49 protein-coding genes and 5 tRNA genes (1 of these 54 cut by a window edge) are annotated in these 56,850 nt (G+C 72.3%); 23 read left to right on the forward strand and 31 right to left on the reverse strand.

Going from position 1 to position 56,850, the window contains the following annotated elements:
- On the forward strand, positions 1-852 hold the 3' portion of the coding sequence (locus tag OG553_RS15605; protein ID WP_405979565.1) for an MFS transporter. 444 nt of this gene lie to the left of the window's left edge; only the last 852 of its 1,296 coding nucleotides appear in the window; the start codon falls outside the window, past its left edge; its stop codon occupies positions 850-852.
- Positions 853-931: 79 nt separating this feature from the next.
- On the opposite strand, the gene OG553_RS15610 is transcribed toward OG553_RS15605, so the two are convergent.
- Positions 932-2,659, reverse strand: coding sequence for a SpoIIE family protein phosphatase (locus OG553_RS15610; RefSeq protein WP_405983047.1), 1,728 nt, complete (start codon positions 2,657-2,659; stop codon positions 932-934).
- A 184-nt stretch (positions 2,660-2,843) separates the two neighbouring features.
- A complete protein-coding gene (locus OG553_RS15615; RefSeq protein ID WP_405979566.1) occupies positions 2,844-4,262 on the reverse strand; it encodes an NAD(P)/FAD-dependent oxidoreductase in 1,419 nt (472 codons plus the stop codon).
- A gap of 342 nt (positions 4,263-4,604) precedes the next feature.
- On the opposite strand from OG553_RS15615, the gene OG553_RS15620 reads away from it, so the two are divergent.
- Together OG553_RS15620 and OG553_RS15625 are read left to right on the forward strand one after the other, a co-directional pair.
- On the forward strand, positions 4,605-5,375 hold the full coding sequence (locus OG553_RS15620) for a TetR/AcrR family transcriptional regulator (RefSeq protein ID WP_405979567.1): 771 nt from the start codon (positions 4,605-4,607) through the stop codon (positions 5,373-5,375).
- 278 nt (positions 5,376-5,653) lie between these two features.
- The gene (locus tag OG553_RS15625) at positions 5,654-7,627 is read left to right on the forward strand and encodes a sigma-70 family RNA polymerase sigma factor (RefSeq protein WP_405979568.1); all 1,974 of its coding nucleotides are present in this window, start codon (positions 5,654-5,656) and stop codon (positions 7,625-7,627) included.
- Here OG553_RS15625 and OG553_RS15630 read toward each other — a convergent pair.
- Entirely contained in the window at positions 7,614-10,847 is a 3,234-nt protein-coding gene (locus tag OG553_RS15630; RefSeq protein WP_405979569.1) for a BTAD domain-containing putative transcriptional regulator, read from the reverse strand. The genes OG553_RS15625 and OG553_RS15630 overlap by 14 nt on opposite strands.
- Before the next feature lie 440 nt (positions 10,848-11,287).
- Complete coding sequence (locus OG553_RS15635) at positions 11,288-13,543, reverse strand: asparagine synthase-related protein (RefSeq protein ID WP_405979570.1); 2,256 nt, start codon at positions 13,541-13,543, stop codon at positions 11,288-11,290.
- 674 nt (positions 13,544-14,217) lie between these two features.
- Between OG553_RS15635 and OG553_RS15640 the strand changes: the two genes are divergently transcribed.
- The 4 genes from OG553_RS15640 (at position 14,218) to OG553_RS15655 (ending at position 19,782) form a co-directional block, all read left to right on the forward strand.
- Positions 14,218-15,861: a sporulation protein gene (locus OG553_RS15640; protein ID WP_405979571.1), complete on the forward strand. Its 1,644-nt coding sequence runs from the start codon at positions 14,218-14,220 to the stop codon at positions 15,859-15,861.
- Positions 15,862-15,880: 19 nt separating this feature from the next.
- Positions 15,881-17,098, forward strand: a complete 1,218-nt coding sequence (gene lhgO / locus OG553_RS15645) for an L-2-hydroxyglutarate oxidase (protein ID WP_405979572.1) — start codon at positions 15,881-15,883, stop codon at positions 17,096-17,098.
- Positions 17,099-17,626: 528 nt separating this feature from the next.
- Positions 17,627-18,457, forward strand: coding sequence for a tRNA (guanosine(46)-N7)-methyltransferase TrmB (trmB, locus tag OG553_RS15650; RefSeq protein ID WP_405983048.1), 831 nt, complete (start codon positions 17,627-17,629; stop codon positions 18,455-18,457).
- Between the two features lie 95 nt (positions 18,458-18,552).
- The gene (locus OG553_RS15655; protein WP_405983049.1) at positions 18,553-19,782 is read left to right on the forward strand and encodes a PrsW family intramembrane metalloprotease; all 1,230 of its coding nucleotides are present in this window, start codon (positions 18,553-18,555) and stop codon (positions 19,780-19,782) included.
- Between the two features lie 10 nt (positions 19,783-19,792).
- On the opposite strand, the gene OG553_RS15660 is transcribed toward OG553_RS15655, so the two are convergent.
- From OG553_RS15660 to OG553_RS15685, 6 genes are all read right to left on the reverse strand, one after another.
- On the reverse strand, positions 19,793-20,866 hold the full coding sequence (locus OG553_RS15660) for a M23 family metallopeptidase (protein ID WP_405979573.1): 1,074 nt from the start codon (positions 20,864-20,866) through the stop codon (positions 19,793-19,795).
- Positions 20,867-21,190: 324 nt separating this feature from the next.
- Positions 21,191-22,354, reverse strand: coding sequence for a PP2C family protein-serine/threonine phosphatase (locus OG553_RS15665; protein WP_405979574.1), 1,164 nt, complete (start codon positions 22,352-22,354; stop codon positions 21,191-21,193).
- A gap of 165 nt (positions 22,355-22,519) precedes the next feature.
- Positions 22,520-22,593: transfer RNA gene (locus OG553_RS15670), tRNA-Met, on the reverse strand.
- 550 nt (positions 22,594-23,143) lie between these two features.
- Positions 23,144-24,130 carry a thioredoxin-disulfide reductase gene (gene trxB, locus OG553_RS15675; RefSeq protein ID WP_405979575.1) on the reverse strand — a complete coding sequence of 329 codons (987 nt, stop codon included), beginning with the start codon at positions 24,128-24,130 and terminating at the stop codon, positions 23,144-23,146.
- A 4-nt stretch (positions 24,131-24,134) separates the two neighbouring features.
- The gene (locus OG553_RS15680) at positions 24,135-24,554 is read right to left on the reverse strand and encodes an arsenate reductase ArsC (RefSeq protein WP_315895706.1); all 420 of its coding nucleotides are present in this window, start codon (positions 24,552-24,554) and stop codon (positions 24,135-24,137) included.
- Positions 24,555-24,601: 47 nt separating this feature from the next.
- Positions 24,602-25,231: a three-helix bundle dimerization domain-containing protein gene (locus tag OG553_RS15685; protein WP_405979576.1), complete on the reverse strand. Its 630-nt coding sequence runs from the start codon at positions 25,229-25,231 to the stop codon at positions 24,602-24,604.
- A 76-nt stretch (positions 25,232-25,307) separates the two neighbouring features.
- Between OG553_RS15685 and OG553_RS15690 the strand changes: the two genes are divergently transcribed.
- The 4 genes from OG553_RS15690 (at position 25,308) to OG553_RS15705 (ending at position 27,857) form a co-directional block, all read left to right on the forward strand.
- Positions 25,308-25,622, forward strand: coding sequence for a helix-turn-helix transcriptional regulator (locus OG553_RS15690; RefSeq protein ID WP_069931123.1), 315 nt, complete (start codon positions 25,308-25,310; stop codon positions 25,620-25,622).
- 35 nt (positions 25,623-25,657) lie between these two features.
- Positions 25,658-26,449, forward strand: coding sequence for an aquaporin (locus OG553_RS15695; protein WP_405979577.1), 792 nt, complete (start codon positions 25,658-25,660; stop codon positions 26,447-26,449).
- Positions 26,446-27,501 carry an ArsO family NAD(P)H-dependent flavin-containing monooxygenase gene (locus tag OG553_RS15700; RefSeq protein ID WP_405979578.1) on the forward strand — a complete coding sequence of 352 codons (1,056 nt, stop codon included), beginning with the start codon at positions 26,446-26,448 and terminating at the stop codon, positions 27,499-27,501. The genes OG553_RS15695 and OG553_RS15700 overlap by 4 nt, the downstream gene beginning before the upstream one ends.
- A 170-nt stretch (positions 27,502-27,671) precedes the next feature.
- Positions 27,672-27,857 (forward strand): hypothetical protein, encoded by a 186-nt coding sequence (locus OG553_RS15705; RefSeq protein WP_405979579.1) that lies wholly within the window; start codon positions 27,672-27,674, stop codon positions 27,855-27,857.
- 17 nt (positions 27,858-27,874) lie between these two features.
- On the opposite strand, the gene OG553_RS15710 is transcribed toward OG553_RS15705, so the two are convergent.
- The gene (locus tag OG553_RS15710) at positions 27,875-28,369 is read right to left on the reverse strand and encodes a GNAT family N-acetyltransferase (protein WP_405979580.1); all 495 of its coding nucleotides are present in this window, start codon (positions 28,367-28,369) and stop codon (positions 27,875-27,877) included.
- The gene (locus OG553_RS15715) at positions 28,366-28,728 is read right to left on the reverse strand and encodes a helix-turn-helix transcriptional regulator (RefSeq protein WP_266635092.1); all 363 of its coding nucleotides are present in this window, start codon (positions 28,726-28,728) and stop codon (positions 28,366-28,368) included. The genes OG553_RS15710 and OG553_RS15715 overlap by 4 nt, the downstream gene beginning before the upstream one ends.
- Positions 28,729-28,842: 114 nt before the next feature.
- Here OG553_RS15715 and OG553_RS15720 point away from each other — a divergent pair, with 114 nt between their 5' ends.
- Positions 28,843-30,204, forward strand: coding sequence for an NAD(P)-binding domain-containing protein (locus tag OG553_RS15720; protein WP_405979581.1), 1,362 nt, complete (start codon positions 28,843-28,845; stop codon positions 30,202-30,204).
- On the forward strand, positions 30,201-31,463 hold the full coding sequence (locus OG553_RS15725) for an MFS transporter (RefSeq protein WP_405983050.1): 1,263 nt from the start codon (positions 30,201-30,203) through the stop codon (positions 31,461-31,463). The genes OG553_RS15720 and OG553_RS15725 overlap by 4 nt, the downstream gene beginning before the upstream one ends.
- Here the strand turns inward: OG553_RS15725 and OG553_RS15730 are convergent.
- The 7 genes from OG553_RS15730 to OG553_RS15760 all read right to left on the reverse strand — a co-directional run bounded on the left by OG553_RS15730 (position 31,460) and on the right by OG553_RS15760 (position 37,736).
- Positions 31,460-32,497 (reverse strand): serine hydrolase domain-containing protein, encoded by a 1,038-nt coding sequence (locus OG553_RS15730; protein ID WP_405979582.1) that lies wholly within the window; start codon positions 32,495-32,497, stop codon positions 31,460-31,462. The two genes, OG553_RS15725 and OG553_RS15730, sit on opposite strands and share 4 nt — an antisense overlap.
- Before the next feature lie 87 nt (positions 32,498-32,584).
- The gene (locus tag OG553_RS15735; protein WP_405979583.1) at positions 32,585-33,682 is read right to left on the reverse strand and encodes a glycosyltransferase family 4 protein; all 1,098 of its coding nucleotides are present in this window, start codon (positions 33,680-33,682) and stop codon (positions 32,585-32,587) included.
- The gene (locus tag OG553_RS15740; protein ID WP_405979584.1) at positions 33,679-34,215 is read right to left on the reverse strand and encodes a dCTP deaminase domain-containing protein; all 537 of its coding nucleotides are present in this window, start codon (positions 34,213-34,215) and stop codon (positions 33,679-33,681) included. The genes OG553_RS15735 and OG553_RS15740 overlap by 4 nt, the downstream gene beginning before the upstream one ends.
- Positions 34,212-34,748 (reverse strand): dCTP deaminase, encoded by a 537-nt coding sequence (gene dcd, locus OG553_RS15745; protein ID WP_405979585.1) that lies wholly within the window; start codon positions 34,746-34,748, stop codon positions 34,212-34,214. The genes OG553_RS15740 and dcd overlap by 4 nt, the downstream gene beginning before the upstream one ends.
- Entirely contained in the window at positions 34,745-35,974 is a 1,230-nt protein-coding gene (locus tag OG553_RS15750; protein WP_405979586.1) for a metallophosphoesterase, read from the reverse strand. The genes dcd and OG553_RS15750 overlap by 4 nt, the downstream gene beginning before the upstream one ends.
- Positions 35,971-37,251 carry a UDP-N-acetylglucosamine 1-carboxyvinyltransferase gene (locus OG553_RS15755; RefSeq protein ID WP_405983051.1) on the reverse strand — a complete coding sequence of 427 codons (1,281 nt, stop codon included), beginning with the start codon at positions 37,249-37,251 and terminating at the stop codon, positions 35,971-35,973. The genes OG553_RS15750 and OG553_RS15755 overlap by 4 nt, the downstream gene beginning before the upstream one ends.
- Before the next feature lie 74 nt (positions 37,252-37,325).
- Positions 37,326-37,736, reverse strand: a complete 411-nt coding sequence (locus OG553_RS15760; RefSeq protein WP_405979587.1) for an ATP-binding protein — start codon at positions 37,734-37,736, stop codon at positions 37,326-37,328.
- 175 nt (positions 37,737-37,911) lie between these two features.
- Between OG553_RS15760 and OG553_RS15765 the strand changes: the two genes are divergently transcribed.
- A complete protein-coding gene (locus OG553_RS15765; RefSeq protein ID WP_405979588.1) occupies positions 37,912-39,189 on the forward strand; it encodes a helix-turn-helix domain-containing protein in 1,278 nt (425 codons plus the stop codon).
- Positions 39,186-39,740, forward strand: a complete 555-nt coding sequence (locus OG553_RS15770) for a flavoprotein (protein WP_405979589.1) — start codon at positions 39,186-39,188, stop codon at positions 39,738-39,740. The genes OG553_RS15765 and OG553_RS15770 overlap by 4 nt, the downstream gene beginning before the upstream one ends.
- A 49-nt stretch (positions 39,741-39,789) precedes the next feature.
- Here OG553_RS15770 and OG553_RS15775 read toward each other — a convergent pair whose 3' ends face one another.
- Together OG553_RS15775 and OG553_RS15780 are read right to left on the reverse strand one after the other, a co-directional pair.
- Positions 39,790-40,959 carry a helix-turn-helix domain-containing protein gene (locus tag OG553_RS15775; protein WP_405979590.1) on the reverse strand — a complete coding sequence of 390 codons (1,170 nt, stop codon included), beginning with the start codon at positions 40,957-40,959 and terminating at the stop codon, positions 39,790-39,792.
- Positions 40,946-41,740: a hypothetical protein gene (locus OG553_RS15780; RefSeq protein WP_405979591.1), complete on the reverse strand. Its 795-nt coding sequence runs from the start codon at positions 41,738-41,740 to the stop codon at positions 40,946-40,948. Before OG553_RS15780 ends, OG553_RS15775 begins: the two co-directional genes overlap by 14 nt.
- Positions 41,741-41,999: 259 nt before the next feature.
- Here OG553_RS15780 and OG553_RS15785 point away from each other — a divergent pair, with 259 nt between their 5' ends.
- A complete protein-coding gene (locus OG553_RS15785; protein WP_405979592.1) occupies positions 42,000-42,437 on the forward strand; it encodes an NUDIX domain-containing protein in 438 nt (145 codons plus the stop codon).
- Positions 42,438-42,602: 165 nt separating this feature from the next.
- On the opposite strand, the gene OG553_RS15790 is transcribed toward OG553_RS15785, so the two are convergent.
- From OG553_RS15790 to OG553_RS15810, 5 genes are all read right to left on the reverse strand, one after another.
- Positions 42,603-44,285 carry a relaxase/mobilization nuclease domain-containing protein gene (locus OG553_RS15790; protein ID WP_405979593.1) on the reverse strand — a complete coding sequence of 561 codons (1,683 nt, stop codon included), beginning with the start codon at positions 44,283-44,285 and terminating at the stop codon, positions 42,603-42,605.
- Positions 44,286-44,942, reverse strand: coding sequence for a plasmid mobilization relaxosome protein MobC (locus OG553_RS15795; protein ID WP_405979594.1), 657 nt, complete (start codon positions 44,940-44,942; stop codon positions 44,286-44,288).
- 97 nt (positions 44,943-45,039) lie between these two features.
- Positions 45,040-45,789: a DUF2637 domain-containing protein gene (locus OG553_RS15800; RefSeq protein ID WP_405979595.1), complete on the reverse strand. Its 750-nt coding sequence runs from the start codon at positions 45,787-45,789 to the stop codon at positions 45,040-45,042.
- Positions 45,790-46,236: 447 nt separating this feature from the next.
- The gene (locus OG553_RS15805; RefSeq protein ID WP_405983052.1) at positions 46,237-47,457 is read right to left on the reverse strand and encodes a DUF3631 domain-containing protein; all 1,221 of its coding nucleotides are present in this window, start codon (positions 47,455-47,457) and stop codon (positions 46,237-46,239) included.
- 293 nt (positions 47,458-47,750) lie between these two features.
- Positions 47,751-47,981 carry a hypothetical protein gene (locus OG553_RS15810; protein ID WP_405979596.1) on the reverse strand — a complete coding sequence of 77 codons (231 nt, stop codon included), beginning with the start codon at positions 47,979-47,981 and terminating at the stop codon, positions 47,751-47,753.
- 94 nt (positions 47,982-48,075) lie between these two features.
- Between OG553_RS15810 and OG553_RS15815 the strand changes: the two genes are divergently transcribed.
- Genes OG553_RS15815 through OG553_RS15825 form a run of 3 tightly spaced genes read left to right on the forward strand, consistent with a single transcriptional unit; the run spans position 48,076 to position 51,536 of the window.
- The gene (locus OG553_RS15815; protein ID WP_405979597.1) at positions 48,076-48,747 is read left to right on the forward strand and encodes a helix-turn-helix domain-containing protein; all 672 of its coding nucleotides are present in this window, start codon (positions 48,076-48,078) and stop codon (positions 48,745-48,747) included.
- Entirely contained in the window at positions 48,744-50,282 is a 1,539-nt protein-coding gene (xerC, locus tag OG553_RS15820) for a tyrosine recombinase XerC (RefSeq protein ID WP_405979598.1), read from the forward strand. The genes OG553_RS15815 and xerC overlap by 4 nt, the downstream gene beginning before the upstream one ends.
- Positions 50,283-50,306: 24 nt before the next feature.
- On the forward strand, positions 50,307-51,536 hold the full coding sequence (locus OG553_RS15825; protein WP_405979599.1) for a hypothetical protein: 1,230 nt from the start codon (positions 50,307-50,309) through the stop codon (positions 51,534-51,536).
- Between the two features lie 142 nt (positions 51,537-51,678).
- Here OG553_RS15825 and OG553_RS15830 read toward each other — a convergent pair.
- Together OG553_RS15830 and OG553_RS15835 are read right to left on the reverse strand one after the other, a co-directional pair.
- Positions 51,679-51,751, reverse strand: a tRNA-Lys gene (locus tag OG553_RS15830).
- Between the two features lie 183 nt (positions 51,752-51,934).
- On the reverse strand, positions 51,935-54,187 hold the full coding sequence (locus tag OG553_RS15835) for a DEAD/DEAH box helicase (protein WP_405979600.1): 2,253 nt from the start codon (positions 54,185-54,187) through the stop codon (positions 51,935-51,937).
- A gap of 268 nt (positions 54,188-54,455) precedes the next feature.
- Here OG553_RS15835 and OG553_RS15840 point away from each other — a divergent pair, with 268 nt between their 5' ends.
- On the forward strand, positions 54,456-54,806 hold the full coding sequence (locus OG553_RS15840) for a hypothetical protein (protein WP_405979601.1): 351 nt from the start codon (positions 54,456-54,458) through the stop codon (positions 54,804-54,806).
- A 439-nt stretch (positions 54,807-55,245) separates the two neighbouring features.
- Here OG553_RS15840 and OG553_RS15845 read toward each other — a convergent pair whose 3' ends face one another.
- From OG553_RS15845 to OG553_RS15855, 3 genes are read right to left on the reverse strand one after another with little or no spacing between them, the layout of a single operon-like run.
- Entirely contained in the window at positions 55,246-55,620 is a 375-nt protein-coding gene (locus OG553_RS15845; protein WP_405979602.1) for a fluoride efflux transporter FluC, read from the reverse strand.
- Complete coding sequence (locus tag OG553_RS15850; protein ID WP_405979603.1) at positions 55,617-56,096, reverse strand: FluC/FEX family fluoride channel; 480 nt, start codon at positions 56,094-56,096, stop codon at positions 55,617-55,619. Before OG553_RS15850 ends, OG553_RS15845 begins: the two co-directional genes overlap by 4 nt.
- Positions 56,093-56,443 carry a metallopeptidase family protein gene (locus OG553_RS15855; RefSeq protein ID WP_030225620.1) on the reverse strand — a complete coding sequence of 117 codons (351 nt, stop codon included), beginning with the start codon at positions 56,441-56,443 and terminating at the stop codon, positions 56,093-56,095. The genes OG553_RS15850 and OG553_RS15855 overlap by 4 nt, the downstream gene beginning before the upstream one ends.
- 126 nt (positions 56,444-56,569) lie before the next feature.
- On the opposite strand from OG553_RS15855, the gene OG553_RS15860 reads away from it, so the two are divergent.
- The 3 genes from OG553_RS15860 to OG553_RS15870 all read left to right on the forward strand — a co-directional run bounded on the left by OG553_RS15860 (position 56,570) and on the right by OG553_RS15870 (position 56,850).
- A tRNA-Glu gene (locus OG553_RS15860) sits at positions 56,570-56,642 on the forward strand.
- Positions 56,643-56,680: 38 nt separating this feature from the next.
- Positions 56,681-56,754: transfer RNA gene (locus OG553_RS15865), tRNA-Asp, on the forward strand.
- 22 nt (positions 56,755-56,776) lie between these two features.
- Positions 56,777-56,850 (forward strand) — tRNA-Phe (locus tag OG553_RS15870).

Genomic DNA, 56,850 nt, shown 5'->3' on the forward strand with positions numbered 1-56,850 from the left:
GGGCTCGTCGGCGGCCAGATCGTCGACGAGAGCCGTCCCGCCAGCTTCACGCTGCTGTTCGGCATCGAGGCCGTGATGTTCCTGGTGCTGGCGGTCGTGATCGCCACCGTGCGGATGCCGCACGTGCAGAACATCAGCGAGGCGATGGCCAAGGACGCGGCGCCCGCGGGTGGTGGCTGGAAGCGGCTGCTGCGCCACAAGGCGATGGTGCAGCTGTGCGTGCTGGGCTTCGTGCTGTTCTTCGCCTGCTACGGGCAGTTCGAGTCGGGTCTGGCGGCCTTCGGCACCGAGGCTGCGGGGATCTCCCCCTCGACCCTCGGGTTCGCGCTGGCCGCCAACACGGGTGCGATCGTCGTGGCGCAGTTCGTCGTGCTGAAGCTGGTCGAGAAGCGGCGCCGGTCGCGGGTGATCGCGCTGGTCGGGCTGATCTGGACCGTGGCGTGGCTGATCGCCGGGTTCTCGGGGCTGGGGCACGGCAGCGCGATGATGGCCGCCGCCGCGTTCATCACCACGTACGCGCTCTTCGGGATCGGTGAGGCGATGCTGTCGCCGACGCTGGCCCCGCTGGTGGCCGACCTGGCCCCCGAGGGTTCGGTCGGGCAGTACAACTCGGCCTTCGCCCTGGTCAAGCAGATGGCGCTGGCGCTCGGGCCGCTGGGCGTGCCGCTGGGTGCGGGGATTCCGATGCTGTACATCGGGGTGTTCGTGCTGGTGTCGCTCGGGATCTCGGTGCTGGCGCTGCGGCTGGGCGGGCGGCTGAGCCCGGTGCAGGACAACCCGTCGGCGGTGAGCCGGGTCGTGGCGCAGGGGCCGGCGGTGGCCTCGGAGCGGGCGGAGCGGGTGTCCGCGTAAGAGGGGTGCGGCGGGAAACGTCGGGGAGAGCCCCCGGTCCTTCGGGACCGGGGGCTCTCCCCTTTCGCTTCCGGCGTCGTCATCTGTCGGGGAGGGCGAACTCGCACCAGACGGCCTTGCCGCCGCCGGGGGTGCGGCGGGAGCCCCAGGCGGAGGCGATGGTGGCGATGATCGAGATGCCGCGGCCGGTCTCGTCGCCCGGTTCGGCGCGGCGGCGGCGCGGGAGGTGGTCGTCCCCGTCGGTGACCTCGACGATCAGGCGGCGGTCGGTGCGGCGCAGGCGCAGGCGCATGGGCGGGGTGCCGTGCTGGAGGGAGTTCGCGACGAGCTCGCTGGCGGCCAGGACGCCGAGGTCGCAGAGCTCGACGGGGAAGCGCCAGGAGCTGAGGACGCCCTGGGCGAAGGCGCGGGCGCGCGGGGCGGCCTCGACGCCGCCGAGGAGTTCGAGGGCGGCGTTGTGGAAGAGCTCGGCGTCCACTCCGGTGCGGGCGGGCTGCTGGAGGACCATGACGGCGACGTCGTCGTCGTGGTCGGCGTCGACTCCGAGGGCGCGCATGAGGCGGTCGCAGATGATCGCGGGGGTGCCCTGGGCTCCGGCGAGGGCGCGTTCGAGGGCGGCGACGCCTTCGTCGATGTCCTCGCCGCGGCGTTCGACCAGGCCGTCGGTGTAGAGGACGGCGGTGGAGCCGGGGCCGAGGGCGATGGTGCCGGAGCTGTGGAGCCAGCCGCCGGTGCCGAGCGGGGGGCCGGTGGGGTCGGCGGCGCGGCGTACGGTGCCGTCCTCGTCGCGGACGAGGATGGGGAGGTGGCCGGCGGAGGCGTAGGCCAGGAGTCCTTCGTTGGGGTCGTGGACGGCGTAGACGCAGGTGGCGATCTGGCTGGCGTCGATCTCGGCGGCGAGGCCGTCGAGGAGCTGCAGGACCTCGTGGGGCGGGAGGTCGAGGCGGGCGTAGGCGCGGACGGCGGTGCGGAGCTGGCCCATGACGGCGGCGGCGCGGACGCCGCGGCCCATGACGTCGCCGATGACGAGGGCGGTGCGGCCGGCGCCGAGGGTGATGACGTCGTACCAGTCGCCGCCGACGGCGGCTTCGGTGCCGCCGGGCTGGTAGGTGGCGGCGACGCGGAGGTCGTCGGGCTGTTCCAGTTCCTGGGGCAGGAGGGAGCGCTGGAGGGTGACGGCGGCTTCGCGCTGGCGGCGTTCGCTGGCGCGGAGGCGGTCGACGGCTTCGGCGTGGTCGGTGACGTCGGCGAGGTGGACGAGGATGCCGGTGTGCTCGGGGTCGGTCTCGCCGTCGGCGGCGGCCTTGGGGAACTCGACGGGGGTGCAGGTGACGGTGTACGAGTTGCCGCCGCCGGGGGCGGTGCGGTTCTTGGCGGTACGGGGCTTGCCGCTGCGCTGGACCTGGTCGAGGAGTTCGAGGAGGCCGAGCTCGCCGAGTTCGGGGAGGGCTTCGCGGGCGGGTTCGCCGGTGGTGCGGGGGCCGAAGCCGGCGGTGTAGGCGTCGTTGACGTAGGCGACGCGGTGCTCGGGGCCGTGGACGAGGGCGACGAGGGCCGGGAGCAGGCCGAGGACTTCCCGTACGGGGAGCTCGTCGAGGGCGGGCGCGGCGGGGAGCGGGGCCGTGCCGGTGCCGCGGACGGTGGCGTCGGCGGGGCTGCCGTCGGAGGGCGCGGCGGGGTGGGCGGCGGCGCCGCGGGCTGCCGGGACGGAGCCCTCACCGCGTTTGGCCTGGGCCGCGGCGTGCTCGTTCCGGGCTGCGGCGCGGCGCGTGCCGGGGAAGCGGGCGCTCCAGCGCGTGAAGTTCACTGCGTTCAAGCCTCGTGGTGTCGCAAGTGGTCGCGGTGTGTCCTCCCGGCGGTGCCGGGAGGTGCCCCTGGGGTCGGGCGCTGGACGGTGTCCCCCGGTGGATTTCACTCGGTGGATGTCACTGTGTGCAGGCGTGAGCCCACCTATGGTCACACGTCCAGTGTGGCCGACGGCACTGACGACGTCAGCCCTGCTTGTCCTGCGGGGGGTCGGGGGCGGGTTTGGGCGGGTGGTGGCGGTGGCCGGTTCCGGCGGCGAGTTCGAATTCCGCCCTGGGGTGTTCGAGGGATCCGAGGGAGACGATCTCGCGCTTGAAGAGGCCCGCGAGGGTCCATTCGGCGAGGACGCGCATTTTGCGGTTGAAGGTGGGGACGCGGCTGAGGTGGTAGGCGCGGTGCATGAACCAGGCGGGGTAGCCCTTGAGCTTGCGGCCGTAGAGCAGGGCGACGCCCTTGTGGAGGCCGAGGGAGGCGACGGAGCCGGCGTATTTGTGGGCGTACTCGGTGAGGAGTTCGCCGCGCAGGGCGGCGACGAGGTTGTCGGAGAGCTGCTTGGCCTGGCGGACGGCGTGCTGGGCGTTGGGGGCGCATTCGCGGCCGGGTTCGCCGGCGGTGATGTCGGGGACGGCGGCGGCGTCGCCGGCGGCCCAGGCGTGTTCGACTCCTTCGACGGTGAGGAAGGAGGTGCAGCTGAGGCGCCCGCGTTCGTTCTTGGGGAGGTCGCTGGCGGCGAGGACGGGGTGGGGTTTGACGCCGGCGGTCCAGACGATGGTGCGGGTGGGGAAACGGGAGCCGTCGCTGAGGACGGCGACGCGGTTCTCGCAGGATTCGAGGCGGGTCTCGAGGCGGACGTCGATATTGCGGCTGCGCAGTTCGCGGACGGTGTAGACGCCCATTTCGGGGCCGACCTCGGGGAGGATCCGGTCACTGGCCTCGACCAGCACCCATTTCATGTCCTCGGGCTTGACGTTGTGGTAGTACCGGGCGGCGTATCGGGCCATGTCCTCCAGTTCGCCGAGTGCCTCGACGCCTGCGAAACCGCCGCCGACGAAGACGAAGGTGAGGGCGGCGTCGCGGATTGCGGGGTCGCGGGTGGAGGAGGCGATGTCCATCTGTTCGATGACGTGGTTGCGCAGGCCGATGGCCTCTTCGACGGTCTTGAATCCGATGCCGTAGTCGGCGAGCCCGGGGACGGGGAGGGTGCGGGAGACGGAGCCGGGGGCGAGGACGAGTTCGTCGTATTCGATCTCGATGCCGCCGGTGCCCTCCTCGGCGGTGGCGAGGGTGGTGACGGTCGCGGTCCGCTTGGCGTGGTCGATGCGCCGGGCCTCGCCGATGACGATGCGGCAGCGGTCCAGGACGCGGCGCAGGGGGATCACGACGTGCCGGGGCGAGATCGCGCCGGCGGCGGCTTCCGGGAGGAAGGGCTGGTACGTCATGTAGGGCTCGGGGGTCACCACGGTGACCTCGGCTTCGCCGGATCTCAGCTTCCGCTGGAGGCCCAGGGCCGTGTACATGCCGACGTAGCCCCCGCCGACGACGAGGATGCGCGTGCGGGGCGGGGTACCGGGGTCGTCGCCCCGGGAGTTAGCAGCCTTCACCATCCCATGACGCAACGTGGCCGGGAGTTTGTCCACAGGCCCGGCAAATTGTGTGACCGGTGGGGGTGGTGGGACCGGCCTGTCAGGAGATCCCGATCACGTTAGAAGTGCGCAGGTCAGCGCTCCGGAGGGGGTGATTCCGGGGAGTTGCGGCGGAAAAGTGGCGGTGAATGCTCCGATCGGGCGGTGCTCGGTCGGGGGCTGCCTCTTCTGAATTGACTCTGGCTCAACTATGTTCGTATCTCGTCGAGGATGTAGGACCAGGGCCCTCATGACCGTGGCCCCCCTCGACACGAAGGCGGGGAGTGTCTCCGGGGGGAGACAAGTGATTACCGGGGGATACATATGAACATTTCCGATTTCCATGGCTCTGTCACCGCTCTGTCCGCGGAGACCGGCGGACGCGTGATGGCGGGCTCGACCACCCACGGCGTGGGCCGCTCCACGCCGCTGCGCGTCGACGCCCAGCGCAACCTGGAGCACGTGCTCCGGGCGGCCCGCGAGGTCTTCGGCGAGCTGGGCTACGGGGCTCCGATGGAGGACGTGGCGCGGCGCGCGCGGGTCGGCGTCGGGACCGTCTACCGGCGGTTCCCCAGCAAGGACGTGCTGGTCCGGCGGATAGCCGAGGAGGAGACCGCCCGGCTGACCGAGCAGGCCAAGTCCGCCCTCGGCCAGGAGGAGGAGCCGTGGCAGGCGCTGTCGCGCTTCCTGCGCACCTCCGTGGCCTCCGGCGCGGGCCGGCTGCTGCCGCCGCAGGTGCTGCGGGTCGGCGCCGCCGCCGAGGAGGACGCGGCCGACGAGGCCGCCGCCCGTGTCCCGCACCAGCGCCAGGCCGCAGCGGGCGGTACGGCGGAGCTGCGGGTCGTCGGCGCGCGGACCTCGGTCGAGGACGAGCCGTCGGAGGACGCCGGAGCGGGCGCCCTGCTGGAGGTCGTCGGCCGCCTGGTGGACCGGGCGCGGGAGGCCGGTGAGCTGCGGACCGACGTCACGGTGGCCGATGTGCTGCTGGTGATAGCGACCGCCGCGCCCGCGCTGCCCGACCCGGCCCAGCAGGCCGCGGCTTCGGCCCGGCTGCTGGACATCCTGCTCGAAGGGCTGCGCTCCCGGTCGGCGTGAGTCGGCGCCCCGGCCCAGCGGGCCGGGGGGTGGGGTGCGGTGTTGAGCCGCGGCCTTGGGCCGAACCGTTGGCGGTCCGGCCCCCGCAGGGGTGGGGGCCGGTTCGTCAACGGGGGTACTCGAACGGCAGGTCGCTCGAAGGGGTGAGGAGCGGTCCGGTGATTCGCCGGATTGTCCTCGGATGAGTGGATGGCGCGAAGAGGGACCCGAGGGGCCATCGCCGTGTGACAGGCTGGATCGGTGGACCGGTTCGAGTGTGTCGTGCGGAGGCTTCCGCGATGAGCGTTGACGGGCGGGACGAGTCCCTCGGTGGCGTCGGTGGAACCGGCGCCGAGGTCGGGGCGGGCAGCCTGCCCGCCCGGCAGGTCCCGGCCCAGCGCGAACGCGGCGGCCGGCACGCCAAGTCCGCCACGCCGGGCACCGAACTCCCTCCGTCCGACGGCGACTTGATCGCCAGGATGCGCTCCGGCGACGACGGGGCGTACGAGGAGCTGTTCCGCCGGCACGCCGACTCGGTACGGCGCTACGCGCGGACCTGCTGCCGGGACGGGCACACCGCCGACGACCTGACCGCCGAGGTGTTCGCGCGGACGCTGCAGGCGGTACGGGGCGGGGCCGGGCCGGACCAGTCGGTGCGGGCCTATCTCCTGACCACCGTGCGGCGGGTCGCCGCGGCCTGGGCGAAGACCGCCCGGCGGGAGCAGCTGGTCGAGGACTTCGCGGTGTTCGCGGAACAGGCGGCCGGGGGTGCGGAGGGCGTTGGCGGGCTGTCCGGGGACGACACCCTCGAACTGGGCGCCGATGTGCGGGCGATGCACGAGGCCGAGCGGTCGCTCGCCATGCAGGCCTTCCGGAGCCTGCCCGAGCGGTGGCAGGCCGTGCTGTGGCACACCACCGTCGAGGAGTCCTCGCCGAGTGCGATCGCCCCGCTGTTCGGGCTGAGCGCCAACGCGACGGCGGTACTGGCCAGCCGGGCCCGGGAGGGCCTCAAGCAGGCCTACCTACAGGCCCACGTGAGTTCCGCGCTCAGCGCGGGCGGCGACTGCGCCCGGTACGCGGACCGGCTGGGCGCGTACGCCCGGGGCGGGCTGCGGGTGCGGGCGGAGCGGGGGCTGCGCAAGCACCTGGAGGAGTGTGCCAAGTGCCGGCTGGCCGCCGGTGAGCTGAAGGACGTCAACGCGGGCATTCCCGCGCTGCTGCCGGTGGCGGTCATCGGGTGGTTCGCCGCCGGGTACGCCGCCAAGGCGGCCGGGGTGGTGGCCGGTGGGGCCGTCGCCGCCGGGGGTGCGGGCGCCGCCGCCGCGGCGGCTGGTGGGTCGTCGGCCGGTGCCGGAGCCGGTGCGGGGGCCGCTGGTGCCGGCGCCGGAGCCGCCGGCGGGGCCGGTGCGGGGGCCGGGGGTGCCGGCGGGGCCGGGGGCGCTGCGGTCTCCGAGGGGCTGGGGCTGCCCGCCAAGGCCGCCATCGCGGCCGGGATAGCGGTCGCCGCTGCCGCCGGGGTGGTGTTCGCGCTGACCGGCGACGAGCCCGAGCCGCAGGCGGCGCCCGCGCCCGGGGTGGTGGCGCCGGTGGCGCCCGAGGTGCCCGCGCCGGCCGTGTCCGCCGCGCCGGAGTCGAGGCCGCCGGGGGCTCCGTCACCGGCTGCGCGGGGGTCGGTGCCGCCCCGGCGGAGCCCGGCGCCGTCGGCTCCCGCGTCCTCGGCGCCGGCTCCGACGGCCGCGCCGCCGTCCGTTCCCGCGAGCCCTCGGCCGAAGCCCTCCCCCACTCCGACGCCCTCGCCCACGCGGGCCCGGCCGACGCCACCGCCGCCGCAGCCGCCGCAGGGGTTCCCGCTCGCCGGGCTCGGGCACTCCGCCGTCGGGCAGCACACCGGCCCCGAGCTGGAGACCTGGCGCAGCAGCTGGGTGTGGCAGCGGTGGGGGCTGATGGTGGGCGGGCAGCGGTTCGGGCAGGGGATCACCGTGCACTCCCGCTCCACGGTGGAGATCACCCTCAACCGGCAGTGCACCGGCTTCTCGGCGCGGGCCGGGGTGGACGGGCTGTCGCTGCCGACCGACGGGACGCTGCGGTTCTCCGTCTACGGCGACGGGCAGCGGCTGTGGCGTTCCGACGCCCTCGGGTACGACGACGCCCCGGTGCCGGTCCAGGTGCCGCTCGGCGGGCGTTCGAAGCTGCGGCTGGTGGTGGAGCAGGCCGGGCAGGGGCACCTGCCGACGCTGGCCAGCTGGGCCGACGCGGTGATCAGCTGCCGCTGAGGCCGAGTACGGCGACGACCTCCGCCGGTGTCAGGGCCCGGCCCTCCGCTTCCGCCCGGGCCCGGCCGGCCGCCCCGAGGGCGGCGAGGTTGCGCTCCGGGAGCCCCTCCAGGGCGGCCTCCTCCGGGACCGAGCGGGGATGGCCCGCGCGCCAGGCGGTGGCCGCCGCGAGGACTCGTACGCTCTCCTCGGCACGGCCGGCGTCGGCGAGGAACAGTGACGCCTTCTCGGCGATGCCCGCCAGGAAGCGTTCCGCGCAGTGCCCGGCCACCGCCCCGGCGAGGGCCGGGCCGATCCCGGCCAGACCCGCCTCCGGACCGTTCTCGCGGGCGTCCAGGACGGTCTCGATGAGGTCCATCCCGGCGTTGAACTGGGCGGGCACGTTGATCCGTTCGGCCGCGGCCCGGGCGGCCGCGCACTCGGTGCGGGCGCGGGCGAGGTCGCCGCGCTGGAGGGCGAGCGTGGCGGACAGGAACCGGCTGAAGGTGTTCACGTCGTACACCCCGCCCTGCTCGTCGGCCTCGCGGTCGGCCTCCGCGAGGAGCTTCTCGGCGGCCTCGTAGTTCCCGGCGCAGTACTCGGTCTCGGCGATGCGGGCGATCGCGAAGGGGGCCTCGATGCGGGCGCCGACCTCCCGGGCCAGGCTCAGGCACTCCTCGTAGGCGGCGCGGGCGGTGCCGTACTGGCCGCGCGAGAGGGCGGCTTCCCCGGCGGCGCTGGCCACCTGGGCGCGGATCCAGCGGTCGCCGACGCGGCGGGCGATCGCGTCGAGTTCGGCCAGGTCCGCGTCCACGGCGGTGAGGCCACCGGTCATGTCGATGGCGAAGTGCGTGCGCATCAGCAGGGGGATGGCGGTCTCCCAGTCGCCCGCGTGGCGGCGGCAGTTGGCGATCGACTCGTCGATGCTCCCGTGGAAGTGCTCCATGTCGCCGGTGAGGAAGCAGATCGCGGGCCAGAGCATGCCGGGGAACCGGGTGGTCTCCGGGGAGCCGTGGCGGAAGACCTCCTTGAGGCGGGCGGCCTGCTCGCGGTGTTCGGGCGTGCGGAAGACGTCCGCGCCGGCGCTCTCGGCGAGCAGGAACATGTGGAGCATGCGCAGCCGCATGTAGGGCCAGAACTGCGGGGAGCCCTCGGCCGGTTCGGCGGGGGTCAGGGCGAGGATCCGGGCGGCCCAGTCGGCGCCCTCGGCGCGGTAGTCGCGCAGCCACCAGAACCAGCCGAGGGCGGCCAGCATGCGCTGGGCGATCAGGGTGCCGGCGGAGCCCCGCTCCCCCTCGACGACGGTGTCGAGGGCGGAGCGCAGGTTGTCGAGCTCGGTCTCGAAGCGGCGGATCCAGGGGAGCTGCTGCGCGGAGCGCAGCAGCGGCTCGGCCCGTTCGGTGAGGGCGAGGTAGTGCTCGGCGTGCCGCAGGGCGGTGGCGCGGGCGTCGGCGGGGTCCTCGGCGAGGCGTTCGGCGGCGTACTCGTGGATGGTCTCCAGGAGCCGGTAGCGCATGCCGTCGGGGTCCGGTTCGGCGCCGACGAGGGACTTGTCGACGAGTGCCGCCATGGTGCCTGCGACGTCGGCGCGGGTGTCGGCGTCGCCGCAGACGGCCTCGGCGGCCTCCAGGTCGCAGCCGCCGGCGAAGACGGACAGCCGGGCGAGGACGGTGCGTTCGGCGGTGTCGAGGAGGTCCCAGGACCAGTCGACGACGGCGCGCAGGGTCTGCTGGCGCGGCAGCAGGGTGCGGGCTCCGCCGGTCAGGAGGCGGAACCGGTCGTCGAGGCGGTCGGCGATCTGGCGCGGGGTGAGCAGCCGCAGCCGGGCGGCGGCGAGCTCGATGGCGAGCGGCAGCCCGTCGAGGCGGGCGCAGATCTCGGCGACGGCGTCCGGGTCGTCGCCGGGGCCGAAGCCGGGGCGGGCGGCGGCGGCACGGTCGGCGAAGAGGCGGTGCGCGGGGCCGGGCGGCAGCGGGTCCAGGGGACGCAGGAACTCGCCGGGGACGCCGAGGGGCTCGCGGCTGGTGGCCAGGATCCGGACGCCGGGGCAGTGCGTGAGGAGGCGTTCGGCGAGTTCGGCGGCGGCGCCGATGACGTGCTCGCAGTTGTCCAGGACGAGGAGCAGGCGGCGGTGCGCGCAGTGCTCGACGAGGGCGGCGGTCGGGTCGTCGTCGGCGGAGGTCTTCTCGCGGGCGACGAGGCTGTTCTCGCGCAGGCCGAGGGCGCTGAGGACGGCGCCGGGGACGGCTGCGGGGTGGTCGAGGCGGGCGAGTTCGACGATCCAGCCGGAGTCGGGGCGGGCGGCGGCCGCGTGCTCGGCGAGGCGCGTCTTGCCGGAGCCGCCGGGGCCGGTGAGGGTGACGAGGCGTACGCGGTCCAGGTCGGCGGCGAGGGCGGCGAGTTCGGGCTCGCGGCCGACGAAGGAGGTCAGGCGGGGGCGGATGTTGCCGCGCGGCTGCGGGGGCGCGGGCGGGGACGCGGACGGGAGCGGGGGCGGGGCGGGAGCCTGGAGCAGCTCCGCGTGCAGGGCGCGCAGCTCGGGGCCGGGGTCGGCGCCGAGGCCTTCGGCGAGGTCGCGCCGGGTGCGCTCGTAGGCGGCGAGGGCGTCGGCGGAGCGGCCGGCGGCGCGCAGGGCGCGGAGCTGCTGGGCGCGCAGGGGTTCGTCGTACGGGTGCTCGTGGATCAGCGCCTCGATCTCCGGGAGGAGTCCGGCGGGAGCGGTGGCGCCGCTGCGGAGGTCGGCCTCGACGCGGTCCCGCAGGGCGCGGGCGCGGCGGGCCTCGGGGGCGGCGGCGTACACGGTGCGGGCGGGCTCGGGGAGGTCGGCGAGGGCGGGTCCGTGCCACAGGGCGAGGGCCTCGCGGAGGGTGCCGGCCGCGGTGGCGGGGTCGGTGGCGAGCTGCTCGGCGCCGAGGGCCGCGAGGCGGGTGAAGCGGTGCAGGTCGACGTCGTCGCGGGCGGCGGCGAGGCGGTAGCCGCCGGTGGGGTCGGTGGTGAGCCGTCCGGGGCCGAGGGTGCGGCGCAGCCGGGCCACGAGGGCCTGGAGGGCGGCGGGGGCGTCCCGGGGCGGGTCGTCGCCCCAGACCTCGTCGACCAGGTCGGTGACGGACGCGGCGGCCGGGGCGCCCGCGCGGAGGGCGAGGGCGGTCAGGAGGGCGCGGAGGCGGGGGCCGCCGGGGGTGAGGGGGGCGCCGGTGTCTTCGTGGGCCGCCTGGGTGGGGCCGAGGATTCGGTAGCGCACCGGGCAATTCTGCCTTGCCCCTGCCGGGGTGGGTTCGGGTTTTCGGGCGGGCCCGTGTCGCGGGGCGGGTGGGTGGGTGGGTGGGTGGGTGGCGGGCGGGCCCGGGTGACGGGGCGGTGGCCGGGCGCGGGGCGGCAGGCGCGGGAGGGCCCGGGCGCGGGGCCGCCGGGCGCGGGGCGGCTGCGGGTGCCGCTGCGCGGAGCGGTCCCCTAGCCGCCCTTCCACCGTTCCCCGGGCTCCGCCCGGACCCGCGCCTCAAACGCCGACGGGGCTGGAAGACCCTGGGGCTCCGCCCCAGACCCCGCGCCTCAAACTCCCCCAGCTACCGCTGGGAGGTACCCCCAGGCGGGGCTGGGAGGGGGCGGCACGGCTGGGAGGGGCGGGCGCCTCCGGCTCCGTCGGCTGCCGCTGGTAGGCGCGGCCCGGCAGGGCCGGGGTGGTCAGCGGCCGGCTGGGAGGGCGCCCGGGGTGAGGCGGGGGAGGCGGGTGTCCAGGGGCGGGACCGCGCGGCGGCGGGGGGTGGAGGTGCCGGTCCAGCAGGTGCCGCGGCGGGCCAGGAGGCGGCGGAGCCACAGTTCCATCGAGACGAGTTCCGCGAGTCCGTCGAGCGGCACCGGCCGCCCCTCCGCCGCGTCGATCAGGGCCTGTTGCACCACCCGGGCGTCGACGAGGCCGGCGTCCGCGAGGAGCGGCGCCGCGAAGAGGGCCAGCAGTGAGGTGAGGGCGGCCCGCAGCCCCAGCCGGGTGGCGGTGTCGTTCGGGGTGTGCGCCGTGGCGCCCCAGCCGGGCGGGAGTTCGCGCACCCCGGCGGAGGCCAGGACGCTGCGCAGGATCTCGGCGCGGGCCCCGGGCTGTACGCGCAGGGACTCCGGCAGGGCGCGCGCGGCCCGTACGACCTGGTTGTCGAGGAACGGCGCGTGCAGGCGCTGGCTGCGCACCTCCACGGCCTGCTCGAAGACCCGGTGGTCGGCGGCGTGCCGGGCCAGCAGGGCGCGGGCGCGGGCCTCGCCGGGGCGCAGCGAGAGCGGGGGGCGTCCGGCGGCGGCGCGCAGCCGGATCGATACTTCCGCCAGGGCTTCGCCGGTGAGCCAGCCCGCGGCGGGGCCGGGCCGGGACCAGGTGAGGGCGGCGAGCGAGGCGTCGACCGGCCCCGAGGCGGTGGTGACGGCCGCGCCGCCTTCGCGGAGCCGGGCCGCGGCGGCTTCCATGCCCGCGCGGTACGGCGTACGGGCGAGGCGGCGGGCGGCCGAGTAGACGGAGAAGGGGACGAGCAGCGGGTCGGCGGGCGCGGAGCGGGCGAGGGCGGCGACGGGGCGCAGCAGGTGGCGGCGTCTGCGGTCGAGGAGGAGGTCGGCCATGCGGGCGGGGTGCGCGTCGAGGACGCGGCGGGCTCCGTGGCCGGTGAAGTGGTCGGCGGAGCCGGCGGCGAGGCGGCGGCGCTCGCGGGCGGCGGAGACGAGGGAGGGGCCGGGTTCGTCGGTGAGGGGGCCGTCGAGTTCGGCGTAGGGGAGGGCTTCCTCGGCGGCGGCCACGACGACGTGGTGGAGCCGGGGGTCGGCGGCGAGGGCGTGGGCGCGTTCGAGTTCGCCCTCGCGGCCCTGCGGGGTGGCGAGGTCGTTGAAGGTGACGGCGAGGAGCCGGGAGCCGGAGCCCTGGAGGGTGCCGGGGGCGCCGGGCAGGCCCGCGGCGAGGAGGGCGAGCGTCGCGGAGGCGGTGCCGCCGGAGAGGTCGGCGCCGACGCCCGGCGCGGGGGCGCCGCGGGCCGCGCGCCGGTCGGCGGGGCCCATTCCGGGCACGGGTCCGGGGTCCGGGAGGAGGGTCTCGGGAGCATGCCTCGGCGCCGTGAGCCGGGCGCGCACCGCGGCCGTCAACGCTTCCCGTACGCCCTCCACCGCCCGTTCGGGGTCGGCTTCGGGGGCGGCGACGGCGAGGGAGGCCACCGGTTCGTACCCGGTGATCTCCCGGGAGCCCTCGCGCAGGATCAGCGTGTGGCCGGGCGGGATGCGGCGGACTCCCGCGTACGGTGTGCCGTCGCCCAGTGCCTCGGGGCTGTCGGGGCAGGCGAGGAGGGCGGCGAGGTGGCCGACGTCGAGCTGCGCCTCGATGAGGTCGGCGAGCGGGAGCGCGGCGGTGGCGTAGGCGGTGCCGCCGGCCCAGGGGGTGTAGAAGACGGGCCGGGCGCCGGCGAGGTCGCCGAGGACGGTGATGCGGCGTCCGGCCTGGACGACGGCGGTGTAGCTGCCGGGCCATTCGGTGAGGTGGCGCAGGGCGCCGCCGCGGGCGGCGTAGAGGGCGCGGCGGAGTTCGGCGTCGGTGGCGCCGCAGCAGCCGAGGACGGCGAGGCGGGTGAAGGGGTCCGCGGGGTCGGCGGTGACGGTGCGGATCTCGTCCGGGCGCCAGTCGCCGACGGCCCAGAGGGGGTCGGGGTCGCCCCACAGGAGCTGGGCGCCGACGGGGTGGACGGTGCGTTCGGCGTCCTGGGCGGCGGGGTCGTCGGCGTACGCGGCGTCGGCGATGCCGCCGTGCCGGGGCGGCTCGGGGTGGGGCGGGCGGCCGTACGGGGAGCCGGAGCCGTACGGGGAACCCGGGCCGTACGGGGAGCCGGGGCCGTCGTGGCCGGTGCCCGGGCCGGACGGGACCCGTCCTGCCGTGCCGAAGCTCGCGGCGATACTGCTCCAGCCGACCAACCAGCGCACCGCCGCCTCCCCCAGCCCGTGGGCAAATGACCGGGGCAACGGACGGCCGGGACGGCACGGACTGCGTGCGTCGGCGTGCGTCGGCGCTTGGAGGGCGCGGCCGGCGGGACCCCGGGTGGCTCGGGGTCCATGCTGCCACGAGAAGGGCGTGCGAGAGTGGCTTCGGGGGGCGCACATGTAAACGAACACGCCCCGGCCACGCGGTATTTGGCGTTCCGTTCCCAGCGCCCCATAGGTCGGTTTCGGCCATTCTTCGGCCGTACTGAGGGCCGTACGGGCCCTCGCGCGGGGAGCCCGGACAGGCCGCGGGGCGCGGTCCGGGAGGCGTCTCCCACCTCCCGGACCGTTCCGCCACCCGCGGGGATTGAGGCAGCGGCATCCCCCGGCCCACCGGATCCACGCGGCGGGCCGACCCACGCACCGCACATCGAATCGCCGGGCCCCCGGAGCGGCCAGAGCGCACGGCCGGGCGCACGGCCACACGGGCGGAGCACGAGCTGACACGCGCGCCGGGGGCACGACCCCCGGTCCGACTGTGCATACGGACAACAATCCCGCCATACGGAAGTCGGGGCCTTAACGCTTGGGAGGCGGGGAACTACGCTGGGTTTACGAAATGCCGGGCGCCTATGCCCCGGCGGCGTCTGCGTTCCGCGTGTGACGAGGGGTGGCGCATGTCCAGGGAGCTCCGCGAGCCCAACGAGAAGCTCGGCGCCGTCCTCGCCCTGGCGGGCATCAGCAACGCCGGGCTGGCCCGGCGGGTCAACGACCTCGGCGCGCAGCGCGGTCTGACGCTCCGGTACGACAAGACGTCGGTGGCGCGGTGGGTGTCCAAGGGGATGGTGCCGCAGGGCGCGGCCCCGCACCTGATCGCCGCCGCCATCGGGGCGAAGCTGGGCCGGCCGGTGCCGCTGCACGAGATCGGGCTGGCGGACGCCGACCCTGCGCCGGAGGTCGGGCTGGCGTTCCCGCGCGACATCGGGGCGGCGGTGCGCTCGGCGACCGACCTGTACCGGCTGGACCTGGCGGGGCGGCGCGGCGGTGGCGGGATCTGGCAGTCGCTCGCCGGTTCGTTCTCGGTGTCCGCGTACGCGACGCCCGCCTCGCGGTGGCTGATATCTCCGGCCGACAGCTCGGTGGCCCGCGAACCGGGCCCCGCCGGCGACCCGGGCCCCGCCCAGGAGGCACCGGCACCCGCGCCCGGACCCGCACCGGCTTCCGTACCGGCGTCAGTACCGGTTCCTTCCGCCACCGCCGCCCCGCTGCGGCGGGCGCCGGAAAGCCCCGCGCAGGGCGTTGTGCCCGCCCGCTCCGGCCCCGAAACCGCGCCGCCGGCCACCACGGCGGCCACCACCACGGCCACCGGCACCGCCGCGCGGCCCGTGCCGGACGCCTCCCCGCAGCGCGTGGGCCACAGCGACGTGGCGAAGCTGCGCGAGGCCGCCGAGGACGCGCGCCGCTGGGACTCCAAGTACGGCGGCGGGGACTGGCGTTCGTCGATGGTCCCCGAGTGCCTGCGGGTGGACGCGGCGCCGCTGCTGCTCGGCTCCTACACCGACGAGGTGGGGCGCGCCCTCTTCGGGGCGACCGCCGAACTGACCAGGCTGGCCGGCTGGATGGCCTTCGACACCGGCCAGCAGGAGGCCGCCCAGCGCTACTACATCCAGGCGCTGCGCCTGGCCCGGGCGGCGGCCGACGTCCCGCTCGGCGGGTACGTGCTGGCCTCGATGTCCCTCCAGGCGACCTACCGGGACTTCCCCGACGAGGGCGTGGACCTCGCGCAGGCCGCCGTCGAACGCAACCGCGGACTCGCCACCGCCCGCACGATGAGCTTCTTCCGCCTGGTCGAGGCCCGCGCCCACGCGAAGGCGGGCGACTCGGCGGCCGCCGGGTCCGCGCTGCGCGCGTCCGAGGGATGGCTGGAGCGCTCCCGGGAGGGCGACCCCGACCCGACATGGCTGGGTTTCTACTCGTACGACCGTTTCGCGGCGGATGCGGCCGAGTGCTACCGGGACCTCAAACTCCCGCGCCAGGTCCGCCGTTTCACGGAGCAGGCGCTGTCCCGCCCCACGGAGGAGTACGTTCGCTCGCACGGGCTGCGGCTGGTGGTGAGCGCGGTCGCCGAGCTGGAGTCGGGGAACCTCGACGCGGCGTGCGCGGCGGGCACCCGGGCGGTGGAGGTCGCGGGCCGGATCTCCTCGGCGCGGACGACCGAGTACGTACGTGACCTGCTGCACAGGCTGGAACCGTACGGCGACGAGCCGCGGGTGGCGGAGCTGCGGGAGCGCGCCAGGCCGCTTCTGGTGGCCCCCGCGTAGCCCGGTTGTCGGTGGTGGGGTGCAGTATGCAGGGGTGGGAGGTGTCAGCGTGGATTGCGACGTGCTGGTGATCGGTGGCGGGATCGTCGGCTTGTCGACAGCCCATGCCCTGTCACGGCTGGCCCCGGGGACCCGGGTCACCGTACTGGAGAAGGAGTCCGCCCCGGCCCGGCACCAGACGGGCCGCAACAGCGGGGTGATCCACAGCGGCATCTACTACCGCCCGGGATCGCTCAAGGCTCGCTTCGCGGTGACCGGTGCCGCCGAGATGGTCAAGTTCTGCGCTGAGCACGGCATCCCGCACGAGGTGACGGGCAAGCTGATCGTCGCCACCGATCGGTCGGAGCTGCCGCGGCTGCACTCCCTCGTCCAGCGCGGCCGGGAGAACGGCATCCCGGTGCGCGAGCTGGGGCCGGCCCAGATCACCGAGTACGAGCCGCACGTCCGGGGCCTCGCCGCGATCCACGTCGGCACCACCGGGATCGTGGACTACGGGCAGGTCGCGGCGCGGCTCGCCGAGGACTCCGGGGCGGAGATCGTCTACGGCGCGGAGGCCGACCTGATCTCCCGCCGGCCCTCGGCGGTGGCGGTCCGCACCACCTCGGGCCGGGTCTTCCGGGCCCGCGTGCTGGTCAACTGCGCGGGGCTCCAGTGCGACCGGGTGGCCCGCCTGGCCGGTGACGACCCGGGCATGCGGATCATCCCCTTCCGGGGCGAGTACCACGACCTGGCCCGCCCGGACCTGGTCCGGGGGCTGGTCTACCCGGTGCCCGACCCGGCGTTCCCCTTCCTCGGCGTCCACCTGACCCGGGGCATCGGCGGCGGGGTCCACGTCGGCCCGAACGCCGTCCCCGCGCTGGCCCGCGAGGGCTACGGCTGGGGCACGGTCCGGCCGCGGGACATCGCCACCGAGCTGGCTTGGCCGGGATCCTGGCGGATGGCCGGGCGGCACTGGCGGTACGGGGCGGGGGAGATCCACCGCTCCCTGTCGAAGCGGGCCTTCACGGAGGCCGTACGCCGCCTGCTGCCGGCCGTCACGGAAGCGGACCTCACCCCGGCGGCGGCGGGGGTGCGGGCGCAGGCGGTGCTGCGGGACGGCACCCTCGTCGACGACTTCCTCATCCGCGAGGCGCCGCGCACGGTGCACGTCCTGAACGCCCCGTCGCCTGCGGCGACCGCTTCGCTCCCGATCGGCCGCGAAATCGCCGGCCGGGCCTTGGCGCAGCTGCCTTCTTGACGCGCGGCTCGCGCGGCTCGGCGCCGGGGCGCCTCACCTTCTTGACGCGCCGCTCGCGCGGCTCGGCGCCGGGGCGCCTCACCGGCTTCGCGTCGCTGCGACGGCCTCCGGCCGTCGTACCCGGGGCGGGGCCGGTTCGCCTGGCTGGTGCCGGTGGGGTCGGGTGCGGGTGGTTGGCCGCTGCGCGGGGCCGGTCCCCTACCCGCCCTTCCACCGTTCCCAGGGGCTCCGCCCCTGACCCGGTACGGGCGCTGCGCGCCCGTCGCCTCAAACGCCGGCGGGGCTATCTATAGCCCCGCCGGCGTTTGAGGCGCGGGGGTCTGGGGGCGGAGCCCCCAGGAGGGGTCCGGGCGCAGCCCGGGGAACGGGCGAAGGGCGGGTAGGGGAACCGGCCCCGCGCAGCGGCGGCCCGCGGCCCACCGCGTCGGAGCGGCAGGCGGCCGGGGCGGCGGCGCCGACCGAACCGGCCCCGCCCGGCCAGGGCGGCGGTGGCGTCCGACGTAGAATCTCGGCATTGTGTCTGAGCCCCTGAACCCCCAGCCCAGCCTCCCCGACTCCCCGCCGGAGGCGTACACGCCGCCCAAGTGGCGCACCGAGCCGCGGTTCCCCGACGGTCCCGCGCCCGACCCCGCCGGGTCGCACCACGAGCGCCGGATCCGCAGCTTCCAGCCGCGCCGCAGCCGGGTCACCACCGGCCAGGGCGAGGCGCTGAAGCGGCTGTGGGGCACCTGGGGCCTGGACATCGACGGCCGCGAGGTCATCGATCTGGAGAAGCTCTTCGACGGGCTCCCCGTCGTCCTGGAGATCGGCTTCGGCATGGGCGAGGCCACCGCCCAGATGGCCGCCGCCGACCCCTCCACCGGCATCCTCGCCGCCGACGTGCACACCCCCGGCCAGGGCAACCTCCTCGCCCTCGCCGAGCGCGGCGGGATGACCAACGTCCGCGTGGCCAACGGCGACGCGATCATCCTGCTCCGCGAGATGCTCCCGCCGGCCTCCCTCGCCGGGATGCGCGTGTACTTCCCGGACCCGTGGCCCAAGGCCCGTCACCACAAGCGGCGGCTGATCCAGCCCGAGTTCCTCGACCTGGCGGCCACCCGCCTGGCGCCCGGGGCCGTGCTGCACTGCGCGACCGACTGGGAGGACTACGCCGAGCAGATGCTCGAAGTCCTCAGCACGCACCCGGAGTTCGTGAACACCCAGGCGGACGGCGGCTACGCGCCGCGCCCCGAGTTCCGCCCGCTCACCAGGTTCGAGGGGCAGGGCCTGGACAAGGGCCACGTCGTCCACGACCTCCTCTTCGCCCGGCGCGGCGCCGAGGAGATCGAACCGGCAGTCGAACCTGACTCCAAGAACTGACAAACGTCACTCGGAGTGTCCGACCCGCTCGCTAGGGTCATCGTGTGTACCGAGCGCTCTCCCGTGTGCTCGCACGCCCGTCGGGCACGGCCCGGATGTGCGTGCTCGGCGCGCTGCTCACCGCCACCGGGGCCGTGATCCTGGAGCTCGTGCGGGAGCAGACCGGCACGGCCGGGTTCTTCGCGGGTCTGGGCCTGGCCCTGCTGCCGGTGCCGCCGCTGATGGCGGCGTTCCGGTGGGTGGGCCGGGTCGCACCGGGCCCCTGGCGGCAGTTGCTGTTCTGCTTCGGCTGGGGAGCCTGCACCGCGGCGCTGATCGCGATACTGGCCAACAGCTTCGCCACTGAGTGGATGGCCGCGGCCTCCGCCGATCCCTCCGCCGCCGACCGGCTGGGGTCCGTGGTGGTCGCGCCGGTGGTGGAGGAGACGGCGAAGGCGGCGGCCCTGCTGCTCGTCTTCGTCTTCCGAAGACGGCGGTTGACCGGTGCCGCCGACGGGATCGCGCTCGCCGGGTTCACCGCCACCGGCTTCGCCTTCACCGAGAACATCCTCTACCTGGGCAACGCCTTCGAGGAGGACCTGGCCAACGGCACCCGCGTGCTGGACTCCGTGACGGCGGCGACGTTCTTCGTGCGGGTGGTGCTCTCCCCGTTCGCGCACCCGCTCTTCACGGTGCTGACCGGCCTCGGCTTCGGCATGGCCGCGCTCACCTCCCGCCGTGCGCACAGGACCGGGCTGCCCCTGCTGGGCCTGGCCCTCGCCATGGGCGCCCACGCGCTGTGGAACGGCTCCTCGCACTTCGGTGAGTACGGTTTCTACCTGGTCTACGGCTGCGTGATGGTCCCGGCGTTCGGGCTGCTGGTGTGGCTCGCGGTGCGGGTCCGGCGCGAGCGCCTGCGGGCCGTCGCCGCCGAGCTGTCGGTGTACGCGGCCGCGGGCTGGCTCGGTCCGGCGGAGGTGCCGGCCCTGGCTTCGATGCCGGCCCGGTCACTGGCGCGCGCCCTGGCCCGCCGCGGCGGGGGCCGTCCCGCCGCCCGTGCGGTGTCCCGGTACGCGGCGGACGCCGCCGCCCTCGCCCTGCTGCGCCGGCACGCCCGTCGCTGCGGCCCGGGCGGCCGGGACCCCGAGTTCGCCGAGCGGGAGCGCGAGTTGCTGCACCGGCTCTGGCACCGCCGGGCCACGGCCGCGCCCGCGCTGGCCCGGGCGGCCGTACTGGAGGAGCTGCTGCCCGCCCCGCGCCGGACCCCGGGGGCCGCCGCCCCCGCGGCCGCACGGGTCTGCGTACCGGCGGCCAGGACCGCGGAGCTGTCGCCCGCCACCGGCTAGGGAGTGTCCGTCAGACGTCGAGGCCCTTCGCGCCCAGCCACGCCAGCGGGTCGACCGTCGAGCCGCCCTTGCGGACTTCGAGGTGGAGGTGCGCTCCGGTGACGTTGCCGGTCGCGCCGACCCGGCCGATGGTCTCGCCGGCGCCCACGGAGCCGGAGGTCACGGACATCGAGGAGAGGTGGCAGTACCAGATCTCGGTACCGTCGTCGAGCTTGAGCACGATCCGGTAGCCGTAGGCCCCGGACCAGCCGGCGGAGATGATCTTGCCGCTGCCCACGGCCTTGACCGGGGTACCGGTCGGGGCGGCGAAGTCGAGGCCGGTGTGATAGCCCGAGGACCACATGGAGCCGGCGACCCCGTAGTGGGAGGTGAGGGTGTAGGAGGAGGTCGGCAGGAACCAGCCGCCCGCCGACTGCGAACCCGAACCGGAACCGGAGCCCGTCGCCGCCTTGGTGGCGGTCTGCTCGGCGGCGGCCTTGTCCGCGGCCGCCTTCTCCGCCGCGGCCTGCTCGGCGGCGGCGCGCACCGTCTCGGCCTCCTTGTCGGCGGCCTCGCGCTGGGCCTTGGCCTCCTGGGCGGCGCTCTCGCGCGCGGTCCGCTCGGCGTCGGCGCGGGCCTGGGCCTGGTCGGCGTCCTGCTGGGACTCGGCCTGGAGGAGGATCCGGCTGAGCAGCGCCTCGCCCGCGTCGCCGCCCTGCTGCGGCACCGCGGCGATCTCCGTGCCGTCCGCGACGCCGGTACCCGCGCCGGTGCCCGTCTTCGCGGAGTCGGCCGCGGCGGCGGTCCGTACGGTGTCGCCGCCCTTGTCGGAGGAGTGGCCGCCACCGCCGAGCAGGTCGGGCATGGATATGGAGACCTGGGGCCGGTCCTGCGCGGTGGCTATGCCTCCCGCGCCGACCGCCGCGATCACGCCGACACCGAGCACGGTGGAGCTGCGGGCGAGTCCGCCGCGCGCCTTGAGGACGCGGTGCTTGCCACGGAGCGGGCGCGCGGAGTCCTCCGTGGGATTCCACTCGGCCCAGGCTCCGGCAGTGGGCGTCTCCTGGACGTCTGTGCCGTCAGGGGCAGGCGAGTTGGAGGCCACGGGGGCACACTCCTCATGGGCGAGAACGCACACGGGTGCCGTCGTTGCGACGGCTGGGACGACCGCGCTGCGTTATCGAACGGTAATCTACGCGGGGGAATGATTCCAAGCCGAAGCGACTGATCGTTAACACCAATCGGCCACGCCCCGAACAGCTTTGGCCTACACATTCGCCTCACGGGGCGGCAACTCGGGCAATTCTCCCGCCCCACCCCCATCACTTCAGCCACACAGGCCAAATGACGCACTGTCAAGACCCTTGCGCAGAGCGCTCTTTCGGCCACGGCGAGTAACCCCGGGCCAGGGGTCCGGGCCCCGTACCGTTCACGGCTCGTCGCGGCGCACCACCGGGACGGTCCTCCTGCGTTCCGGCTGCCCCTCCGCCGCCCGCCCCACCGCGAGCAGTGCCATGTCGTCGGTCGCACCTCCGCCGGTGTGCCGCCGCACATCGCTGCTGAGCGCGCCCAGCAGCTCGTCCGGCCCCGGGAAGACCCGCCCCCGCAGCCGGGCCGCCGGGTCGTAGAAGGTGCCCGACCCGTCCCGCGCCTCGGTCAGCCCGTCGGTGTAGAGCAGCAGCGTGCTGCCGGCCGGGAAGGGCCACTCGTGCGGCCGGGACGCCCCGTCGGGCGCCAGCTCGCCCAGGCCCAGCGGCAGCGCCGGCTCGGCCGGGGCGAGTACCGCCAGGCCGCCGTCCGCGTACAGCAGCAGCGGCTCGGGGTGGCCCCGGTTCAGCAGCCGGAGCCGCTGCGCGCCGGGCGGGATCTCGCCGAGCACGCACGTGGTGAACCCCTCCACCGCGTCCAGGCTGCCCCGCCGCGTCCCCTCCCGGGCCAGGGCCCGCTCCAGGCGCCGCGCGAGGCCCTCCAGGGTCGGTTCGGTCTCCGCCGCCTCCCGGAAGGCCCCCAGCACCACCGCGACGGCCTCCACGGCCCCCAGCCCCTTGCCGCGTACGTCGCCCACCGCGAGCCGCACGCCGTACGGGGTGTCCTGGACGGCGTAGAGGTCCCCGCCGATGAAGGCGTCGGCCTGGGCGGCCTCGTACCGGGCGCAGACGTGCAGCCCCGCGATCCGCCCGGCCGGGGTCGGCAGCACGGCCCGCTGCGCGGCCTCGGCGATCCCGCGCGCCGAGGCGAGCCGCTCGCCGCTGCGCCGTACGACCAGGTTGATCAGCAGGGCCAGCCCGGAGACGGTCAGCACCGTCGCCAGCTCGGTCAGCGCCTCCACCTTCCAGCTGGTGCCGTTGTGGACGTGCAGGGCCACGACCACGAGCGAGGCGGCGACCCCGGTCAGCGCGGTCGCCCGGAGGGTGAACAGGGGCGCCGCGATCAGCGGGGCCGCGGTGAAGAAGGGGGATCCGGTGAAGCTGGGCGGGGTGGCGAGGTCGAAGAGGGTCCCCAGCACGATCAGCAGCACCGGCAGCATCCGCACCACCCGCCGGGCGGCGCCGTCCGCGCTGCCGTCCTTGCCCTGCCGGCCCAGCCCCACCACGCTGTCTCCTGCCGCCCGGTCGCGCCCCGCCCCTCCAGGCTGGCGGCAGGCGGCCCCGTACGGCGAGCGGGCCGGTCCGAAGGGGTGACGGCCTCCCGGGTCCGCGATCGCGGCCCGGACACGACGAAGGCCCGGTTCCAAGAGGAACCGGGCCTTCGTTCTGAGTAGCGGGGACAGGATTTGAACCTGCGACCTCTGGGTTATGAGCCCAGCGAGCTACCGAGCTGCTCCACCCCGCGTCGGTAAACCCAACTCTACGTCATCCGGGGGACAGCTCCCGCCAATTAACCCGCCCACGACCCTGCGGAACGAAATAACCGCAGGTCAGAGCACATGTAAAACGATTCATCCCGGTGTCCGGAGCAGCGGATCGGGTCCCGTCCCGCGGGTCTGCTCACGGGCCTTGGGACGGGATCAGGCCACCGGCCGGCCCCGGAACGGCCGAGCGCCCCGTCCGAAGGAGTCGGACGGGGCGCTCGGCGCGGGCCCGGAGGGTGTTCCCCCCGGCCCGCGAGCGGTAGGCCATGTCGGACTCGAACCGACAACCAACGGATTAAAAGTCCCGGCAAGATCATGCCGGGCCATGTCGATCGGTCCGCTGAGGTCCGGCAATGCCTGGTCAGAGCGCTGCACCATGTCGCCTCATCCGCTCCGGACCAGTCCATGCCAGCACGTCCGCTCACGCATCGCTCACGCATTTGGCGGTGCTGACCAGGGCTCTCTTGCTGTGGTACGTCCATTTGAGCGTAAGAGCCCGCTCGTCGGAGTCGGCCCTCACGCCGCCTCAGGTCAGACGGCTGCGGCTATCGGCTCGTCCTGTGCGCGCTGGGCGGAGAGGTACCGCTCGGCGTCCAGTGCTGCCGCACAGCCGGTGCCGGCTGCGGTGATGGCCTGGCGGTAGGTGTGGTCGACGACGTCGCCAGCGGCGAAGACGCCGGGGATGTTCGTCCGGGTGGAGGGAGCCTCGACGTTGATGTAGCCCTCGTCGTCGAGGTCGAGCTGGCCGGTGAACAGTTCGGTGCGCGGATCGTGGCCGATCGCGATGAACAGGCCCGTGATGTCCAGGTCGCGGGTCTTGCCGGTGAAGGTGTCGCGCAGGGCGACGCCCGCCAGCATGCCGTTCGTCTCCTTGATCTCGGCGATTTCGCTGTCGAAGGCGAAGGAGATCTTGTCGTCGGTGAAGGCCCGGTCCTGCATGACCTTGGAGGCACGCAGGGTGGAGCGGCGGTGGACGACCGTGACCGAGCGGGCGAAGCGAGTGAGGAAGGTGGCTTCCTCCATGGCGGTGTCGCCGCCGCCGACCACGACGATGTCCCGGTCGCGGAAGAAGAAGCCGTCGCAGGTTGCGCACCAGGACACGCCCCGGCCGGAGAGCTCATCTTCCTTGGGCAGGCCGAGCTTTCGGTAGCCGGATCCGGTGGCGATGATCACCGTCTTGGCGCGGTGGACGGTGCCTTCGGAGTCGGTGACTTCCTTGATCGGGCCGGTGAGGTCGACGGAGACGATGTCGTCGTCGATCATCTCGGCGCCGAACTTCTCGGCCTGGGCCCGCATGTTCGCCATGAGGTCCGGGCCGTCGACGCCGTCCGGGAAGCCGGGGAAGTTCTCCACCTCGGTCGTGGTGGTCAGCGACCCGCCGACGAAGATGGAGCTGCCGAACAGCAGAGGCTTCAGCTGGGCGCGGGCCGTGTAGAGGGCTGCGGTGTATCCGGCGGGGCCGGAGCCGATGATGATGACGTTGCGTATGCCGTCGTCGGCGGTGGTCGCGTCGGCCACGGGATCAGCCCTGCTTCTTGGCGTCGATCTCGGCGATCAGGCCCTCGATGAGGCCCTTGATCTCGTCGCGGATGGGGCGGACGGCCTCGACGCCCTGCCCGGCCGGGTCCTCAAGCTGCCAGTCGAGGTAGGTCTTGCCGGGGAAGTACGGGCAGGCGTCGCCGCAGCCCATGGTGATGATGTAGTCGGACGCCTGGGCAGCCTCGGGGGTGAGGACCTTCGGCTTCTGATCGGAGATGTCGATGCCCAGCTCGGCCATGGCTGCGACGGCTGAGGGGTTGATCTGCTCGCCAGGCACGGAACCGGCGGAGCGGACCTCGACGCGGTCACCCGCGAGGTGGCGCAGGAACCCGGCCGCCATCTGGGAGCGGCCCGCGTTGTGGATGCAGACGAACAGGACGGAGGCGGCAGGAGCGGAGGACATCTGTTCTTCCTTGGGGTGAGGCGACTGCGGTGGGGATCGGTGGGGCTTCAGGGGGCGAGCTGGGTGAGCAGCTCGGTGATGTGGGCGTCGATGGCGTCGCGGATATCGCGGACGACGGCGATCGGCGCTTCATCAGGGTCAGCCACGGGCCAGTCGAGGTAGCGGCGACCGGGCATGACGGGGCAGGCATCGCCGCAACCCATCGTGATCACGACGTCGGCGGCCTGGACGACCTCTTGGGTCAGCGGCTTGGGATAGGCATCTGCTAGGTCCACGCCGGCCTCGGTGAGGGCCTGAGCGATGTGCGGCTCCACTGCCTCGGCAGGGTGGGTGCCCGCGGAGGAGACCGTTACCCGCTCGCCTGCCCGGTGGGCGAGGAGGGCGGCGGCCATCTGGGAGCGGCCGGCGTTCTGGCTGCACACGAACAGCACTCGGGTCGGCCCGCTCGTCAGCCCTTGGGTGTGGGCGAGGGCCTCCAGGCGTTCGGCGGTAAGCCGTTCCGCCAGCACGACCAGGTGCGTGCGGATCCGTGCCTGTTCGGCAAGACGTGCGTAGGAGTCGGCGAGCAGGCCCAACACGGTTTCCGGCGCGAAGCGGCCGGCGTACCGGGAGGCGAGACGTGCAGCCCCCGCGGCCAGGCGTTCGTCCGGCAGGAGGGGCGATGAGGGCGTGGACATGGCGTTCCCGTTCAAAGGAGCCAATAAGGTCAGCTCGGACTGGTGTCAGCCCCAGATGATGTGACAGTATCAGCACATGATGACGTCAGTCGACACTGATCTGATCCGGGTTCTGGCCGACCCGCTCAGGCTCCAGATCGTGACCCTGCTCGCGCGCGAGACGCTGTGCACCACCCACCTCGTGGAAGAGACGGGTGCCAAGCAGACGAACCTGTCCAACCACCTGAAGGTGCTGCGCGAGGCCGGGGTCGTGGAGACGGAGCCATGCGGGAGGTACATCTACTACCGCCTGCGCCCGGAAGTCATCGAAGCCCTCGCCGGTCAGTTCGCCGACCTCGCCACGACCGCGCGTGCCACCGCCGAAGCGAACCTCAAGCGGTCCTGCCCATAGCCCGCTCTGCCTCACCTGCCCGAGGAGAACCCGTCTTGACCGCCACCGAGCCCGTCGCCGCCCCCGCAGCGGAGAGCGACATAGCCGCCGACGAGCCCCAGCCCGCACCTGGCGCGACCCCGCCCCGCACCCCGCTGATCGCCCGCGCCGCCGCCGAGCTCGTCGGCAGCGCGGCGCTGGTCGCGATCGTCGTCGGCTCCGGCATCCAGGCCACGAAGCTCACCCAGGACGTGGCTCTCCAGCTGCTGGCCAACTCCACCGCCACCGTCTTCGGCCTCGGCGTCCTGATCGCCCTGCTCGGCCCGGTCTCCGGCGCCCACTTCAACCCGGCCGTCACCATCGCCGAGTGGTGGACCGCCCGCCGGGGCGGCGCAGGAGTCACCGCCCGCGAGCTGGCTGTTTACGTGCCTTCGCAGATCGTCGGGGCCATCGCGGGCGCGATCCTGGCCGATGCCATGTTCGGCGAGCCGCTGGTGAAGTGGTCGACCCACGACCGCTCCGCCGGTCACCTCCTGCTCGGCGAGGTCGTCGCGACCGCCGGCCTGATCCTGCTGATCTTCGGCCTGGCCCGCACCGACCGGCTCCGCTTCGCGCCCGTCGCGGTCGCCTCGTACATCGGCGCCGCGTACTGGTTCACCTCCTCCACGTCCTTCGCCAACCCGGCCGTCACCATCGGCCGCGCCTTCACCGACACCTTCGCGGGCATCGCCCCCGCCTCGGTCCCGGCGTTCGTCGGCATGCAGCTGGTCGGCGCGATCGTGGGCCTGGCGCTCGTGGCGGTCATCTTCATGCGCGGTAAGAACGACACGGAGCAGCCCGCGGCATGACGCTCAGCACGGATGTGGTGGTGATCGGCGGCGGCCAAGCAGGGCTCGCCGCCGGCTACCACCTGCGCCGTCTGGGCGTCGAGCACGTCATCCTCGACGCCCAGGCGGCACCCGGCGGGGCCTGGCAGCACACCTGGGACTCCCTCCATCTGTTCTCCCCAGCCCAGTACTCCTCGCTGCCCGGGCGGCTGATGCCCGCCCAGCCCGGCCAGACGTACCCGGACGCGCAGCATGTCGTGGAGTACCTCGCCGACTACGAGCAGCGTTACGAGCTGCCGGTCCAGCGCGGCGTGTGGGTCGACGCCGTCCACCGCGACGGCGAGTTCCTCCGCGTCGAGAGCGATTCGGGCGACTGGAGGGCTCGCGCGGTGGTCAGCGCGACCGGCACCTGGACCCGCCCGTTCATCCCCGCCGTCCCCGGCCGCCGAGAGTTCTCCGGCCGCCAGCTCCACACGGTGCAGTACAAAAGCCCCGCCGAGTTCGCCGGTCAGCGGGTGATCGTGGTCGGCGGCGGCAACTCCGGCGCCCAGGTCGCCGCCGACCTCGCCTCCGTGGCCGAACTGACGTGGGCCACCCAGCGTCCGCCCCGCTACCTGGCCGACGACATCGACGGCCGCGCTCTCTTCGACGCGGCCACCGCCCGCCGCCAAGCGCTGGACGCCGGCCGCACCGACACCGGTGGCGTGGCCTCCCTCGGCGACATCGTCGCTGTGCCACCCGTACGCGCCGCCCGCGACGCCGGACTCCTGCACGCGAAGCCGATGTTCACCCGGCTCACCACCAAGGGCGCCGAGTGGGCCGACGGCACCCTCGCGGAAGCGGACGCGGTCATCTGGTGCACCGGCTTCCGCCCAGCCCTCGCCCACTTCGCCTCACTGCGCCTGCGTGGCACCCGCGGCCACATCGCAACCGCCGGCACCCGAGCTCTGGACGAACCCCGCCTGCACCTGCTCGGCTACGGCGACTGGACCGGCCCCGCCTCCGCCACCCTCATCGGCGTCGGCCGCACCGCCCGCGACGCCGCCCGCGAGATCGCATCTCTGCTGTCCTGACGCCCAGCGTGACCCCTGCTGACGCGCCTACCCTGGAAAGGCAAGGCTGTCCGGGGGGCCTGCCGGAAGGCCGTCCGATGCACATGCGCCACCACTTCCACATCGACCACGCGGGGCACTCGGTGAGCGTCACTGTCGAGACTGGCCGCAACCCTGTGGTGGAGGTCCTCGTGGATGGCAAGGAGGTCGCCCACGAGACGACTACCCACGACCGGCCCGTCGTCCTCCCCATTGAACTGCCCACCGACCCGCCGACTCCGGCTGAGGTCAGGACGGCATCGGGGCCCGGCGTTCCGCGCTGCATGCTGCACCTACCTGACGGCGAGCAGCGCGTCATGTCCCCGCGCCCGTACTGACTGGCAGACGGGAAGCGTCAGGCGACGACCGGGCTGCGGCGCTCCAGCAGGACCACGTCGCGCCACACGCCGTGGTGGCGGCCTATGCGTTCACGGGTGCCGATGACCCGGAAGCCGGCCCGCTGGTGGAGGGCGAGGCTCGCGCGGTTCTCGGGGAAGATGCCGGACTGGATCGTCCAGATCCCCGCGGCCTCCGTCGAACCGATCAGTGCGGTGAGGAGCCGCATGGCGACACCCTGCCCCCGGGCGGCAGGGTGGACGTAGACGGAGTGCTCGACCACGCCCGCGTACGCGCACCGGTCCGAGACCGCGCTCGCCGCGACCCAGCCCAGGACCTTGCCGTCCTCCCCGACGGCGGCGAGGCGGTGCTCCGGCAGCTTGCCCGCCTCGAACGCCTGCCAGGTGGGGGCGGTGGTCTCGAAGGTGGCGTTGCCCTCGTCGATCCCCGCCTGGTAGATCGCCAGGACCTCATCCGCGTGCGCTTCGGCCAGCGGCGCGATGGTGATGCTCATGCGGAGGCCGCGCGGGTCAGGAGCTGGCCCATGGCGGCGAGCACCGCGGGCTCGACCCGGTAGTACACCCAGGTGCCGCGTCGTTCGGAGGACAGCAGCCCGGCCTCGCGCAGCTTCTTCAGGTGATGGGAGACCGTCGGCTGGGAGACACCCACGTCGGAGATGTCGCACACGCATGCCTCGCCGCCCTCGTGGGAGGCGACCAGCGAGAACAGCCGCAGGCGGACCGGGTCGCCCAGGGCCTTGAACATGACGGCGGTCCGCTCGGCCTCCTCGGCCGTCAGCGGGCGCTCAGACAGGGGCGGGCAGCACGCCGCCACGGCCTCCGGCTCCAGCAGCGGCAACACCTTCGTAGTCATGCCCCCATCATCTGACGAATTTCGACGGATGTCTATGTTGACGAACGTCGATCCAGGGTCCACTCTGGAGGCGTCAGGACATCGACAGACGTCGAATCAACTGGGGAGCCCGCCGTGAACGCATCCACCGAAGCCCTGCCCGTCGTCGTGATCGGCGCCGGCCCGATCGGACTCGCCGCGGCTGCCCGGCTCATCGAGCGGGACATCGAGCCCCTAGTCCTGGAGGCCGGCCCGGTCGCCGCGTCCGCCGTGCGCGACTGGTCGCACGTACGCCTCTTCTCCACCTGGTCCGAGGTCGTCGACCCCGAGGCCGAGAAGCTCCTCGCCCCCACTGGCTGGGTCAAGCCGGACGGTGCCACCTACCCGTCCGGTGGCGACTGGGCCGAGCTCTACCTCCAGCCCCTGGCCGACGTACTCGGCGACCGCGTCCGCTACAACGCGACCGTCACCGGCGTCTCCCGGGCCGGACGCGACCGCATCGTCGACGCCGACCGCGAGAGCCAGCCCTTCGTCATCCACCTCACCGGCCCTGGCGGCCGCGAGGAGAGGATCTTCGCCCGCGCCGTCATCGACGCCTCCGGGACCTGGTCCACCCCCAGCCCGGCTGGCGGCAGCGGCCTGCACGCACTCGGCGAGAAGAGCGCGGTCGACCAGATCACTCACCGCGTCCCCGACCTCAAGGACCCCGCCGTCCGGGCCCGGTACGCGGGCAAGCGCACTGCCGTCATCGGCTCAGGCGCCTCCGCCTTCACCGCTCTGGCCTACCTCGCCGATCTCGCCAAGACGGAGGACGGCACTGGGACGCACGCGACCTGGATCCTCCGGCGCGGGATCAGCGGCTCCACCTTCGGCGGCGGCACCGCCGACCAGCTCCCCGCCCGTGGCGCCCTCGGCCTCGCCGCCAAGGCCGCGGTCGACGGCGGATACGCCGACGCGGTCACCGGCTTTCGCACCGACGCCATCGAGAAGACCGAAGACGGCCGCCTCGTCCTCGTCGGCGAGGACGGCCGCCGCCTGGACCCGGTCGACGAGGTCATCGTCCTCACTGGCTTCCGCCCCGACCTCACCTTCCTGGACGAGCTCCGCCTCGGCCTGGACGAGCGCCTCCAGGCCCCGATCGAACTCGCCCCGCTGATCGACCCCAACCAGCACTCCTGCGGCACCGTCTACCCGCACGGTGCGAACGAGCTCTCCCACCCGGAGAAGGACGTCTACCTCGCCGGCATGAAGTCCTACGGCCGCGCCCCGACCTTCCTCGCCATGACCGGCTACGAGCAGGTCCGCTCCATCGCCGCCGCCCTCGCCGGCGACCAGGAGGCCGCCGAGCGCGTCGAACTCACCCTTCCCGAGACCGGAGTGTGCGGCGGCGCGGGCCTCTTCGACCAGCCCGAGGCCGCCGAAGAGACCGGCGGAGGCTGCTGCGCCGCCCCGGCCACCCTCACCATCGGAGCCCCCGCCTCCTCCGGCGGCTGCTGACCACCGTGCCCAACACCCAGGCCAGCGTGGCCGCGACCGGAACGGGGGTCCGGTCGCGGCCACGCGCCGCCCTGCCCGCCCTGTGCGCCACCCAGATCACCAGCTGGGGAATCGTCTACTACGCCTTCCCCGTCCTGGGCTCCCGGATCACTGCCGACACCGGTTGGTCCCCGGCCGCCACCACCGCGGCCTTCTCCGGCGCCCTGCTCGTCTCCGCTGTGGCGGGCATCCCCATCGGCCGGATCCTCGACCGCCGAGGACCGCGTGCCGTGATGACCGCTGGCTCCGTACTCGGCACGCTCGCCCTACTGGTGATCGCGACCGCCCCCAATCTCACTGCATTCAGTGTGGGTTGGCTGCTCGCGGGCGTGGCCATGGCCGCCACCTTTTACCCGCCCGCCTTCGCTGCCCTCACCCGCTGGTGGGGGCCCGACCGTGTCCGCGCCCTGACGATCGTCACGCTCACCGGCGGACTCGCCTCCACCGTCTTCGCACCCCTGACTGCAGCCCTCGCCGAGCAATTGAGCTGGCGCGCCACGTACGTGGTCCTCGCAGCGATCCTGGCCGCAGTCACCATCCCCGCGCACGCCCTGGCGCTTCGCGCCCCGTGGCCGGCCGCCCCACCGCCGCCACCCGCCGTCGGCCACACCCCCATTCCCCGCAGCCGCCCCTTCCTCCTCCTGGCCGCAGCCTTCACCCTCTCCAGCTTCGCCATGTACGCCGTCGTCATGGGCCTCATCCCACTCCTCACCGAACGCGGAGCAACGCCCGTTCAGGCTGCCTGGTCCCTCGGGCTCGGCGGAGCAGGCCAGACCCTCGGCCGCACCCTCTACGCGAGCCTGTCCGCCCGCACATCCGTCACCACCCGCACGGCCACCCTCATCGCCCTCGGCGGCGCGACCACCGCAGCCCTCGCCCTCATCCCTGGCCCCGTACCCCTCCTGGTGATCCTCGCGGTCCTGGCCGGAGTCATCCGAGGCAACCTCACCCTCCTCCAGGCCACCGCGGTCACCGACCGCTGGGGCACCACCCAATACGGCCGTCTCTCCGGGCTCCTCGGAGCCCCGGCCCACATCGCCGCCGCGCTCGCCCCGTGGGCCGGCGCCGTTCTCGCAGGCCCACTCGGCGGGCACCAGCACCTCTTCCTGCTCCTCGCAGCCCTCTCCCTCGTAGCCACGATCCTCTCGCTCGGAACCGTCCGATCGCAGAAAAGCACTGGGGGACGGGGGCTGAGCCATTCGTCAGCTGAGTCGGTCTAGTCGGCCACGAAGGTGGATGCGCGGAATGCGTTCCGGACCTCTGTGAGGGGGTCGCGGTCGCGGGTTAGGCGGATCTTGTTCGTGAGGAGGACGGCCCAGCGGCTCTGGGTGGGACTGATCCACATGCCGGTGCCGGTGAAGCCGTAGTGGACCCAAATGTCCTGGGCGGGGTCGGTGCCGGGGGCGGGGTGCCAGAAGAGGCCGCGAGCGGGGGTGAGTGCCCCGGTGTGGAGACGGAGGGACTCCTTGATCCAGGTGGGTCCGAAGGCGGCCGGAGTGGGGGCGAGCATGTGGCCGAGGAAGAGGGCGAGGTCCTCGAGGACGGAGAAGGTGCCGGCGATGCCGCAGACGCCGCCGAGGAGGCGGGCGGAGAAGTCGTGGGCGGTGCCCTTGAGATGGGTGCCGGTGGTCTCGTCGTACTCGGTGGGGGCACAGCGATCGGCCTCGGCGCTGGGGAGGGGGCCAAAGCAGGTGCGGGTCATGCCCAGGGGGCGCCAGACGCGGTCGGTGGCGAGCCGGTCCAGGGGATGGCCGGAGAGGTATTCGACGAGGTAGCCGAGGACGAGAGCGGCTCGGTCCGTGTACTCGACGGCTTCGCCGGGTCGGCGGTGGAGCGCTTCGTGGAGAACTCCGTCGCGGATGTCCTGAGGGTCGGTGCCGTAGAGGTTCTTGAGGTTGGCACGCAGGGGCAGCCCGGCGGTGTGGGTGAGCAGGTGATGGGCCGTGGCCTCGGCCAGGGGGTGGCCCGCGACCTCTTCCCAGAATGCGCCCAGCGGGGCGTGGAGCTGCACTTTCCCCTCTTCTACGAGGGTGCCGATGGTGGACCAGACGGCAAGAATCTTGGTGAGGCTGGCGACGTCGAAGACGGTGTCCAGTCGCATCGGCTCGTCGCGGTGGTCGGGGTCGAGGAGGCCGACGGCTCCGCTGGCCTGGATGCCGTCAGCGTCCCCGACCGCCCACACCGCGCCGGGGTAGACCTCGTCGCGTACTCCGGCCTGCAGGAGGTCTTCGATCCGGTCGCTGGTGTGGGTCATGGTCTCCCGATCGTCGTGGGCCGCGGGTGGTCCACTGGCCAGGTTAGTGACGCGGCCGGGGCGGTGCCTGTTGCGCCACAGGTGGTGTCAGGCGAGCCGTCCGCCGAGGTCGGCGATGGCTGCGACGGTGGTGCTGAGGGGGAAGCGAGCGGCGTTGGTGCGGCCGGATGCCCGGAGCATCTCCAGCAGGCCGGGGGTCGTGCGCAGGCGGTGCAGGTCGTGGGCTGCGGTGGTGGCGTTGGTGAAGTCGGTTGCCAGGCCGGTGCCGGAGAGGGCTTCGCTGAGTCCGGGGACGGGTTGGTAGAGGACGGGGAGTCCGCAGGCTTGGGCTTCGAGCGCGACGAGGCCCATGGCCTCCAGGGTGGTGGACGGCACGGCCAGGACGTCATGGTCGGCGAAGACCTTCCAGAGCTGCTGTCGGCGGAACCAGCCGAGGTACCGGACGTGGACGCCATGATGGCGGATGACCGGCGTGAGGTCGTGGAACTGGGCGCGCGGGGCGGCGATGCTCAGCTCGACCGAGGGGGTGGCCGAGACGGCTTGGAGGAGGGGTTCGAGGCCCTTCTCGGAGCTGAGGCGGCCTGCGAAGAGCACCCGCAGGTGGCTGGTGGGGCGCCGGGCGGGTCGCGGTGGTGGGCTGGTCAGGAGGTGGTCAGGGATGCCCCATGGGATCTTCTCGATCTTGCGCCGGTCTGTCTTGGGGGTGAGCTTGAGCAGGCGGTCGGCCATGGCGCCGGTTGGGACGACGATCGCGTCGGCGGCGGTGGCGGCCTCGCGCAGGACGCGCAGCTGCGTGCTGTGGTTCTCGGCGTACAGGAGGTCGGTGCCGTGGACGAACGCGATCCGCGGGTGGGCGGGCAGTGCCCGCAGGAGGGCGGGTGTGGCTCCGAAGGCCAAGTGGTGCAGGTGCAGGACGCCGATCTGACGCGGGTCGATGGCGGCCGTCATGGCGTGACGCAGGTTCGTGACGTACCGGTTGAAGGCGGGGCCGTTGATGGACTTGCCGGATGCGTGGAGGAGGTCGAGGCCGGTGGGGGTGCGGGGGCGGGGACCGTCGGGAGCGAGCATGAAGGCACGGGCGGGGATGGCGGGTTGTGCACCGGTGTAGAGGTCGAGGAAGAGTTCGACGCTCCCGCCAGGGCTGGGGTAGGGCAGGTCGAGGGCGGTGGCGACGAGGGCGTTCACCGGCGGCCTCCGGGGTTCTCCTCGTAGAGGCGCGAGGTCTCGATGCCTTCGCTGGAGCGGTACTTGAGGCCGTGCTGCTGGTAGCTGGCCGGGGCGCCGTGGGTGCGGAGGAAGACGAGCTTGCCGAAGGTCATGCCGGGTCGGACGCGTACGGGCCGGGTGGCTCGGATCTCCAGGGTCCAGCGGATCGCGTGGCCCTGGTGCCCGAGCGGCGCGGAGACGTGGACCCAGATGCCGAGGGAGCCGGTGGTCCGGTCGCCGTTGAGGAGCTGGGCATAGGTCTCGGAGCCCGTGCGCTCCAGGGTGTGGCCGAGGTAGAGGTGGTCAGGCTCCAGGACGTACCCGTCGTCGGGGAGGGTGAGCTCGTGGAAGGTGGTGGGAGCGGCGGCGTCGAGGTCGCCCTGGCAGACGCGGAGGGTGCTTCCCAGTCGCCAGTCGTACGCGTTGGGAGAGAGGCGCCTCGGGTCGTACGGGTCGATGGTGAGCTGGCCGGCCGCGTGGGCGGCGGCGATGGCCGGTCCGGTCAGGATCACGACGCCACCCCCGACGCGTCGAGGTCGCGCCAGTAGGCGGAGGGCTGGGGACCGGAGGCCGCCTGGTACTTGCCCGCGTACAGGTCCACCGGGCCTTCGGAGACGAAGAACATGATCTGCCCGATCCTCATCCCGGCGTAGACACGGACGGGGCGGGTCGGGGTGAGCATCAGCGTCCACTGCCCGTGGAATCCGATGTCCCCGATCGGTGCGGTGATCTCGACGAAGAGGCCGAGTCGGCCCACGGAGGAACGGCCGAACAGCAGCGGGACGAAGCAGTCGGAGCCCACCTCCTCCAGGGTGTGCCCCAGGTACAGCTCGCCGGGCTGCAGCGTGTACCCGTCGTCGCCGATCTGGATACGGCGCGTGAGGTTGGGGCGATGGGAGTCCAGGACCTCCTCCGTGTAGGTGAGCAGGACCGGTCCGAGGCGGACGTTGTAGCTGTTCGGGTTGACCTGGGCGGGCAGGAACGGAGCGATGCGCAACCGTCCGTCCTGTGACGCGGAGGTGATCTCGGGGCCGGTCAGGATCACTGGTCGTCTCCGTTCGTCAGCATGCTCCGGATCGCCGAGCCGAGGCCGAGGCCGGCGGGGTGGGTGCGGCCGCCGAGGCAGCTGTCGGCCAGGTAGTCGGTGGTCAGCACGCTCGTCAGCCCGGCCGGAAGGGGGTCGGGGGAGGTGACGAGCGGGCCGACCCGTTCGGTGAGGTGGGCGACGAGGGCCTCGGGGTCGTGGCGGTAGGCCGGCGCGACGCGGGCCTCGACCAGCGTGTTCGCGAACGGCTCGATGGCCAGCAGGTCGCCCGTGGTCAGAACCTCGCCCAGCAGTGTCGTGCGAACGGTGGTCTCGTTCAGGACGACCGCCTCCCTGCCCAGTCCGCTGCGGAGCCGGTCGGCCACGTCTTGAAGGACGGTCCGGCGGTCGAGCTGGTGGTTCCGGTAGGGCTTCGCGATCCGTCCGAGCGGTTCTGCCAGCTGAGCGTCGACCGCGGCCATTCGGTCCCGCAGAGAGGCGAGTTTGAGCGGCAGATCAGGTGCTAAGGCCGTGGAGGAGTCCGGGAACAGAGCCGTACGTCCGACCCAGCCGTCGGAAGTGGGCGCCGCGATGGCGTAGCCGACGGCGAGCTCGCGACCCTTGACGACGACGGTGTTGCCGACGCCGGCAGGGCCCGTGTGCTCGCTGTGGCAGTGGCCCGCGAAAATCACGTCCAGGAAGGGGCAGGCTTCGGCGAGCTTGAGATCTTCCTCGAAACCGGAGTGGCTGAGGAGCACCCAGGAATCGACGTCGTGGTGGTGCGCGAGCATCAGCTCACGCAGCGCCTGCACTGGGTCGGTCGCTCGGTGCCCGGACCGCTGGCCGACGGGGATCGAGTCAAACGCCTGGAGACCGATCACCCCGGTGACGGCCGTACGCCGACCTGCGACCTCCACGATGCGCAGCCGCCGGAAGAGGGATTTGCCCTTCACGGCGTCGACCGTGTTCGCGCACACGGTCCGTCGGTGGAGTGCCGGTTCGAAGTAGTGCGGCCAGCCGTGGTTCCCGGGGGCGATGGCGTCGTACAGGCCGAGCAGGATCTCCCTTTCCAGGGAGCCATGGCCCAGGCGGTAGTAGCCGGTGCCCTCGAAGAAGTCACCACAGTCCACCAGGAGACTGTCCGCCCGCGACTGGTGAAGGTGGCTGAGCAGCAGGCCATCGGCACCGAGGGCGGAGTGGACGTCGGTGGTGGCCATGATCTGGCGCAGCGAACGGCTCGTGGTCATGGGGCGACCTCACAGATGTCGGCGCCGAGGTGGAGGAGCTTGCCGGGCAGGTCGGCGTGGCCTCGGCGGAGCTGGTCGACGCCGCCGAGGGTGGTGATCCCGCGGGCGGTCAGAGCGGCGACCATGAGGGCGGATCCGGTGCGGATGTCCGTGGCCTCGACACCGGCCCCGGTCAGTCGCTGCGGCCCGGTCAGCCGGCACTCGGTGGGCGAGATCTCCTCGATCTCAGCGCCGAGCCTGGCCAGCTGGGGAAGCAGGTTGCCGTGTCGGCCGGGGTTGATCGAGTCGGCGAAAAGGTGCGTGCCGGGCTGGCTGAGGGCCAGGGCCATCAGCGGCGGCTCGAAGTCCGCGTCCAAGCCGCCCGGCGACAGGGTGGCGATGGCCCGCAAGGGCTGACCTGTCGGCCGGGCGTTTCCGCCATCAACGAGTAGGGCCTCTCCTTGTACTGAGGTGGGGATGCCCAGCCGCTGGAGCGCAGCCTGCAACGGCACGAGGTCGCGCCCGCGGACGCCCTCGATCCGCGCGTTGCCGCCGGTGGCGGCAACGGCACAGGCCAGGGTCCCCGCCTCGATCTTGTCGCCCGGTACGCGCCAGGCGGGGATCTCGGCGGGGATCGCCGCCGCCCTGAGGTCGAGGATCTGCTCGCTGACCCGGGCCTCCCAACCGACCGAGCCCACGGCGTCGAGCACGGCGAGGACTTCCGGCGACAGGTTCGGCAGACCCAGGCACAAGGCCCGTCCGGCGACGACCGCACGGAGCACGGCGGCGATCGTCGCGCCGCGCGACCGGAAGGGCAGCGCGAGGGTGACCGCGCCGGTACGCCGTTCCCCGGCCTCGACGATGTAACCGGCGTCCTGGACGGTCACGCGGTCACCGAACGCCTCGTACACCTTGAAGTGCAGATCCATCCCCCGCTCCCCGATCCGGCAGCCACCGGGCCAGGGCAGCCGGGCGCTGCCCTGTAAGGCAAGAAGGGCCGGCACCAGGTAGTAGGAGGCCCGGATGCTCGCGGCACGGCCCAGTTCGGCAGCAGCGGGTGCGGTCTCCGGCGCCATGACCAGCAGGCTGCCCTGCTGTCCGACGGCCTGAGCGACATGCCAGCCAGCCCCCTGGAGCAGGGCCAGCATGGACTGGACGTCGGCGCTGGCCGGGACGTTGTCCAGCTGGACCGTCCGTCGCACGGCCGCCGCGGCGGCCAGCATCGGCAGGGCGGCGTTCTTGGAACCGTCGACGGTGACAGAGCCGGAGAGAGGGCTCCCAGGGCGTACGGCGATCACCTCGGGGTTCGATGCCGAGGTTCGGGTGAGTGCCACGATCAACTCCTTCGAAGGGGACTTTGGTTGGAAGCCGTTCACCTGGCGCGGAAGGGGCCGACGGGCAGATCGAACTCGGCCCAGCAGGACTTGCCCGAGGCGTTCTGCTCGACGCCGTGTCGGTCGGCGAGAGCGGCGATGATCAGTAGGCCGCGGCCGTCCTCAGCGTCCGTACGGGTCCGACGCTCATGCGGGAGGGCCGCGCTTGGGTCGCATACCTCGACGCGCAACCGCCTTCCCTGCAGGCGAGCGGTCACGGAGGCGCCTCTGCCGCTGGTGTGCTGGACGGCGTTGGCGAGCAGCTCCCCGGCCACGGCTTCTGCGCTGTGCAGCTCGTCGTTGCCGAAGTCGCGGTGCCAGCCTCTGACCTCGTTCATCACCTGGCGCCGGGCAGAGGCGGCGCCTTCGGGCGTACCTGCCACCGGCAGGGTGACCTCGTGCACTTCCATGAGCGGCCTCCTGGAGGGGTGCGGTTCCACCAGGCAACCGGCTCATGGACGGGCTCCGCGATGCCCTGTGCGGGCGCGGCATCACTTATGCACGTTGTGCATGGCGGGCAAGTTCCGTGCCGCTAGGCTCGGTTGAGCAGGCAGGATCGGTCTCGGCAGAAGGGCCGTGGCGCAGATGGCCGACACACAGGGCGAGGCGCACCGCATCGGTGAACTGATCCGCCAAGCGCGGGTCTTACAGGGCCGCTCACAAGCGGACGTAGCCGCCGATCTCGGCTACCACCAGTCGAAGATCAGCCGCCTGGAGGGCGGGCGCGGAACCGACGACATCCGAGTCCTCCGCGACGTCGCCCGCATCCTGCGGATCCCGCCGGCCCACCTCGGGCTGGCGGAGACCGCCCTGGAAGCCGAGCCCGACGATCCGGAGACAGAGGACATGCTGCGCCGCCGTACCCTGCTTGCCGCCAGTGTCACCATGCTCGCTACCCCCACGCCGGTGGCGGTGGCGTATCCGGCCCTGGTCCAGGCCCTGCTTCCCGGCGTGCTGCCGGCTTCGGCGACGGAGTCATCCTCCGCGGAACAGCTTCGGCAGCGCGCCATGAACGTGCGGCGACTTCTGACCACATGCGACTACGCGGAACTGGAGCGAACGCTTCCCAGCCTGATCACGGATCTGCGCCAAGCGGCCCGCAGCTCAGCGCAAGCGGAGGAGGTGTCCCGCTTCCTGGCCACCGCCTACCAGACCTCGGCCAGCCTCCTACTCAAGCGGGGAGACGCGGGTACGGCGTGGCTCGCCGTCGGCAGGGCCATGGCAGAGGCAGAGCGCTTCGGTGACCCGCTCGTCCTCGCCGCCAGCGTCCGGCTCCAGGCGCACGTCCTGGTGCGTGAGCAGCACGCTCGCCAGGCGGTCACGCTGATCCAGCACACCGCTTCCCAGCTCACCGGCTCGTACGACCGCCGCTCTTCTCACCATCTCGCCGTCCTCGGCCTGCTCCTGCTGCGCGGAGTCACTGCCGCAAGCCGCGCCGGCGATCGAGCCGCCACCAGCGAGTTCGTCACCGAAGCCAAAGAGGTGGCGCAGTACGTCGCCCTGGACCAGCCGGACGTCTGGGCCAACTTCAGCCCGACCAACGTCACACTGCACCAGATCAGCGCCGCCGTGTCCTTCGGCGACGCCGGCATCGCCCTCGACGCCGCCCGCCCGCTCATGCGCCGCCACATCCCGGTCCCCGAGCGCCGAGCCGCCCTCTGGATCGAGACCGCTCGCGCTTACGCCCAGCAGGGCCGCCTCGCCGACGGCTATCAGGCCCTGCGGATCGCCGAGACCTGCGCCGCCCAGGACGTACGCCGTCCCGCCGTCCGCGAGCTGGTCGCCGACATGGCCGCCCGGGACCGCCGTCGTACGCTGCCAGAGCTCCACCATTTCAGCCGCCGACTGGGAGTACCCGCGTGACCGAGCCGCAGCGCAAGCCCTTCCTGTACGTCGTCGTGTGCGCGGCCGGGGTCGCCGGCGATGTCGGCAGACTGATCACCGCTGCACAGGAGCGGGGCTGGGATGTGGGAGTGGTCGCCACACCCCAGGGGCTCGGCTTCCTGGACGCCGCGGCTGTCGAGGACCAGACTGGGTACCCGATCCGCTCGGCGTGGCGTTCACCCGGCGAGGCGCGGCCGTTCCCGCCGGCCGACGCCATCGCCGTCGCACCGGCCACCTTCAACACGGTCAACAAGTGGGCGGCCGGTTTCGCGGACAACCTCGCCCTCGGGATCCTGTGCGAGGCCAGCGGCATGGGAGTCCCGACCGTGGTGCTTCCGTACGTGAACAGCGCCCTCGCTGCCCACCGGGCATACCAGAGAAGCCTGGCCGAGCTCCGCGAGATGGGCGTCCTGGTCAGCAGCTACCAACCTCACCCTCCCAAGTCCGGCGGAGGGGCCGACCGCTTTCCCTGGCCGGAGGCGGTCGAACTCCTGGCCCCAACAATCCGCACCGAGGCCGAAAGCCCTTGAGATGCCTCACGGCCGGCGTGGCCCGTGTTGGTGCTCGGAGGCTTCGGCGTTACTGGACGAGGCGGAGCACGGGCCTTTGCTCCTGGACACCGAGCAGATCTCGAACCCGCCTGTTGGTCCACGCTAGTTCATGTGCCAGCTCGGAAACGGAGAGATTCGTTTCCTTAGCCGCCAGGTCGAAGGCCTGACCGAGCAGCGAGGGCTGTTCGCCGGGGAAGTTCGAGACCGATTCCGGCGTGAAGCCGGGCTGGCCGTCGAGCGCGCGCAGGCGTTGGTACGTCCTGCTGGCGGTGGCGTCGGAAATCAGTCCCAGCTCGCGGCATCGGTAGACGAGCGACTGGAGGGAGACCCCCCAGACTCCTCGCAGCTCCGCCAGCTTTGCGATATCCATCCGCCTGGGCAGCAGGGGCAGAATGCTGGACTGAGGGGTCAGGAACTCGGCCGCGAAGGCGTCAGCCTCCTTCTCCTGGCGGCTGTCACCAGTTGCGTCGCCGTGAAGCACGAGGTGGCCCAGTTCATGGGCGGCGGTGAACCGGTGCCGGTAGATGTCGTCTGCCCGGTTGGCCGTCAGAACGACGAGCGGTCGCGCGGCCCGGGTGGAGAAGGCGTCCACACTCGCAGCGGAAGGATCACTGGCGGGCGGCATCACCACCACGATCCCGTGGGACTCCATCCGCCTCACCAGGTGTGTGACAGGCCCGTCACCGAGACCCCAGCGCCTGCGCAGCTCACGGGCGGCGGACGCCGGATCGGCGGACAGCTCCTCGCCGGGGTGGACCTCCCCGCCGGCGAAACCGGGCAGATCCACAAGGGGCAACTGGATCCGCTGTTCCAGCGCGTACGTGAGCTCCCAGACCTGCTCGGCGAAGGCGAGAGCGCGCTCTCGCTGGGACTTCGGCGTGCTGCGCAGGCTCCGGAAGTGCGCCATGGAGGCGTCGAGCCGGTTGGCCGGCCTTCCCAGCAGGAAGAACGTCACCGGAACCCCGAGGATCTCCGCGAGGCGGGGGATCAAGTCAGGCCGTGGCTTCGAGACCCCCGTCTCGTACTGACCCACCGCGGCAGGCGTCACCCCGAGCTGTGCCGCCACGTCCTTCTTCGTCATCTCCGCCAACCGACGGGCTTGTGTCAGCCGGGTGGGATCGAAGCCGTCGGAGATGGCACGCGGCGTGGCGCCTCGTTCTTCCGTACCGGGAATCAGGTCTTGCTTAGTGAGTCGCATCGTCTTCGCTGGTCTGGTCCTCGACGGGTTCTGCTTCGGTCTGAGCGGGTACGTGCAGGGCCCGGTCCGAGGCAGTACGAGAGGACAGCGTAAGGGTGGGTTCGGTTCCGTCGGCGAAGCTGGTGTGTGCCGTGATCTGGTGCGGAATGCTGATCGGTCGCGGCGTGTACGAGGTGACCGACTGAGGCAGGTGGAGCGGCTCGGGATCGGTGGTCCATTCCAGCCGGCGGTTCGCCCCGAGCGCCGCGATGCCCCAGTGCGCCTCGAGCAGCTCGGAGGCGTTGCAGGCGAAGGGAACCAGGATCAACTGGGTGCCCTGTGGGACGGTCGCCAGAGCGCCGCGCGGCTCGGCGGTCGGGACGGCCGTCCCGAAGTCGATGTCGAACGGGTCCTGGGTGTGCTTCGGCGCTGGCGCGAAGGTGAAGAGCTCCCGTACCAGCCGCGACTCGCTGGGGATACGCGCGCTGCGTACGTCCGACTTGGTCTTGGAGTACCGGAACGGGTAGAGCAGCCCGTTGCCGATGAGCATCAGCTCGTATGAGAACCCGAACGGCTGGACCGCGCGGGCGCCGGGCAGGTCCTTGAGTTCGTCCTGCAGCCGCTCGTACTGGTTCTCATACCGGCTGGTGCCGTACGTACGGGTGGTGCGGGATGCTGCTTGTTCCTGTGCGGCCTGTGCGTTGGCCTGCATGTTGCGAAGACCTTGTCCGACGCCGAGGCGTACAGCTGCGACCTGATCGCCGAACACGTCTGTCGCCCACGGCGACTGAGGCACACTCATGCGGACGACTCCTAGGGTCGGACTACGCATCGAAGCATTCCAGTGCGGTCCTGACTTTAGTTGATGTCGAAGAATTTGCACAACAGCTTCTGTGGTCGGCGTGTTCGACGACTGTGGGTATCGCTGGGGCTAGCTCTACCGCACCTGACGCGTGGCGTCCCGCGCATGGCCGAACGTCGTTCATCACTGGGCAGCCGTCCACGCCAATGGCGGCTGGCTGCCGCACAGAGACCGCCAACGACCAGGGAGACAGAGCGAAATGATCGAACGAGTCCGCGCCGTCCTCGTCACCGCTGACGACACGATGCTGGTCATCCGCCGCACCAAGCCAGGAATCCCCGAGTACTGGGTACTGCCCGGCGGCGGCGTCGAGGAGGGCGACGAGTCTCGGGAGGCCGCCCTCCACCGGGAGATTCACGAGGAGATCGCGGGGAAGGCCGACATCATCCGCCTCCTCCACATGATGGAGTCCGACGAGGAGCGTCAGCTCTTCTACCTCGCCTGCATTGCGACATGGTCCTTCGAGGACCGGACCGGTCCCGAGTTCAGCGCCGAAGGCCGCGGCGAGTACGCGCTGGAGGAAGTCCCGCTGACGATGGAGGGGCTCGACGGCATCGACCTCAAGCCCGAGGAGATCGCCCACGTTCTGCGAGGCGCCATCGGTGCCGGCACCCTCGGGGCCGAGGTCGCGGTCTAGCACCGTACGACCACATGGGCGCGCCACCGAGCCAACGCTGAGTTGCGGTGGCCCCGGTGACGCGCCGTGTTCCTTCAGGGAACGATCCGACCGTTCCCTGAAGGAACACCTGCCGTGTTCCCTGAAGGAACAGGGCGCCCGCCAGTGGCCGTGGCGTCCTTCGGGCTACCGGCTGCTTCGGCGGGGTGGTTGCGGTCGTGAGGTACCGAGGACCGCTGCGCTCGAACCCAGGCGGGTGGTGCTCGCGGAGTCGGGGTGAGCGGGCCTTTCACCTGTCACGCCGACGAGACGGTGGAGCCGCCAGACGAGGACGTCGCTGATCGAGGTGGCGGTGTCGAGTTCCCGTCGTCGGGTGGCTTCGGCGAGCAGGGCGGTCGGGTCGTGGCCGGCTTGCTGGGCGTCGGTGAGGGTGGCGGCGAGGGCGGGCCAGCTGGGCTCGGTGAGGATCTGCTCGGCCAGGTCGGGGAGTGCTTGGCGGACGAGGGCGGCTTGCCGTTGCTGCACGGTGACGGTCAGGCGGAGGCCGCGCTGGTGGATCACGGTCAGGGGCTGGATGGCGGCGGCCTGGTAGGCGGCGTGCAGGTGTTCGGCTGCTTGGCGGGCGGCTACGGCTTGTTGGTCGTGGTGTCGGGTGTGGTGCCAGTGCTGGGCTGCGACGACGGCCAGGAGCAGGGCGTCGAGGAGGATCGCTAGGAGGGCTCCGTCCTTGGGTGCGGGTTCACGGACGATCGCCTTGATGGCTCGGCGTGTGGCTTGGGCTTGCTGGTGGCGGGTGCGGATGCGGGAGCGGCTGGCTCGCTCGAATGCGGCTGCTGCCTGGGCCAGCTGGGGCTTGTAGCTGGCGGGGGCGATGAGGGGGAGGGCGTCGAGGGTTTCGGCGAGGACGGTGATGTGCGCCTGGCCTACGGCGTCGTCGGCCTGTTCGAGAACGTCGGGGATCTGGTCGGCGGCGTCGGTGACCTGCTGCCATGCCGTTCGCCGGCGGCCGGAGTGCTGACCCATGGAGGCGGCTTCGGTAGTGGCGAGGCGTTCGCTGATCTTGGGGTAGGACAGGTCGGGGCCGAGGGTGGAGCCTGAGAACCACACCGGCTCACCTTGGGCGTTGTTGTCGTCGGCGAAGGCGACTTTGTAGCCGCGGATGTCGCCGGAGGGGAAGCGCTGGATGTCCACCAGCACGCCTGCGCTGCGGAGGATGGTGAAGAACTCTTCGGTGTCCGTGGCAGCGGCCACGGTCGTGCGGACGGTGGTGCGCAGCCTCTCCCGGGGTGTGGCGGTGTGGCCGGCGCGCAGGGCCTTCTCCTGTTCGGCGCGGGTGGGGCGTTTGGCGGCGGTGTGGTCGCCGCGTACGACCTGGCGCAGTCCGTACTCCTGCTCGATCGCGGCGCACTCTTTGTCGGCGCGCGGGTAGTCGTTCCAGTTGCGGGGTGGGGTGAGGTCGCCTCGGACCTTGGTGGCGACGATGTGGATGTGGTCCTCTGCGTGGCGGACCGCGACCCAGCGGCAGGCGTCGGGGTCGCCGGCGGGGGCGATGCCGGTGGCGTTCAGGATCCGGCGGGCGATCGTCGCCCACTCGTCATCCGTCAGGATCCGGTCCTCGGGTGCGGCTCGTACCGAGCAGTGCCAGACGTGCTTGGCGGGTACGCGGTCGCCGGCTTGCTTGACGCGCAGGTCGAGGACGGTGGCGAGCTGGGCGAGGGTGGCGGTCTCGTCGCGGCCGGGGTCGGGGGCGAAGCCGTCCCAGGACGCGACCAGGTGGGGGTCGGTGTGCTCGTTGGCACGGCCTGACCCATAGAGGTAGCGCAGGACACCGTGGGTGTTGGCGCCGGCCTTGCCGATCTTCGTGATCAATCAGGCCGCCTTTGATGTGGCGGCGTTGTCCGCCGCCACATCGATCGATGTGGCGGCGTCACGCGCCAGGCCGAGGACGCGTCGGGCTTCCGCGAGAAGGGCTGTGTCCCCAGGGTGTGGATGGCCGCCGGAGTTCAGCTTGAAGGCGATCTGATTGACGTTCTTGCCGATAGCGGCGACCTGGAACCGCAGGGCAGCGAGCTCGTCGATCAGGTCATCGTGGGAGGTCCGCTGGCCGGGCAGCGCGAGATCACCGTGCAGGTGGGCCATGACGACGGCGCCGACGTAGTGCGCGCCGGCCAGGTTCAGGCGGCGGGCCTCGGCGAGGATCGCCTGCTTCTCGGCGACGCTGTAGCGGACGTCGACGCGCTCCTTGCGCTGCACTTTCTGGCGGGCGCGACGGCGGGCGACCCGGTACAGCGCGGCCTCGTCAGCGGCCCGTACGACGACGGGCAGCCCGGGGTCGGCGGCACCGGCCGCCTCCTGCCCCGGTGCGCCCTCGCGCCGGGGTTCTGCCTCCGCCACCCCCGGGGCGGAGGCTGCGTTGGACCGGCCCTTGGACGGTCCAACGCCATACCTTGCTGCCTGGTCTGGGGCTGGGGTACGGGTGTTGTGCTGCCGGTGGACGGTGAGGTCGGGGGTGCGCAGGTCAGACATGCCGGGCCTTTCTTCGGAGGTGGGGTCGTCTCAGTGGGCGAAGTGCGGGGGAAGGTGCCTGCCCACCCGCAGTGCCGGTACGGGTGGGCAGGCTGGATCAGTGGACGGCGGCGGCGTGCTCGTCCAGTTCGGCCTGGAGGAGGTCCTTGACCTCCTCGGCGAGGTCCTTGTTGATGGTGAAGCCCTTGTCGCGGACGGCGGCCTCGATGCGACGGCGGGAGGCGTGTCCGTCCCGGCCGGGCTGCGCGGTGCGGCCTATCTCGATGGCCTGCTCCAAGGTGGCGCTGGGCTTGCCGCTCTTGCGCTTGGGCGGGGTGTCGATTTCCGCCTCTTGTTTCCCCGCAGGCTCGGCCACATTCCGGCTCGTTTCCACGGGTGTTGGCGCCCCAGCGTCGGCTGCCAGCACCTGGCTAGGTTCGTCCACAACATCGGGCTTGTGGCGCGTGGCGGCTTGGACGTCTGCGGTGTTGTGGCGCGTGGCGGGTTGGCGTTGGACGAGCAGGTAGAAGTGGACCGCGCCTGCCAGTGCGAGCGGGGCGATGGCGGAGATGACGCCCACGGTGATGTCGTCCAGCGGGAGTCCGGTGTGGCGGGCCTGCTGGTTGAGGCGGATCGCGTGGAGCACGTTGGCCCAGATGCTGGTGGCGGTGGCGAGTGCGACCAGCGAAGCCACGTAAAGGCGGGCGCGCAGGGGTCCGGCGTGCAGGACTAGGAGCGCGCCGATCCCCAGGGCGATGAAGCCGTCGACGAGGAGGGGGAAGACGTAGGTGAGGGCTGGGTGGACGTGGCTGGCGGCGGCCATCTGACGCAGGGCGTCGTAGGACAGCGCGAACGCGCCGAGCGCCATGAGCGCGACCCCGGTACGGATCGCTCTGGCCAGTTTGGGCCGAGCCGGGGATGGGGTGGGGGAGGACGGGTTGGCGTGCGAGGGCAAGCGCGAGGCTCCAGGGAGTTGGCGGGGACCGCGGGGGGCGGGTGGCCGTGAAGGGCGCGGACTCGTCCCACTCGTCCCCGCGCAGGTCAGGGCAGGTACGGGTGGGCGGCTGATGTCGACTCGACTCGTTGCACTGGTCGGACAGCCGCCTGCGGCCCGGTTGGCGAGACGAGTGGGGACGAGTCAGTACGGGTGGCGACCCGCAGCAGGGCGGCGAGCCCCCGGGCAGGCGGATGCGAACCTCGTCGGGGGCGTTTGACGAGGTCGACGGGCCTGTTGATGTCGAGTCGACTCGTTGCGGGCTGTTCACCCGTCCCCGCGCTGACCTGCGCGGGGACGGGTGGGACGAGTCGTGGAGGGTCAGGCTCCGGTGGCGGGCGGGGCCTCGGGGGCGGGATTCTCAGGCGGGCAGTACCGCATCCAGGCGTCGGCGAACTGGGCCGGGGTGAATCCCTTGGCCTGGTTCCCGCCCGGGAAGCGGCGGTTGCCCGAGCCGATCCCGTAGTCGTCGAGCAGGATCTGCAGGCCGCGCGAGGTGAGTCCCTTGGGGCTGTGCTCGGCCCACGGCGCCTCGTGGTCGGCGTTGAGGATGTCCAGCAGGCGGTTGGTCCGCAGAGCCGGTGGGTTGCCTTCGCCGGCGAAGGCACGGCGGATGTCCGTGAGGATGCGGATCTTCAGTCCGCCGTCCTCGTCGCGTCCGGACTCGTAGTCCGTCATCGCCTTGCACGCGATGCGAGCCATCCGCGGCCATTCGCCGCCCGCGAGGTCGGCGACGCTGATCAGCGGCTCCCACGTGTCGGCGGCGCGGTCATCGACGGGGAGCTTGGGCTCGAGGGCCCTGGCCTCGTCGTGAAGGCTGCCCAGCCAGGCCGCCAGCCGCTCCCGCAGTTCCCTGACCACCACGTCGTCTCGGCCGTATCGCCAGGCGGTCACCTTCTCGTTGCCGGCGCGGCGGCGCATGCGGATGACCACGGACCGGTCCATGATCGTGTCGGGCAGGTCCCCGATACCGGCCAGGGCGGCCATGGCGTAGGTGGAGAACTTCTGCACCTCGTGGTTGGGCCCGGACACCCGCAGGGTGGGCCGGTTGCGGCTGTGGCCCGCATTCAGCAGGCCGCGCATCTCCTCGTTCTTCTCCGCGACCTTCGCCGACCCGAAGATCGTGTCGACCTCGTCCACCAGGAGGGTGGGCGGGTTGCTGCCGTCGATCGATCGGAAGATCGCCGCCGCTGACGCGTTGACCGTGATCAGCGGATCGTGGACGGTCTCGATCAAGACCTCCAGCAGTCGCGACTTCCCGCACCGCTTCGCGGGTCCCACCACCGCCAGGCGCGGGGCGTGCTGCCACACCGTCTGCAGGTGGGTGGCTGCCGCCCACAGGGTGGTGGCGGTCAGGGCCTCCTCGCTGGGCATGACCACGTAGCGGCGGATCGTGGTCCGGAGCTCGTCCAGGATCCGCTCCCCCTCCGAGGCGGGGGCCAGCGGCTCCGGAGGGACGTCGGCCTCGGCTGGGGATTCGGCGGCTGCGTCGAGTCCCCCGTCCTGTGCGTCGTGCAGGTGGGCGCCCGGCTGGCCGGGGATCGCGGTCACGGGCCAGTCCGTCTTGGCTGGTGCGGCAGGGGGTGTGGATGTCGTAGGTTTCAAGAGGCAGCTCCTTCTCTTGTGGCCGCGTGCGTGCAGGCCACTCGGGTTGACCGTGTGATTGCGGGTGGGGATGTTGCCGGGGCCTCCGACGTTGGCGCGTCGGGGGCTCACTCGTTTCCCGTGAGCCCTTGGTGGAGGCGGGCGACGACGAACAGTACGTTCGACCTCCGGCACAGTCCAGCGTTTCTGTGTCAGCTCCGCGCAGAATGATCTGCTACCTTCTCTCGCCCTCAAGCGGCCAGGCCCAGCAGGTTCACCAGGTCTGCGGTCACCACTCGGTACGCCTTGCCCAGCCGCAGCACCTTGCACGGGTACTCGCCCCGCTTGGCCAGCTCGTAGCCCTTACTCCGACCGAGACCCAGCGCACGGTTACTGGTGTCCAGGTCAATGGCCGCCGGAAGGGCCAGCACTTCCTCGCGACTCATCCCCTTCGACCCGGTCCCCGTCAGGTTCTCCCGCACGCAGCACTCCTCTCGTCACAGCCGTCGGCGAACGCGGTCCTCACGTCCGGCTCCGGGCCTATGAGAACAAGTCTGACCGAGCTACTGTGTCTCCATGACACAACGCGAATTCGATGATGGAGACGAGGACGACGTTCCCGAATGGGCGGACCACGTCATGGCCACCGTCGCAAACGAGGTCAAGCGACGGAGAAAGGAAATCGGTTGGAGCGCACAGCAGTTGTCCGACCGCTGCAAAGACATCGGCCACCCCATCCCTCGCAACGTGATCGCGAACATGGAGTCCGGCCGGAGGACCAACCTCCCCCTGGTTGATGTCATCGTGCTGGCAGAGGCCCTCTGGACTAGCCCGATCTGCCTGATCTACCCCGTCGGGTACGTCCCCGAGGTACAGCGCCTGCCTCTCCAGGAGCGAATCCCACCGTGGGAGGCCCTGCTCTGGTTCTCGGCCCATGACGACGCCGGACTGGACGACCACGAAATGCTCCACCAACAGCGCCAGCACATCTCAGCTCTGTCCCGGGCCGAGAGCGCCATGGCGAGTGAAGGCTACGCAAGGCACACAGTCGAAACCGAGAAGGACCCAGTCCGACGCACCGAAGCCCAACGCGCCCACGCGGTCTTCGCCGAACGAGTCTCCCAAGCCAAGGAGTCCCTCCGTGAGGCCCGCTCCTACATCAGCAGCCACAGCGGGCTCCTTCCCTACCTGCCGCCCGAGCTCGCCGACATCGACCCACCCGACACCGACGAAGAGGACGACATTTGAAGGGCTCCACCCACCGCCGCTGCTACTGCCGTGACGCGAATACCGGCAAGCCGCTCGGCAAGAAGTGCCCCAAGCTCTCCAGCCGGAAGCACGGCTCGTACTCCGTACGCCAGGAACTCTCGCCCCGCGAGGACGGCACCCGCCGCGCGTTCAACCGCGCCGGGTACGAGAGCCTGAAGGCCGCCCAAGCTGACCTGGACCACGTACGAGCACTCCTCGGCATACCCGCGGCGGACGACCCCGAGAGCATCGCCAGCATCGCGGCCCTCTTGGAGCAGGTGGCCGACGAGAAGGCTCCGCTTCCCGACGTCGAGGAGACCCGGCGCCGGCTGCGGGCCGGGACCTCGCTCCTCGGGTCGATCACTGTCGGCGAATGGCTGGACCGCTGGCTCGCGTCGAAGAAGACGCGGAAGACCACGACGAACGGCTACGCCTCCCACATCCGCGTCCACCTCCGGCCCCGGATCGGGCATCTCCGCCTCGACCGTCTGAACGTCGCCCACTTGGTCGAGATGTTCGACGCCCTTGCCGATGCCAACGAGGAGATCGAGTCCCACAACCTGGCCCGGCGCGAGCAAATCGCCCGCTGCAAGCCGAGCAAGGCGGGCAGGCCCGTCGCGGCCGAGCGGGCGCTCCTGGCCGCCGAGCGGGCCAAGTTGGCCGCGATGGGCCCCTTCCGGAAGCCGACGGGCCCGGCGACCCGGCAGAGCATCCGTCGCACGCTGCGTGCCGCGCTGAACGGAGCGATCCGCCAGCAGCTCATCACTTTCAACCCGGCGTCCCACGTCGAGCTGGAGTCGGGCAAGCGTCCGAAGCCGCTCCTGTGGACGGACGCCCGCGTGGAACGGTGGCGCCTCACCGGCGAGAAGCCCTCCCCCGTCATGGTCTGGACCCCGGCCCAGTTCGGAGCCTTCCTCGACGAAGCCGAAGGCGACCGGCTGTACGCCCTCTTCCACCTCTCCGGCACACGCGGCCTGCGCCGTGGCGAATGCGTCGGCCAGGAGTGGTCCGACGTCGACCTGGACGGCGGGCAGATCACGCCGTCCAAGGAGATCGTGGTGGACGGCTGGGACCCGTACGAGTCCGCACCGAAGACGGACGGCAGTGCCAGCACCATCGCCCTGGACAGCCTGAACGTCGCCGCGCTGCGCGAGCACCGCGCCCGTCAGCTGAAGGAGCGGAAGAAGTGGGGGAAGGCCTGGCAGGACACCGGCAAGGTCTTCACCCAGGAGAACGGCGCCTGGCTCCACCCCGAGACCGCCTCGGAGACCTTCCGGCAGATCCTGGCCCGCACCGACCTGCCGCCGATCACCCTTCGTGATCTGCGCCACGTCTCGGCCACGCTCACCCACGGCGGTGGCGGCGACCTCCACACGATCAAGGAGACGCTCCGGCACTCCACGATCACACTGACCTCGGACACGTACACGAGCCTGCTCCCCGAGGTCGACCAGGCGGCTGCGGAAGCGGCGGCGCAGTTGGTGCCTCGTGCTCGCTCGGCGAAGGCCTCGGAAACAAACCAGGTCACATCCTGAGGAAATCCGCGCAGGATTGCTCTCGTGGCAAACGAGAGCACCCTGTCCATCAAGCTGATCACCATGGATCGCGCAGCGGCCTGCACCGTCTTCACCCGCTCTGACGGGAAGGAGGCGCGGTTTCCGCTGGACACCTCCATGTTCGAAGACACGAGCGTCGTGGCCAGGCTCGACTTCACCCCGGCATACGGAGCCCTCCTCGCCACCACCCTGACAGGGGACCAGGTCCTCTTCGAGTTGCCGCTGGAAGGAGCTGGGGACCAGCTCGGAGGGCGACTCGTCGTCTACCTCGACCAGAACCAGTGGAGCCTTCTGAGCAATGCCGACCGGGGCAGCGCTAAGAGCAGCGAGGCGGATCGAGCCGCTGCCCGGAAGCTCAGGGAATGGGTGGACCAACGCCGCATCGTCCTCCCCGCTTCTGCCGGCCACTACTTCGAGACCAGCAAGCGCTTCAGCACGGAGAAGCGATACGCGCTAGGCCTGACGATCTTGCAATACAGCCGTGGCTGGCAGATGCGCGATCCATTGCAGGTCCGGCGGAACGAGCTTCACGATGCCTTCTCCCACCGCATGAACCGCTGCGCCAGCCTGCGCTCCGCCCCGGTCATCACTCTGGACCCGGATGCCCTCTTCTCTCCCACCCGGCGCACTACTCCCGATGGACCGCCAAGGTTCCAGAGCGGATTCACTTTCCAGTACGAGGCACTGCTCGCCGCCTCCGTTTCCATCGACTCGATGCTGGACACCCAGCAGGTGGAGCCAGGACCGGACACCGGGTGGACGGCGCTGAGCCAGCGGTTCAGTGACTGGCTGGACGGGCTGGAGCAGGACGCTCAGCAGAAGCGCAGGGCCATCGATATCCACCTTCTGAAGGATCTACAAGAGGAACTGGCCGAGGAGGCCGCTGCGGCAGACGTCCCGAAGGAACTGTTCGGAGAATGGGGCTTCAAAGGGCTGGTACGAGCCATCGGAGGGTCACGGGCCCTCGGGCTCTTCCGGGAGATGCTGCACAGCCGGCACCTCAACAAGGGCACCAAGTGGCGCCCGAACGATCTGACGGACATGGTCTATCTGTCCTGTGCAGCCGGGTACGCGGACTTCGTCATCTGCGAGAAGCACATGCGCGATCCGCTCCAGCACGGCCTGAAGCGGACGGGACTCTCGACGCAGATCTACCGCCACCTCGCGGTTGCCGTAGAGGCCATCGAAGCTGCGCTGGAGACACCGCCAGTACCGGGCGAGACCGTCTCGTAGCGCCGGATGGCGCCTCGTCACAGGCCGTCCGCTCACGCATCGCTCACGCAGGGGCCCGGAAACGACTGAGCGCCCCACCCGATCGGAATCGGGTGGGGCGCTCAGGAGCAGGTCAGAGGACGTGTCCCCCGCCTGCGAGCAGTAGGCCATGTCGGACTCGAACCGACAACCAACGGATTAAAAGTCCGCTGCTCTGCCAATTGAGCTAATGGCCCTCCAGGTGCTCACCCCAGAGCATAGCCGGAGAGGGGCTGCGGACCGATCGGGTATCGCCGGGTGTGGCTCCGGCGGTTTCCCGCCATCCGGTGCGGGAGGGGCGAAACGGCCGGAAATGGGCTCGGCCCCCACCGCACCGGAGTGCTGTGGGGGCCGATTCCTCGTCAGGTGGCGCTCAGGCGTCAGCCGTTGCGCTTCCAGCGGGGCTTGTCGTCGCGGCGGAAGCCACCACGCTCGCCACCGCGGTCGTCGCGGTTGAAACCACCGGACGGACGGTCGTCGCGGCGGAAGCCGCCCGAGGGACGGTCGTCGCGGCGGAAGCCACCACGGTCGCCACCACGGTCGTCACGGTTGAAACCACCGGACGGACGGTCGTCGCGGCGGAAGCCACCACCACGGTTGTCGCCACCACGGTCATCGCGGCGGAAGCCACCCGACGGACGGTCGTCGCGGCGGAAGCCACCACGGTCGCCACCACGGTCGTCACGGTTGAAACCACCGGACGGACGGTCGTCGCGGCGGAAGCCACCACCACGGTTGTCGCCACCACGGTCATCGCGGCGGAAGCCACCCGACGGACGGTCGTCGCGGCGGAAGCCACCACGGTCGCCACCACGGTCGTCACGGTTGAAACCACCGGACGGACGGTCGTCGCGGCGGAAGCCACCACCACGGTTGTCGCCACCACGGTCGTCGCGGCGGAAGCCACCCGAGGGACGGTCGTCGCGGCGGAAGCCACCACGGTCGCCACCACGGTCGTCACGACGGTTGTCGCGGCGCTCGTAGTTGCCCCGGTCGTCGCGGCGCTCGAAGGTGCGCTCCTGGGCGACCGGCTCGGCGACGGCGGCCACGGCGGCGGCGACCTCGGCCTCGGCGGCCTCGGCGACCTCGGCGACGGCGGCCTCCGGGTCCTCACCGCGCTCACGGGCGGAGCGGGCGACGAGGCGGTCGGCCTCCTCGCGCAGCTCGGCGGCGCGACGGGTCGCGCGCTCCAGCTGCTTGGTCAGGTCGGCGACCTCGCGCTCGGCCTGCTTGGCGGCGTTGTTCGCGGAGTCGGCCTGGACCTCGGTGAGCGAGCGCGCACCGGTGATCTCGGCGACCTCCGGGTCGAAGGCGCCGGCGCCCTGGACGATGTGGCGCGAGGCGTCGACGCCCGCGTCCTCCATCAGGCGGAAGATCTGGCGGCGCTGGTGCGGCAGGGCCAGGGAGACGACGACGCCGGACTTGCCGGCACGGGCGGTACGGCCCGAGCGGTGCAGGTAGTCCTTGTGGTCGCCGGCCGGGTCCACGTTGAGGACCAGGTCGATGCCGTCGACGTGGATGCCGCGGGCGGCGACGTCGGTGGCGACGAGCGCGTTGACGTAGCCGTCCTTGAAGTCGGCGAGGACGCGGGTACGGGCGCCCTGCGTCATGCCGCCGTGCAGCGCGTCGGCCTTCACGCCGGCCTCGATGAGCTGCTCGGCGATGCGGTCGGCGCCCAGCTGGGTGCGGACGAAGATGATGGTGCGGCCCTTGCGGGCGGCGATGGCGGCCGTGACCGGCGCCTTGTCCTTCGGCTTCACGACGAGGACGTGGTGGGTCATGGTCGTGACGTTGCCCTGGGCGCTGTCGACCTCGTGGCTGACCGGGTTGGTCAGGTAGCGCTTGACCAGGGTGCCGATCTCGTTCTCCATGGTGGCGGAGAAGAGCATGCGCTGGCCGCCGGCCGGGACCTGGTCGAGCAGCTCGGTGACCTCGGGCAGGAAGCCCAGGTCGGCCATCTGGTCGGCCTCGTCGAGGACCGCGACCTCGACGTTCTCCAGGGAGCAGGCGCCGCGGTTGATGATGTCGCGCAGACGGCCGGGGGTGGCGACGAGGATGTCGACACCGCGCTCCAGGGCGTAGATCTGGTTGCCCATGGAGGTACCGCCGCAGACGACCTTCATCTTCAGGCCGAGGACGTCGCCGTAGGGCTGGAGGGCGTCCGCGACCTGCATCGCGAGCTCGCGGGTCGGGGTGAGGATGACCGCGCGGGGCTTCTTCTTGTCGGTGAAGCCGCCGGCGAGGCGCGCCAGGGTCGGCAGACCGAAGGAGAGGGTCTTGCCGGAGCCGGTGCGGCCGCGGCCGAGGATGTCCTTGCCGGCCAGGGCGTCCGGGATGGTCGCGGCCTGGATCGGGAACGGGGTGGTGACACCGTTCTGGCCGAGCTTGCGCACGACGCCCTCGGGCAGACCGAGGTCCGCGAAGGTGATGGTGGGCTCGGCGTCGTCGGCGTCGGCCTCGTCCGCCTCGGCGGTCACGTCGGCGACGTCCGCCACGTCCGCCTCAAGGGCCTCGATGATCTCGTCGCGCTCGATGGCGTCCATGGCCTCGGTGACCGCGAGGGTCTCGGCGTCGACGATCTCGGTGGAGTCGTTCTCGGGCATGACGGAACGGTCAGAACTGGAAATGGACATGCGAAATGCGAAACCTTCCGGAGTCTCGGCACGCGCCCAAACTCCGTGAATCGCAAATCGACCGCCTCAATGCGGTCAGCCACGGTTGGGGAGAGTACGCGCCACACGGCGCTCTTCGGATTCGGCGCCGGGCAATGGGATCAAACGATCTATAACCATACGCACCCTCCCGGGGGTCTGGCAAGTCAGCTCCCGGGTTCCGCCCCTGACCTGCGGCGATACCCCGGGGACGAGTTACGCGAACCCCGGAAGGGACACCCAGAACCCCATGAACAGGGGCAGAACGCCCTACGCGACGGCCGACCCGGGACCCGGGTCGGACGACGGCGTCGATGTGGGTTCCGTCACAGAGGGAGTCGGGGTCGGGGGCGTCCCGCCCGATCCACCGGAGCCCGACCCGGACCCGGAGCCGCCGGAACCGGATCCCGAGCCGGAACCCGACCCGCCGGACCCCGAACCCGACCCCGATCCCGAACCCGACCCGGACCCCGACCCGGATCCCGCACCCCCGGCCGCCGACCCCGCGCCGCCGGACCCCGAACCCGACCCGGACCCGCCCGCCGCGGCGCCCGAGCCGCCGGACCCCGTACCGCCCCCGGACGGCACCTGGCCGCCCTGACCGCCCGCGCCGCCGCCGGGACCGGCCGACGGGGAGGGCTGCCCGGGCTTCGCGGGCGCGCCCGGGCTGGGCGAGGCCCCGGTCGCTCCGGAGGCCTTACCGGGTTCGCCGGGCTTGCCCGCCTGGTTGCCCGTACCGTCCTTCACGCCGTGGCCGTTGCCGTGCACCCCGGAGCCGTGGCCGCCGCCGGCCGCCCCGGCGGACCCGCCCGCGTCCTTGCCGCCGACCGATGCGGAGGGGCCCGGCTTCGCGGCGTCCTCACCGACGCTCATGCAGCCGGCCGTCGCCGCCACCGCGAGCGCGGAGACGGCCAGTCTGAGGGAGGCGGACAGGGAAGCGGTCAAAGGGCGCACGGGGGCACCTCCGGAGCACTGCGGCGGGGTCCGCGATGAGCGGGTCAATGAGCCCAACTCCCTTTACCCCGTAAGAGACACGCCCCTTACGCGAACAGCTGTCGCGCCACCTGCGACCCGAGCGTCACCGCACCGAGCCCCGCCAGCACCGACGCCGCGACGTTCGCCGCGGCCAGGAACCGCCGGCCGCGCTCCGCCAGCCGCAGGGTCTCGTACGAGAACGTGGAGTAGGTGCTGAGCGCCCCGCACAGCCCCGTCCCCAGCAGCAGGTCCACCCGCGAGGAGCCGGCGCCTGCCAGCGCGGCCCCCGCCAGCACCCCCAGCAGCAGGCACGCGGCCGCGTTGACCACGAAGGTCCCCCACGGGAAGACGGAGTCGTGCCGCGCCTGCACCGCCCGGTCGGTCAGGTACCGCAGCGGCGCCCCGACGACCGCGCCCGCCACCACCAGCAGCCAGTTCACCGGCGCCACCGCCCGCCGACCGCCAGCCGGGTCACCGAGGCCGCCGCCCACACCGCGCCCAGCGCGGCCACCACCGTCAGCCCGGCGTACGCCAGCGCGGCCTGGGCCGCGCCCTCGTCCAGCAGCCGGGAGAAGTCCACGGCGTACGTGGAGAAGGTGGTGAACCCGCCGAGCACCCCCACCCCTGCGAACGGCCGCACCAGCGGGTGCGGCGCGCTCCGCCCGCCCTCGCTGATCAGCACCATGAGCACGCCGATCAGCGCGCAGCCCACGGCGTTGGTCCAGAAGGTCGCCCACGGGAAGGCCCCGGGCGCGGCCGGCCACAGCAGGGACAGGCCGTACCGGGCCGAGGCGCCGACGGCCCCGCCCGCGGCTACGGCGGCGAGCACCCGGCCCTGCGGCTCGGCGCGCTGGGCGGGCACGTGCAGGTCGACGTCGGGGTCGATGGCCTCCGCGCCCGGGACGGGCCGGGTCACCCGTAACCCAGGGCGTGCAGCCGCTCGTCGTCGATCCCGAAGTGGTGGGCGATCTCGTGCACCACCGTCACCTCCGTCTCGGCGACCACGCTCTCCCGGTCCTCGCACATCCGCAACGTGGGGTTCCGGTAGATGGTGATGCGGTCGGGGAGCACTCCGGCGTACCACTCGCCGCGCTCGGTGAGCGGGGTCCCCTCGTACAGGCCGAGCAGCTCGGGGTCGTCGGCCGGCGGCTCGTCCTCGACGAACACGGCGACGTTGTCCATCAGCCGCGTCAGCTCCGGCGGAATCCGGTCCAGGGCCTCTGCGACGAGCTCCTCGAACTCCTCGCGCGTCATCTCCAGCACCCGGCCATTGTCGCCCCGGCGGGGGCGCCCGCAGCCGGTGGGGGGAAACCGTTTTGGCGATAGCTCCTCCGATCCCATATGCTTCTCACGTCCCCGACGCGCTGCAAAGTGCCCGGCGGGCCTTTAGCCCTCATCGTCTAGTGGCCCAGGACGCCGCCCTTTCAAGGCGGTAGCACGGGTTCGAATCCCGTTGGGGGTACGCAACACCATGTGCAAGACTTGCTCTTGCACACACCAGGTCCTGTGGAGCAGTTGGTTAGCTCGCCACCCTGTCAAGGTGGAGGTCGCGGGTTCAAGTCCCGTCAGGATCGCTGAGGCTGGAAACGGTCTCGTGGCTGGGTAGCTCAGTTGGTACGAGCGATCGCCTGAAAAGCGATAGGTCGCCGGTTCGACCCCGGCCCCAGCCA

Origin of the sequence: Streptomyces sp. NBC_00158 (assembly GCF_045160885.1) — a bacterium.
Taxonomy (GTDB): Bacteria; Actinomycetota; Actinomycetes; order Streptomycetales; family Streptomycetaceae; genus Streptomyces.

Bases quoted from the DNA above. Each gene is read 5' to 3' on its own strand.
- OG553_RS15765 (WP_405979588.1), top strand. From the start codon at position 37,912: ATGGCCGACACACAGGGCGAGGCGCACCGCATCGGTGAACTGATCCGC.
- OG553_RS15795 (WP_405979594.1), bottom strand. From the start codon at position 44,942: ATGTCTGACCTGCGCACCCCCGACCTCACCGTCCACCGGCAGCACAAC.
- OG553_RS15775 (WP_405979590.1), bottom strand. From the start codon at position 40,959: ATGCGACTCACTAAGCAAGACCTGATTCCCGGTACGGAAGAACGAGGC.
- OG553_RS15710 (WP_405979580.1), bottom strand. From the start codon at position 28,369: ATGAGCATCACCATCGCGCCGCTGGCCGAAGCGCACGCGGATGAGGTC.
- OG553_RS15835 (WP_405979600.1), bottom strand. From the start codon at position 54,187: ATGTCCATTTCCAGTTCTGACCGTTCCGTCATGCCCGAGAACGACTCC.
- OG553_RS15800 (WP_405979595.1), bottom strand. From the start codon at position 45,789: ATGGCGCTCGGCGCGTTCGCGCTGTCCTACGACGCCCTGCGTCAGATG.
- OG553_RS15680 (WP_315895706.1), bottom strand. From the start codon at position 24,554: ATGTCCTCCGCTCCTGCCGCCTCCGTCCTGTTCGTCTGCATCCACAAC.
- OG553_RS15840 (WP_405979601.1), top strand. From the start codon at position 54,456: ATGAACAGGGGCAGAACGCCCTACGCGACGGCCGACCCGGGACCCGGG.
- OG553_RS15690 (WP_069931123.1), top strand. From the start codon at position 25,308: ATGATGACGTCAGTCGACACTGATCTGATCCGGGTTCTGGCCGACCCG.
- OG553_RS15780 (WP_405979591.1), bottom strand. From the start codon at position 41,740: ATGAGTGTGCCTCAGTCGCCGTGGGCGACAGACGTGTTCGGCGATCAG.
- OG553_RS15625 (WP_405979568.1), top strand. From the start codon at position 5,654: ATGAGCGTTGACGGGCGGGACGAGTCCCTCGGTGGCGTCGGTGGAACC.
- OG553_RS15615 (WP_405979566.1), bottom strand. From the start codon at position 4,262: ATGGTGAAGGCTGCTAACTCCCGGGGCGACGACCCCGGTACCCCGCCC.
- OG553_RS15730 (WP_405979582.1), bottom strand. From the start codon at position 32,497: ATGACCCACACCAGCGACCGGATCGAAGACCTCCTGCAGGCCGGAGTA.
- OG553_RS15715 (WP_266635092.1), bottom strand. From the start codon at position 28,728: ATGACTACGAAGGTGTTGCCGCTGCTGGAGCCGGAGGCCGTGGCGGCG.
- OG553_RS15655 (WP_405983049.1), top strand. From the start codon at position 18,553: ATGTGCGTGCTCGGCGCGCTGCTCACCGCCACCGGGGCCGTGATCCTG.
- OG553_RS15685 (WP_405979576.1), bottom strand. From the start codon at position 25,231: ATGTCCACGCCCTCATCGCCCCTCCTGCCGGACGAACGCCTGGCCGCG.
- OG553_RS15785 (WP_405979592.1), top strand. From the start codon at position 42,000: ATGATCGAACGAGTCCGCGCCGTCCTCGTCACCGCTGACGACACGATG.
- OG553_RS15760 (WP_405979587.1), bottom strand. From the start codon at position 37,736: ATGGAAGTGCACGAGGTCACCCTGCCGGTGGCAGGTACGCCCGAAGGC.
- OG553_RS15750 (WP_405979586.1), bottom strand. From the start codon at position 35,974: ATGACCACGAGCCGTTCGCTGCGCCAGATCATGGCCACCACCGACGTC.
- OG553_RS15640 (WP_405979571.1), top strand. From the start codon at position 14,218: ATGTCCAGGGAGCTCCGCGAGCCCAACGAGAAGCTCGGCGCCGTCCTC.
- OG553_RS15815 (WP_405979597.1), top strand. From the start codon at position 48,076: ATGACACAACGCGAATTCGATGATGGAGACGAGGACGACGTTCCCGAA.
- OG553_RS15700 (WP_405979578.1), top strand. From the start codon at position 26,446: ATGACGCTCAGCACGGATGTGGTGGTGATCGGCGGCGGCCAAGCAGGG.
- OG553_RS15620 (WP_405979567.1), top strand. From the start codon at position 4,605: ATGAACATTTCCGATTTCCATGGCTCTGTCACCGCTCTGTCCGCGGAG.